This window comes from Bradyrhizobium sp. USDA 4510 (assembly GCF_054059095.1).
Window position 1 is genome coordinate 4,375,690 of the sequence record NZ_JBSSBT010000001.1, and the last position, 56,245, is coordinate 4,431,934.

Below are 56,245 nucleotides of genomic sequence, written 5' to 3' on the forward strand. Positions count from 1 at the left end.
TCGAAATTTTCTCGATCTTGTTGTTCCGGATCAGCACATTGGACGGCCCGGACAGCGCGCCATTCCTGCCATCGAAAATTCGCACGTTCTGAAACAGCACGTCGCCATTCTGCTGAGCTTGCGCGGGCAGCAAGGCGACGAGGCTCATCACGATCGACGCAACCAGCGCCGAAACTCTCACGCCCTTCCTCAAACCTGACATGTCCACTCTCCGCCGATGGCGCATCGCGCGAGACCGTCATTGATGTCGCGAGGAGCCGATTTGATTTCAGACGATTAATGAGAGTTCTGCTGCTCCCTAGAGGATCGACGGCCTATTGAGCCGCTCTGGCGGCAGGCTGTAAAGCGTAAGTCAGCCATCCGATGCCATGAGACAGCAGATCGATCCCCAGCAGCAGCCCGAGCACCCACAGCCCGGTCGCCGGAAATCCCGTCAGAATGATGAGGCCGGCCAGAACGCCAAACAGCCCGGATGCCAGCATGATCCAGCCGGACTGCTGCCAATGGCCGATGCCGACCAGCATGCGCACAATCCCTGAGACCAAAAGCATGAGACCGAGGGCATAGGTCAGGAGCAGCGCGCTCGCCACCGGTTGGCTGAGCAGAACGATTCCGCAGGCAAGGTAGAGCACCCCCAGCAGAAGCTGCCACACGAATCCACCCCAGCCCTTGGTCCAGAAGGCGTGCAGGATTTCGAACCCGCCGGCAACAATGGCCGTCCAGCCGATAAAGATGGCGCTGATCACGGTGAAAAGCACGACATCTCCCAGCACCAGAAGGCCCGCGGCGATCATGACGAGGCCCAGCAGAACGCAGACCCATAAAGGCGGGCCAGGCAGGCCGCGGAGCATCGTGGGACTGTTCTCATAGGTAGCCATGTCGTCCTCCTTGATCCCTGGCAGCCATGGCACGGTCGCGCATTCCAGGCCGCGCAACCGCGCCACTCGCGCCGCCGGAGCTTGTGCCTGCCCTCACCAGCGCCATCCACAGCGGCGGCGACCTCTGTGCCACCAACAGGTCCAGCGGCGGCGGCGCGGTGGCGGAGGACGCGGGCGCGGTGGTGGCCGGGCGACGACCATATGAAGCGGCCGCTCCGGATCATCCGTCTTCGCGACGAGGGCATCTTCGGGGGCGACTGGCAGCGCCTTGGCCGCCTGCATCAGCAAGCCGGTTCCGAGACCAGCGACTGCGACGCCGCCAAGCATTCTCCGGAGCACGATGCGACGGTCGAGTTCATCCATATCTGGCACCTGGTTATTGCAGAGACCTTCTTGCCCCGCGGCGCCCGACGTCCGATCAGGCCGATCGCTCGCCCTCGCCGGTCGCTCCGTCGTCCGGTATTTCGCCTGGCCGATAATTCGGCAGCCGTCCCGCGGGAATGACCGTAAGCAGTGCGAGGCCGGCCATGATCAGCAACCCGATCTTCAAAGCGCGCAGGCGCGCTTCGGTGTTGACCCGGACGGCTTCCTCGACCTGCTGTGGCGTACCGCTCGTGCCTTCGAGTACGCTGCGCAGCCGATCATTGCTGACGAAAGTGATGTTGCCGAGATCAACCTGGCTCTGAAGCTCCTTGGTCAGCACCGGACTGGCCGCGATCCTGCCGAGCGCGATCGTGCTCAAAAGACCGACCAGAAGAGCTCCGGCCACCGCGGTGCCAACGGCAGCCGCCAGATTCTGCGTGGTTCCGCGCAAAGACCCGACATCCCCCGCCAACGCCTTGGGCGAAGCAGTGACCAGAACGTTGAACAGCAGTGTCACCAGCGAGCCCTGGCCGATACCGAACAGCACGAGGCCAAGGAGAACGGGAATCTCGCTCCAGTCGTTGCGCACGACGAACGCGAGCCACAGCAACGCAACGGTGCAGAGCCCAAAGCCGAAGCGTCCGATCTGGCGGGGCGTCAGCTTGTCGTAGAGATTGACGATCAGCATCGCCGAGAGAAAGACGGTCAGATTGAACGGCATCATCGCGATCGCCGTCGCGATTGGCGAACGTCCCTGCACGATCTGGATGTAGAGCGGCACCGTGAAGTTCAGCGCGGCCTCGAGCGCCACGACCGCGAACAGCGCGTAGACCGCACACCTCTCCTCCGGCGAATCGATCACCTCCAACGCCAGCAAAGGCGTCCTCCCCGCGGCCTGCTGGCGATGCGTCCACATCAGGAATGCCTGCCCGAGCACTATGCCAAGCACGATCAGGACCGGTGCCGGCGAGACGCCCAGCAAGTCGAATGGCGCGTTAGGGGTCGCCAGGATCACGCCCCAACTGTTCAGATTATTGAAGCCGAAGCTGATGAAGATGATCGCGCTCGCGGCAAGAGCGACCCCGATCATGTCGATCTGGACATCCGGGCGACCGTGGTCCGGCCGCAGGCGGAAACTCAGAGCGAAAGCGATCGCCGAGGCAACGATGAGAATTCCAAATGCGGGGCGCCAGCCGATATAGGTGCCGAGCAACCCGCCGACGACAAATGCCAGCACGCCGGCGGCAGCCCGCGCCGAGCCCAACGCGCCAAGGGCCGTCGCCTGCTGGCGTCCGGCATAATTCTCGGCAATCAGCGCGACGAGCGAGGGCACGATCACCGCGCCCGCAGCGCCGCAAAGCGCCTGAGCGGAAATCATGACGGAGGCCGTAGGGCTGAACGTCATCGCAATCTGCGCTATCAGGAAAAGCACGACGGCACCGCGAAATACCTGCACCGCCCCGAACCTTTGGGCGAGCTTGGCGCCAAGCATCACGAACCCGGCGACAAGCATCGAGTACGCCACGATTCCAGTCGCGACCGTGGTCGGCGGCACGCCGAAGCTGGCCACCATTCCCCCCATCGCAACCGGCAACGACGCGACGTTGAACGACATGATCATCTGGCCGAACGCAATCGCGACCATGGGCACCCATGATGCGCGCTCTTCCTGATGAATGTCGCCGATCGAGATTGCTTGCGTTGCCATCGCGTCCTCCAACCTGCCCGACGTTGCGATCGATCGGGCCACGGCTCGACCGATCTTCAGTGCCTCTTGTTCACTCGTCCGGTTGGGACACGAACAGATCCATGCCCAGTCTTTGCGACAGGAACTTCGCGGCGAGCTGCCCTCGCACGCTGTTGCCGGCCGCATCCAGTGGCGGCCCGAAAGTGCCGAAACCACCCTTTCCTGGAGACACCGCGACGATGCCTCCACCAATGCCGCTTTTGCCGGGCAGACCGATGTCGTACAGCCAGTCGCCCGACGTCTCGTACAGTCCAGCAGTGACCATGACCGCCAACGCATAGTGGCACACGGCCGCATCGACCACCCGCTGCCGGGTCACGGGGTTCACCCCGCCGTCGGCCAGCGTCGCACCCATCACGGCGAGATCCCTGGCGCTCACATTCAGCGAACACTGCCGGGTGTAGAGATCGGTCGCCTGCCTGGCGTCGCAATAGATCCGGTCGTAGCTCTCCAGCAACCGCGCGATGCTTCGATTGCGAAAATTGGTCTTGGATGCCGATGCGTAGACTTCCTCGTTGAGCGAAAGCTTGCGGCCCGCGAAGCGCGAGAGACCGTCATGGATGAACCGCCATTGCTCGTCAGCGCTCGAGCCCGGCACAAGGCTTGTGGTCGCGATCGCGCCTGCGTTCACCATGGGGTTGGTGCGCCCGGCTCCATGCTCGATCGCCGCCAGTGAATTGAACGGCAGCCCGGTCGCGTTCGCGCCCAGTTTTGCACGAGCCTCTTCAGGGCCGATGGCCTCGCACACCAATGCGAATACGAATGGCTTCGATACACTCATGATCGAGAATTCGTATTCGGTATCGCCCGCGCCGTAGACACGTCCGCTGGTGCCGGCCACGCAGACGCCGAACAGTTCACTCCGCACCCTGGCCAGGGCCGGATAAACCTGCGAATTGGTCCCTTCGCTGTTCGACTTGAAGCGCTGATGCGCTTGAGACACGAGCTCCTGCACCATCTCGGGTTCGGGCAAGTGCCCGGTCGAGATGTAGGGCCGCTCCGCTTGTTCCGCGATCGAAGGCGGCCGCATTGGCTGTCCTTCCGCATTTCGACCTTATTGCTTCAGGTCTTCTAGTCGGCAACCAGAAGTAGGCGCCCGAAAAACCACGGAGTCAACGATCCACTCCCACAGCCTTTGCAATGCTTGCGTTGGTCCAGAACACTTTACGACAAATGCGCTGAACGCATTGCGTATCGCGGAATCGCAGCGCCGTTGCGCGATGCACATTCGATATAGTCATGCGACGTTTCGGCGCGGCTAGGTAAGCAAGATTGTCCAATCGCCCGCGGCGCAATTGAATCAAAAGAGAAGTCATCATGGCAGCAACGAGCGATTTCCATCATTGGCACGCGAGAGTACGATCATCGTGTGCGGATGTGAGCCCGCCGCTTGTCCAAGCAACACCGGCCCGCGGCGACGGTGGAATGACCGCATCACTTACAGAGTGAGGTTGATCATGGTGGCGCGCGCAAGCGACGGACAGCTTCTGTTGGTAAAGAAGCTTGGTGGGCTTATTGCTATCGTTGTAGGCTGCTTGCTGACAGCAGTCGGTGTGACATTCGAATCGACAAGCACAACTGTCGTCGGTGTCTTGCTTCTCGTGCTCGGGGCGGCCCTGCTCACGCTCAAGATCATGAGACGAAATCAAAGCGGTCCGTTTGGATAGCCAGACAGATTCGCACGGTCGACAGCCTTGAACCGGATCGCCGCGGCTCCGCCGGCCGATGCCGCTTGCCTGTTCGTACTCGCGCCGGCGCGACGACAATTCCTTCCATGCGTCAGCAAGGCTTGTCTAGCAGACCACGCCCTGCCCTAATCCCGGTGGTTGGCGCAGGATCGCGAATAGGCGGCACGCTCGGCCTGGTTCAGGCCGGCGGCGGCGGCCTCGTCGAGGCACCGGCTGACGCGGTCGCCGAACGAGCTGCGCGGCCGCGAACGCAGGCTCGGCTGCGTCGGCGCGTCCATCCTGGGGATCGCCGGCACCTCGATCCGCGGCGGCGGTGGGGGTTGAGGGACCGGCGGATCCCACGTCGAGCGGCCGGGCGCAAGGATTTGCGCGCTTGCCGCGCCCATGGCCCAGAGCAGAACGCCGGCAACAATCAGGGATCGCTTCATAGCCTATATGTCGTGACGCGGCAGCAACGGTTCAAGTGAACGCACCATGCGTCAACGCTGCCCCCGAGATGCGAGTTCCCCGCCCTCGTCACGGTTTCTGGTAGATCACGTGACCGGCACGGATCGTGCTGCTCACTTTCGCAAGATTGCCGACGTCACCGAGCGGATCGCCGTCGAGCACCACGAGATCGGCGTCGAAGCCCTGCTCGACCCGTCCCTTCTTCGCGGCCTTGAAGAACCGCGCCGGATTGGTCGTCAGCGAGGCCAGCACCTGCCGCTCCGACAACACGCAGTGCATCAGCTGAAATTCCTGCGTGGTGTCGTACACCGTGGTGAAACCGACATCGGTGCCGAACAGCACCGTGCCGCCATTCTCCGAAAACTGCTTGAGCTGGTTGACGGTCGAGGCCACCAGACGGTTGGTGACGTTCGGATCGAGCACCACGGTGGTGAACAGCGACAGTGTGGGAACGAGCGCAGTCCCCTGTGCCTTGAACCGCGCCAGCTGATCCGCGGTGTAGCTGGGTTCGCCGGGCGTGGTGTGCGCGAGCACGTCGACGCCGGACTCGATCACCGTTTCGACGCCGACCTTGTCCTGCGGATGTGCGAACACCGGCCTGCCCTGCGCATGCGCGACGTCGACAGCCGCCTTGGCGATTGCAGGGTCCATGTTGACGACGGGCTTGTCCCCCATGAAGGCGCCGGTGAACAGCTTGATGCCGTCCTCACCCATGGCGAGCCAGTCGCGCGCCCATTTCGTGGCCTCCTCCGGCGTTGCGACCTCAGGAAGCTGCACTTCGCGAGGGATGTAGACGGGGTGCCCACCCTTCGGGAAGATATTGCCGGCGAGCAGGATGTTGGGGCCGGCGACTTCGCCCGCGGCGATGCGCTTGCACAGCGGCAAGGTGTCGCTCGGATCGGAGCCGAGATCCCATACCGTCGTGAAACCCCAGCGCGTCAGCATCTCCTGCATGTGCTGCGTCAGCGCTGCGGCCGGCGCTGCGCCAGCGTTGCGCCAGACTTTTTGCGTGAAATGGACATGGCTGTTCCAGAAGCCGGCGACGATGGTCTTGCCGCTGCAATCGATCACGCGGGCATCCGGCGGCGCCTGGATGTCGCCGGACTTGCCGACCGCGCTGATGAGGCCGTCGGTCATCACGATCACCGCATCCGGCAGCGCTTGCGCATCGGCCGATGCGTAGAGCGTGCCGCCGCGGAGCACGATGGTCTCGGCCTGTGCCGTCACCGCGGCGACAGCTGAGCTGATCAGGAAAAGCATGACCCGCAGCCAGGTGCCGATCATGGAGAGTCTCCGTTGCAGGCCGGCAAAGGCCGGCGCGCGAGGATAGCCGCAAAGCGCGGAGCCGTTTGATCGTTGTTGCTGTCCGCGCCGGATATCGGCGCCCGACCGTCACTCCTCGGGCGCGTTCTCGATCGGGTCGAAGCGGTCGGCCTCGAGCCCGAGCAGATTCCAGGATTGCAGCATGTGCGGCGGCAGCGGCGCGGTGGCATCGATCACGCCGCCCCTCGGGTGCGGAATCACGATGCGGCGGGCGAGCAGATGCAGCCGGTTCTGCAGGCCGCCGGGCAGCTGCCAGTTCTCCTTGTTGAAATATTTGGGATCACCGACGATCGCGTGATCGATATGCGCCATGTGGGCGCGCAATTGATGGGTGCGGCCGGTCACCGGCTTGAGCGAGACCCAGGCGAGCTTGGTCGCCGAGGTCTCGACCACGGCATAATAGGTCACGGCGTGGCTCGCGCCCTCGTCACCATGCTCCGCGATCCGCATGATGCTGTCCTCCTCGCTCTCCTCCTTGGCGAGATAGGTCGAGATGCGGCCCTGCTTCGGCTTCGGCACGCCGGCGACCAACGCCCAGTAGATCTTGCGCGCGGAGCGATGGCGGAATGCGCCGGTGAGGTGCGTGGCAGCGAAACGCGTCTTGGCGACCAGAAGGCAGCCGGAGGTCTCCCGGTCGAGCCGATGCACCAGCCGCGGCTTCTGCCCCTTGGCGTCGCGCATCACCTCGAGCATCTGGTCGACATGGCGCGTCATGCCGGAGCCGCCCTGCACGGCGAGACCGGCCGGCTTGTTCAGCACCAGCACGTCGTCGTCCTCGTACAGCGTCATGTCCTTCAGCGCCTGCAGCGTCTTCGCCTCGGCCTCGGAGAGCGTGCCTGATGTCTTCGGCGTGTCGAGCCGCAGCGGCGGGATGCGCACGCTCTGGCCCTCCTCCAGCCGGTCCTTGGAATCGGCGCGCTTGCCGTTGACCCTGAGTTCGCCCTTCCGGACGATGCGCTGGATGTGGGAGAACGACAGGCCGGGAAAGCGTGCCTCGAGGAAACGGTCGACGCGCATGCCGTTCTCGTCGGCGGTGACGACGACGGTCTGCACCTTGGTCGGCAGCGGCTGCTCGGCCGCGGGCTTCGTAGCGGCGGGCTCAGCCCGCTCCTGCCGGTCGCGACGCGACTCGGCAAAGCGCGGCGGCTTTGCGGACGCCCGGTGCGCGAACGGACGCTCTCCAGACTTGCGCTCACCGAACTTGCGATCGTCCGGCTTGCGGGTGCGCTCCGCCGATCCGCTCTTCCCACGATCCTTACCACGATCCTTGCCGCGATCGCCGGCGCGGTCCCGGTCGCGGCCCTTGTCGCGCCCTTTGGCGCGGTCGCCCGGCGATGTAGTTCTCTTGATGCGGCGGCTCATGGTGATTTTTCGGCTCCAGACCTGCATTGTGCCTAGCGCAAATGCCGCGAATCGTCACGGCGAAATCGGTGTGAATCCGGTGCAACATCGGCCATGTTCGGCCGCATACGACAATCGACGGGGGCCCTGGAATGAGACTGGCGATATCGGCTTTGGCGGCGGCCCTGATGCTCACGGACCCTGCGCACGCCCAGCAAAGTCCGATGCCCGAAGCCGCGATGCCGGAAGATCTGGCCTGGAAGCTCCTGGAACTCGGCCGCGTCATCGACCCGCCCAAGACCGCTGCACTCTACGCGCCGCTGCAACAGAAGGAGCCCTATCAGGGCGTCAAGGTCGAGCGCGACCTCAAATACGGCCCCGCCGACCGGCATCTGCTCGACGTGTTCACGCCGGAGACGGCGGCGCCCGCACGACCCGTGCTGATCTACATCCATGGCGGGGGCTTCGTCGCGGGCAACAAGCGCGCGCCCGGCAGCCCGTTCTACGACAACATCATGCTGTGGGCGGTCAAGAACGGCTTCGTCGGCGTCAATGCCACCTATCGCCTCGCGCCGGCCTTTCCGTGGCCGGCAGGCCCGGAGGACATGGGTGCGATCGTGCAGTGGGTTGCGGAAAACATCGCCTCCCGCGGCGGCGAGCCGAGGCGCATCTTCCTGATGGGCCAATCGGCCGGCGCGATCCATGTCGCGAGCTATGTCTCCCATGGCGAATTCCACAAGGTGAAGGGCGGCGGACTTGCCGGCGCGATCATGGTGTCGGGCATCTATGATCTGACCGCCTCGCCGGCCGGCGACGCCGAGCTCGCCTATTACGGCTCCGACCCCTCGCGCTATGCCGAACGCTCCTCGCTGCAAGGGCTGGTCGCGAGCCCGATCCCGTTCCTGATCACCGCGGCCGAGCTCGATCCGCCGCGCTTCGTCGAGCAGTTCGAGCTCATGAAGCAGGCCAGTTGCAAGCGGCCGAGCGGCTGCGCCCGCAGCTTCATGCTGCCGCAGCACAGCCACATGTCGGAGGTCTATGCGATCAACACGCCGGACACGCGGCTGACGGACGAGATTTTGGAGTTCGTGAAGAGCGTCAAGTGACGCGCGAGCGCAATATGAGGTTATGGGCCGTCGCAGCGGGCGCTGGCAAAATATCGAAAACAACCCCATGCAAAGGAGCCGGCGGCGATCGGCGTGGCACCAAGCAACTTGACACGTCGGGCAAATCAGGAATATATTTCTAATATTCCGAAGTTACGCAAGCGTTCCCTGCCCGCGCCGCAGGTGGGAACGTGCGCTATTCGCGACCACGGCCCAATCTCGTCTTGCCCTAGCTCCCGCCCCGGTCCTTGCGCAGCCGCTGCCAGTAATCCAGCCGCTTGCGGATCTCGCGTTCGAAGCCGCGGTCGGGCGGATCGTAGAAGGTCTGGCGGCCCAGCGCTTCCGGGAAATAGTCCTGGCCGGAGAATGCGTCCGGCATGTCGTGATCATATTGATAGCCGGAGCCGTAGCCCTCCGACTTCATCAGCTTGGTCGGCGAATTCAAAATGTGCTTCGGCGGTAGCAGCGAGCCGCCCTGCTTTGCGGTCTGCATCGCAGCACCAAACGCGGTGTAGACCGCGTTCGATTTCGGCGCGGTGGCGAGATAGACCACGGCCTGCGCGATCGCGAGCTCACCCTCCGGCGAGCCGAGGAAATCGTAAGCATCCTTGGCGGCGTTGCACACCGCCAGCGCCTGCGGATCGGCAAGGCCGATATCTTCGACCGCCATGCGCACCACGCGCCGCGCCAGGAACAGCGGATCCTCGCCGGCATCGAACATGCGCGCGAGATAATACAGCGCCGCATCCGGATCGGAGCCGCGCACTGACTTGTGCAGCGCCGAGATCAGATTGTAATGGCCGTCGGCCGATTTGTCGTAGATCGGCGCCCGGCGTTGCAGGATGGCCTGCAACTGCTCGGCGTTGAACACCTCGCCCTTGCGGGCGGCGCGCCAGACCTCTTCGGCCAATGTCAGCGAGGCGCGGCCATCGCCATCGGCCATCCGCACCAGCACGGCGCGGGCTTCGGCATCGAGCGGCAGCGGCTTGCCCTCGATCTTCTCGGCATTGGCGAACAGTTTCTCGATCGCCGCCGTATCGAGCGAGTGAAACACCAGCACGCGGGCGCGCGACAGAAGCGCCGCGTTGAGCTCGAAGGACGGGTTCTCCGTGGTGGCGCCGACCAGCACCACCGTGCCGTCCTCCATCACGGGCAGGAAGGAATCCTGCTGCGCGCGGTTGAAGCGATGCACCTCGTCGACGAACAGGAGCGTGCCCTTGCCGGTCTCGCGGCGGGCACGCGCGGCATCGAACGCCTTCTTGAGATCGGCGACGCCGGAGAACACCGCGGAGATCTGCTCGAAATGCAGCTCGGTGGCGTCGGCCAGAAGCCGCGCCACCGTGGTCTTGCCGGTGCCGGGCGGCCCCCAGAACACCAGCGAGCCCAGCGTGCGCGTTTCCAGCATCCGCGTCAGCGCGCCGTCAGGGCCGAGGATGTGATCCTGGCCGACGACATCGGCCAGCGTGCGCGGACGCAGCCGGTCCGGCAGCGGGTGCGGCGCGTCCTGCTCCATCCCCGCCGCAGCAAAGAGGTTGCCGGCCTCTCGCGGTTGCTTGGGGCTCATCCGCCGAGCGTCACGTTGATCTGCTGGCCGCCGCGCACCAGCGTGATGCGCCAGACCCGCGTCCCCGTCTTCGATGCCTTCTCGAGGTCGCTGGTCCGCACGATCTTCTCGTTGTTGACCGCGAGGATGATGTCACCCTTCTGGAAGCCGACATTGGCCGCGGTGCCGTCACCGGCGAGATCAGTCACCACCACGCCCTCGGCACCGGCGTCGAGATGCAGTTCGTCGGCCAGCGCCGGCGAGATGTTGGCGACCCTCGCGCCCTGGAACGGCGAGCGCGCGGTCAGCACGATCTCGTCGCGGTTGGTGTCGGGCGCGGTCTCCAGCGGTATGGTGAGCTTCACCGGCTTGCCGGCGCGCTGCACCTCGATCTCCGCGTTGCCGCCGAGCGGACGGGTCGCGAAGCGGTAGTCGAACGCGTTGGGATCGTCGATCGGCGTGCCGTCGATCCCGACGATCAGGTCGGAGAGCTTCAGTCCGGCCTTCGCCGCCGGGCTGTTCGGCGCGACGTTGGCGACCAGCGCGCCAGACGGCAGCTTCAGCCCGAGCGTCTCGGCAATCTCCGGCGTCACCGCCTGCAGCCGCGCGCCGAGCCATGGCCGCTTCACATTCTTGCCGCCGCTCTTGGCGGAGGCCACCACGACGCGCACCATGTTGGCGGGGATCGCAAAGCCGATGCCCTGCGAGCCGCCGGAGCGCGAGAAGATCGCAGTGTTGATGCCGGCGAGCCGGCCGGTCATGTCGACCAGCGCGCCGCCGGAATTGCCGGGATTGATCGCGGCGTCGGTCTGAATGAAGAATTGATAATCCGTGATCCCGACTTGAGTGCGCGCCAGGGCCGAGATGATGCCGTGCGTCACGGTCTGGCCGACGCCGAACGGATTGCCGATCGCGAGCACGACGTCACCGACCTGCAGTTGGTCGGAATTGGCGAAGTCGAGGGTCGCGAACTTCTCCTTGTTGGTGTCCTTCAGGCGCAGCACCGCGAGGTCGGTACGGCTGTCCTTCAGCACGATCTCGGCCTCGTATTCGCGCTTGTCGGCGAGCGAGACCTTCACCTGATCGGCGCCCTCGATCACGTGATTGTTTGTGACTACGAGGCCGGAGCCGTCGACCATCACGCCGGAGCCCAGCGAGCGCTGCATCTGCTCGGGCTGCTGTCCCGGCACGCCGAAGAACCGGCGAAAAATCGGGTCATCCAGAAATGGATTGCGGTTTTGCACGGTCTTGGCGGCGTAAACATTGACCACCGCCGGCTGCACCCGCTGCACGATCGGCGCATAGGACAATTGCAGCTCGGCCTGCGAGGACGGCACGCGGCGGTCCTGGGCCGCGGCTGCGGAAAGATTCCCCATGAAGGCCAACGTGCACAGAGCGGATACGGCAGCAAAGCGGACAGGTCGGAGCATTCTCACCTCTCGTGGAAACGCCGGAATATAGGCGTGTTCGCCGGGCAATTGAAGGGCGCCCGGCCGGATAACTGGCCCCCCGCCGTACCGGTGCACAACCCGCAGCGGCCGCGTTGAAGCGCGCCGCCAAGCTTCTATGATAGCTGTCATCTCACTGCGCCGCTCCGCTTGTTGCCTGCGGACCACAAGCGGAACTGCGATGCCCGGAAGCACTGTCGTGCGTCAGTCACGATACGCTCCTAGGACCGTTCAGTGAGTGAGTGGGGAATTCAAACACAACAGGGGTGCACAATGGGTGCAACAAAAGTCAGTGCAATCGCCATAGGCCTGGCAGGGGCGCTTGCCGCCTCGCCGGCCTATTCGCAATCGGCCGGAGGCGGCAGCGATGCGGAGATCGCGCTGCTGAAGCAGCAGCTGAAGATGCTCGAGCAGAAGCTCGACAAACTGCAGAAGCAGACCAACGCCAATACTGCAAGCGCAGCCAGCGCAAACGCCAATGCGAAGGCGGCGGATGCCAAGGCCGCGCGGGTGGCGACCGCCAACGCCGCGATCCCGGTGAAGGGCCCGGTCGCGCCGTCCGGCGTCGTGGTGACGATGCCGAACAACCGGCCGACGATCTGCACCGCGGACGAACAGAACTGCGTTGCGATCACGAGCCGCGTGCACTGGGATGTCGGCGGCTACGACTATCGCCCGAACACCGCAGGCACCTCACCGCAGAAGCTCGACAGCGGCGAGAACGTCCGCCGCGCGCGCATCGGCATCGTCGGCAAGTTCTTCGGTGACTGGAATTACTCACTGATCTACGATTTCGGCGGCTCGTCCGACGGCTTCGGCGGCGCGGCGCCGGGATCGCTGCCCGGCGCGCGGCACCTCGGGCATCGAGAACGCGTATCTGAGCTACACCGGCTTCAAGCCGTTCGGCGGCAAGATGGCGATCGAAGGCGGCATCATGGACGTGCCGTGGACACTCGACGAAGCGACCAGCTCCAACGACATCCTGTTCATGGAGCGCGCCTCGGTCGGCATCATCGCACAGAACATCGCCGCCGGTGACTTCCGTTCGGCCGCCGGCACCCGCTGGTGGAACGACCAGTTCTGGATCGGCGGCTATGTCACCGGACCGACGTCGGGCGCCATCCACTCCGCGTCCTCCGCCTCGCCGGCCGGCACGTCCGAGCAGTATGGCGGGGTCATCCGCGTCGCCGGCAATCCGATCAGCGGCAAGAATTATTCGGTGCACATTGGCGCCGATGCGGAATGGCTGGTGCAGCCGCCGCGCAACCAGCTCACGCAGGCGCAGACGCTCACGCTCAGCGACCGGCCCGAGCTGCGCATCGATCCGACCACGCTGATCTCGACCGGTGCGATCGCCAATGTCTCCGGCGCGCAGGTCTACGGCGTCGAGGCGGCGGCGACCTATGGCCCGTTCATCGCGCAGGGCGAATATTACTGGTTCAATGTCGACCGCTCCGCGAACACCGGACTGCCGCCGTTCGGCGCGCCGAGCCTGAAGTTCGACGGCGGTTACGCGCAGGTCGGCTATGTGCTGACCGGCGAGAACCACGCCTACAACCCGGCGACGGCCTCCTATAGCGGGATCAAGCCGCATGATCCGTTCTCGCTCGCGGGCGGCGGCTGGGGCGCCTGGGAAATCGCCGGCCGCGTCAGCACGATGGACCTCAACGATCAGATCGCGCAGGCGGTCGGCATCGCGGGTGGACGGCAGACCGTCTACACCGCCGCGCTGAACTGGTACGTCAACAACAACGTCCGCTTCATGCTGAACTATCTGCACGGCGATATCGCCAAGCAGGCCTCGGCGACCTCGGCTGCGGACGTCGGCTCGAAGTTCGACGCGGTCGCGCTGCGTACGCAGGTTGCGTTCTGATCTGATCGGAGCTGAGACCAACTCATAGACGGCCGGGGCATCGCTCCGGCCGTTTTCATCGAGCGTTTGGTTCACGCGTTTCTAGCTGAATGAGATCGGTCGAATATTGACCAGGACGGCGCCGCGCTCCCTCTCCCCGTTCTTACGGGGAGAAGGTTGGGGTGAGGGGCCCTCTCCGCGTATTCGGCAGCAGCTGCGCTTGCTGAGGCTCCCCCTCACCCGGAACGCATCTGACGATGCGTCATAGCCGAAGCACCGCTTCGGCGTTCTTGAGAACGGCCGCCGTAGGCGGCCTATGCCTCTCCCCGCACGCAGGGCGAGGTGAAGCGGAGCGCGTCGCGCGAACATGCTTTCAGGCCGCGCGCTTCGACTTCTTCACAATGACCTCCGGCGCCGGCGCGCAGGACAGCCGCTCCTGATGGCCCTCGCCCCAGGCTTTCAGAATATCGATCACCGGGCGCAGGCTCTCGCCGAGTTCGGAAAGCGTGTATTCGACCCGCGGCGGCACTTCGGCATAGACCTTGCGGATCACGAGGCCATCGTCCTCGAGCGCACGCAGCTGCTTGGTCAGCATGCGCTGGGTGATGCCGGGCATCCGCCGCCGCAACTCGCCGAAGCGCTGGGTGCCGGCCTGCAAATGATACAGGATCACGCCCTTCCATTTGCCGTCGATCAGGTCGAGCGCCGCCTCGACCGCGCAGCCCGGCCGGCGCGCGAAATTCTTCCGTTTCATGCAGTATTTTCCCAATAGTATACAAACAGGGACTAGTTCCCTGTTTTTACAGTACTTGCCAAATGGACGCCAGCGCGACAGTTAATCGGCAGGCAATCGCCCACCACGGAGACCAGGCATGAAGGCCGTCGGATACCAAAAATCGCTGCCGATCGAGGCGGCGGATTCGCTCGTCGATTTCGAGATCGCCAAGCCCGAGCCGAAGGGGCGCGACATCCGCGTCGCGGTGAAGGCCATCTCGGCCAATCCGGTCGACTACAAGGTGCGCAAGCGCGCGGCGCCGACCGACGGCGGATACAAGATCCTCGGCTTCGACGCGGCCGGCGTGGTCGACGCGGTCGGGCCCGACGTCTCGCTCTTCAAGCCCGGCGACGAGGTGTTTTACGCGGGCTCGATCCTGCGCCAGGGCACCAATTCGGAATTTCATCTGGTCGATGAACGCATCGTCGGCAACAAGCCGGCGTCGCTGTCCTTCGCGCAGGCCGCCGCCCTGCCCCTGACCTCGATCACCGCGTGGGAGCTGCTGTTCGACCGGCTCGGCGCGGTGCCGGGCAAGAGCCTCGATCCGCGCACGCTGCTGATCACCGGCGGCGCCGGCGGTGTCGGCTCGATCCTGATCCAGCTTGCGCGCCGCCTCACCGGGCTGACCGTGGTTGCGACCGCGACGCGGCCGGAGTCGCAAAAGTGGTGCCGCGATCTCGGCGCCCATGCGGTGATCGATCACTCGCAGCCGATGAAGGAGCAGATCGAGAGCTTGAGGCTGCCGCCGGTCGGCCTCGTCGCCAGCCTCACCTTCACCGACCAGCACTACAAGTCGATCGCCGACTTCATCGCGCCGCAGGGCAAGTTCGGCCTGATCGACGATCCGCCGGAATTCAACGTCGCCGCGTTCAAGGGCAAGGCGGTCTCGGTGCACTGGGAATCGATGTTCACGCGCTCCTCGTTCCAGACACCCGACATGATCGCGCAGCACCATCTGCTCAACGATGTCGCCGACCTGATCGACAAGGGCGTGCTGCGCAGCACGCTCGACCAGACCTTCGGTACCATCAACGCCGCCAACCTCAAGCGCGCCCACGCTTTGCTGGAAAGCGGCAAGTCACGCGGCAAGATCGTGCTCGAAGGCTGGTAAGGCTCCTCACGTCCGCTTCCTCATGCCCGGGCAACATCCCGGGCATGATATCCCCACAGGCCGGCGGGTGGCTTTTGCCAAAGCCACGGCATCGCCTGTATGATTTGCGCAACGATCACCCCGTCCTCAATCCGGCCGCGCAGGACGCGGCCGGAGCGGTGGTGACGCCCACGGGGATGGGAGGAAACCGATGAGTTTGCTCACGGCCGATCCGTCGCGGATCGATCCGGAGTGGATGACGCGGGCGCTGCGCGAAGCCGGTGTGATCGACCAGGTCAGGGTCGTCGATCTCGCCTGCAAGCCGGTCGGCAATGGCCTCGTCGGCGACAGCTATCGATTTCGCCTGACCTATGACGGCGACGAGCCGAACGCTCCCTTGAGCGTCGTCGGCAAATTCCCGGCCGCAGATCCCGACAGCCGCCGCTCCGGTTCCGCGCACACGCTTTACGTCCGCGAGGTCGCGTTCTATCGCGAACTGGCGGCGACCGTCGCCATTCACACCCCGCGGCCGATTCTTGCCGAAATCGATCCGGCGACCGACGACTTCACCCTGATCCTGGAGGACCTCGCGCCCGCACGTCCGGGCGATCAGCTCGCCGGATGCTCGATCGCCGACAGCCAGATCGCCATGACCGAGGCCGCGGCGTTGCATGCGCCGCGATGGAATGACCCGAGCCTCGATGCGGTGCAATGCTTCGTGATGGCCGCAAGCCGGCGCAGAGACCTTCGCTCGGTGCTGCCCGGCATCATCGGTCACTACAAGGAGCGATATCGCGGCGTGATCGAGCCGGAATTCCTTGATCTGATCGACCGGCTTCCGGACGCGCTATTGCGCTACCAGTCCGATCGATCGGCGCCGCGAACGCTCCAGCACGCAGATTTCCGGCTCGACAACATGCTGTTCGACGTCCGCGGCAATACCCATCCGATGGCGACGCTGGACTGGCAGACGCTGACAGTGGGCCCGGCAATCGTCGACGTCGCCTATTTCCTCTCGGCCGGCATCGACCCGATCGAACGGCGGCTTCATGAAGCCGACCTGGTGCGGTTCTATCATTCGGAACTGATCCGGCGCGGCGTGCGGGACTATGACTGGGATCGTTGCTGGCGGGGATTACCGGCGCTACACGCTGCACGGCATCATGATGGGCGTCGTCTCCGCGCTCAGCGTCCAGCGCTCCGAGCGAGGCGACGCGCTGTTCCTGAAAATGACCCGCGGCGCCTGCGCGCAAGCCCTGGACCACGACAGCTTTTCATACTGGCAGGACTGACGCGCTTTCGAGCGAAGTGGATACAACCCGTCAGGACATCGAAAGGGATCGGCGTGCTCAACAAACTGGACGACTTCCCCATCCACCAGACGCCGGAGCCGATCGCGGTTCCCTCGACCAGCGACCGCAATGTCTATGACCGGACCTGGTTCAACGGCTACACCGCCGACGGCGCGTATTATTTCGGGATCGGCATTGCGATCTACCCGCACCGCAAGATCCTCGATTGCGCCTTCAGCGTCGTGGAGCGCGGCGGACGGCAGCACTGCTTTTACGGTTCGCGGCGCGCCCCGCTCGAGCGCACCGAGATGCAGGTCGGTCCGTTCAGGCTCGAAGTGCTCGAGCCGATGCTGCGGACCCGGGTCGTGCTCGACGACAATGCGACGGGCCTCGCCTGCGACCTGACCTTCTCCGCGCGCACCGCCGCGATCCAGGAAGCGCGCCAGACGCTTTGGTCGGGCGACCGCCGCGCGATGGATTCGACCCGGTTCGACCAGTTCGGCCGCTGGAGCGGCGTCATCAGCCACCCCGACGGCGGGATCAAGGTCGACGATCGCACCTGCTACGGCACCAAGGATCGCTCCTGGGGCGTGCGCAATGTCGGCGAACGCGACGTCGGAGGCGCGCCGATGCCGCCGCCGAGCGTGTTCTTCCTCTGGGCGCCGCTGGTCTGGGACGACCACATCTCGCACACGATCTTCTTCGACGGGACGCAGGGCGAGGCGCTGGTCCGCGAGGGCATCACCGCGCCGCTCTACCGATGCGAGGCCGAGATTCCCGGCGTGGTCGACGGCCTCGACCGCCGCATGGCGACCGCGCGGCATCGCGTCAAATACGTGCCGCACACCCGGCTCGCGCAGTCGGCTGAAATCGACCTCGTCGATATCGACGGCCACACCACGACCATCGCGCTCGACCCGATCCTCAAATTCCAGATGAAGGGGCTCGGCTACGGCCATCCGCAGTGGGGCCAGGGCATGTGGAAGGGCGAGCTCGAGATCGGCGGCGAGTCGTTCGATCCATCGACGCTCGACCCGCTGGCCCGCGAGAATGTGCACGTCCAGCAGGTGGTCCGCGCCCGCCAGGGCGGCCAGACCGGAATTGGCGTGCTGGAGCAGGTTTGCTTCGGTCCCTACCGTCCCGCAGGCTTCAGCGAGTTCCTGGACGGCGCGAAGGGATAGCTAGAGCGTTTTCGAGCGAAGTGGATACCGGTTCGCGTGAAGAAAACGCGTCAAAGCAAGAATCTAGAGCCCCGTTCCGATTCCATCGGAACGGGAAAAGCTCTAGATCGCCGGCACGCCCTCGACGAACAGCAGGCGTCGCTCCAGCGCGGTTGCGCGAAGCTTCAACGCTTCGGCATATTCCGGTGACGCATACCATTCGCGCAGGCGCGCCATGGTCGGAAATTCGACGATGACGATCGCGTTCGGTGGTGGACCGCCCTCCACCACCTCGACCGTGCCGCCGCGCACGACGTAGCGCCGCCAAATTGTGCGATGGTGTTCGCCGCCAGCGTCCGATAGGCCTCGAACGCCGCGGCGTCGCGCATCTCGACCTCGGAGATCACATAGGCCGGCATGCGGCCTCATGCGATGGTGTTGACGATGCCGCCTTCGGCGCGCAACGCGGCGCCGTTGGTCGCCGATGCCTGCCTGGAGCAGACATAGACCACGAGATTGGCGATCTCCTCGGTGCTGGCAAAGCGCTGCAGCAGCGAGGTCGGCCGGTGCTGCTTGACGAAGTTGGAGGCCGCCTCCTCGACCGATTGGCCGTTCTGCTTGGCGAGATCCTTGACGAAGGTCTCGACGCCTTCGGACATGGTCGGTCCGGGCAGCACCGAGTTGACGGTCACGGCGGTGCCTTTGGTCAGCTCGGCGAGCCCGCGCGCGATCGCAAGCTGCGCGGTCTTGGTCATGCCGTAATGGATCATCTCGGTCGGAATGTTGAGGCCGGACTCGGAGGAGATGAAGACGATGCGGCCCCAGTTGCGCTTCAGCATGCCCTGCATGTAGCCGCGCGACAGCCGCACGCCCGACATCACATTGACCTCGTAGAAGCGGCTCCAGTCCTCGTCGGGAATGTCGAAGAACGGCTTCGGCTCGAAGATGCCGGCATTGTTGACGAGGATGTCGACGTCCGGCAGCGCCGCGAGCAGCGCCTTGCAGCCCGCCGCGGTCGAGACGTCGGCGGCAATGCCGCGGAGCTTTGCGTCCGGTACTGCCTTCGTGATCGCGGCAATCGCGGCATCGACCTTGGCCTGACCGCGGCCGTTGACGACGACCTCGGCGCCGGTCTCGGCCAGCCCCCTTGCGATGGCATTGCCAATGCCCGCGGTCGAGCCGGTCACCAGCGCAGTCTTTCCGGAAAGGTCGATTTTCATCTGTCATCTCCATTGATGTCGACGGACATATCGGGCGCGGCATGCAGCGCCGCAATTGCATCTCACCGATGCGTGAGGAAGCAGAACACACCTCGTCGTCCTGGCGAAAGCCAGGGGGACCCATTACCACCGCAGGTGATTATGAGAAGGATTTGAGCCCCAGCGTCGCGCAACAATTTAGATTTGGGGTAATGGGTCCTGGCTTTCGCCAGGACGACGGGGATGGAGCGTGGCCACCAAATAAAAACGGCGCCCGAAGGCGCCGCTTTCAAAACCTGGCTCGAAGCGGGGCTTACGCCGCCTCGGCTTCCTTGTCCTGCGCCGGACCGGAGTCCTGGCCCTTGGCGTCGACGTCGCGGTCGACGAACTCGATCACGGCCATCGCCGCGTTGTCGCCGTAGCGGAAGCCGGCCTTGATGATGCGGGTGTAGCCGCCCTGGCGGTCCTTGTAGCGGGTCGCCAGCGTGTCGAACAGCTTCTTGACCTGGTCGACGTCGCGCAGCTCCGAAATCGCCTGGCGGCGCAGGGCGAGGCCGCCCTTCTTGCCGAGGGTGACGAGCTTCTCGACGATCGGCCGCAGCTCCTTGGCCTTCGGCAGCGTGGTGACGATCTGCTCGTGCTTGATCAACGCGGCCGCCATGTTGGCGAACATCGCACGCCGGTGCTCGGCGGTGCGGTTGAGCTTCCGATGAACCTTGCCGTGACGCATTGACTTATTCCTTCTTCAATTCTGCCGCGGTGGTTCAGCGACAAGTTTTGCAGGTGGGCATCCTGCGTTCGCCCGCAAAAGCGCCTTAGCGCGCTTTTGCTATCTCGTTTGAGCATGATCCTCGCCGGAAAACCGCTCCGCGCTTTTCCGGGATCATGCTGCGTAAAAAATCGTGGCCGGAAGTTTTCCGGCCACGACGGTGGAATCGGATCAGTAGTGATCCTCGAAGCGCTTGGCGAGCTCGTCGATGTTCTCCGGCGGCCAGCCCGGCACTTCCATGCCGAGGTGCAGACCCATCTGGGCCAGCACTTCCTTGATCTCGTTCAGCGACTTGCGGCCGAAGTTCGGGGTGCGGAGCATTTCCGCTTCCGACTTCTGCACGAGGTCGCCGATGTAGACGATGTTGTCGTTCTTCAGGCAGTTTGCCGAACGCACCGACAGCTCGAGCTCGTCGACCTTCTTGAGGAACGCCGGGTTGAACGCGAGATCGGGGATGATCTCCTGCGTGACTTCCTTGCGCGGCTCTTCGAAGTTGACGAACACGTTGAGCTGATCCTGCAGGATGCGCGCGGCGTAGGCCACCGCGTCCTCCGGCGTGATCGCGCCGTTGGTCTCGATCGTCATGGTCAGCTTGTCGTAGTCGAGGATCTGGCCCTCGCGGGTGTTCTCGACCTTGTAGGACACCTTGCGGACCGGCGAGAACAGGCTGTCGACCGGGATCAGGCCGATCGGAGCATCCTCGGGACGGTTGCGCTCGGCGGCGACATAGCCCTTGCCGGTCGTGACCGTGAACTCCATGCGGATCTCGGCGCCGTCGTCCAGCGTGCAGAGCTGCAGGTCGGGGTTGAGCACCGTGACATCGCCGACGGTCTGGATGTCGCCGGCGGTGACGGCGCCCGGGCCCTGCTTCTTCACGACCATGCGCTTCGGGCCTTCGCCCTGCATCTTGATCGAGATGTCCTTGATGTTGAGGACGATGTCGGTGACGTCTTCACGGACACCGGCGATCGAGGAGAACTCGTGCAACACGCCGTCGATATGCACCGACTGCACCGCCGCGCCCTGCAGCGAGGACAACAGGATGCGGCGCAGCGCGTTGCCGAGCGTCTGGCCGAAGCCACGCTCGAGCGGTTCGGCGACCACGGTGGCGAACCGGCTCGCGTCCGAGCCCGGCGTCACCTGCAGCTTGTTCGGTCGAATGAGTTCTTGCCAATTTTTCTGGATCGTCACTGTTTCACCCATTTGCCGGTCACAGGGCCAAATCGAATGGCCGAACCCGGCGTTGGAGATCGCGGATCAGTCCGCGCGGTCAATTCCAAAAACCATCGCAGGGCGGCCAGAGGCCGCCCACGACTTACAGATCAAACGCGCCGACGCTTGCGCGGACGGCAGCCATTGTGCGGGATGGTGGTCACGTCGCGGATCGAGGTGACGGTGAAGCCCGCAGCCTGCAGCGCACGGAGCGCCGACTCACGGCCCGAACCCGGGCCGGCCACTTCAACCTCCAGCGTGCGCATGCCGTGTTCCTGCGCCTTCTTGGAGACGTCTTCGGCCGCGACCTGCGCGGCATAGGGGGTCGACTTGCGCGAGCCCTTGAAGCCCATGGTGCCGGCCGACGACCAGGCAATGGTGTTGCCCTGCGCGTCGGTGATGGTGATGGTCGTGTTGTTGAACGACGAATTCACGTGCGCGATGCCGGAGGCGATGTTCTTGCGTTCGCGGCGGCGTACGCGGGTGGCTTCCTTGCCCATTTCAAACCTTTCCTGTGATCTCGACGCCGCCGTAGTGCCAGCGGCTACACCTCAAAACGCAAATGGCGAGTAGCGAATTTCCATTCGCTACTCCCCACTAGCAATTCGCAAAACTTATTTCTTCTTGCCGGCGATCGCCTTGGCCGGCCCCTTGCGCGTGCGCGCATTGGTGTGGGTGCGCTGGCCGCGCACCGGCAGACCGCGGCGATGACGCAGGCCGCGGTAGCAGCCGAGGTCCATCAGCCGCTTGATGTTGATGCCGACCTCGCGACGGAGGTCGCCCTCGACCAGGTAGTCGCGGTCGATCACTTCGCGGATCTGCAGGACTTCCTGGTCGGTCAACTGGTTGACGCGACGGTCCAGCGGGATCTTGACCTTCTCGATGATGTCGGCCGCGTTCTTCTGGCCGATGCCATGGATGTACTGAAGCGCGATCAGGACGCGCTTGTTGGTGGGAATGTTGACGCCGGCAATACGGGCCACGGACTTCTCTCCTGTCGCCGATCCATCACGGATACGGGCTTCTCAAGTGCTTGCTCTCTCGGGCTTGTGTCCACAAACGCGAACACGACGCCCTCCCCTCATGTCCTTCGGGGCCCGGCATCGTCATCAAACTATCCAACTTGGATGCGGAGCTTATTAAAGGATTCATGTCGGTTTCGTCAACCGCTCCTAGCGTTTAGCTCGCTTTTTCGTGAGCTTTTTTGCCACCTTTTTGGCGGTCTTTGCTCCCTTGCGGGCTTTGGCGGCGCGGGCGGCCTTCTTTACCGCCTTCTTCGCGGCTTTCTTCACGGTTTTCTTGGCCGCTTTGGCCTTGGAGGGCGCCTTGGCAGCCTTCCGGGCCGATTTGGCGGCCTTTTGGGCTGGTTTAGCTGCCTTCCGGGCCGGCTTCTTGCTGGCCTTCATGGCCGCCTTGGCGGCCTTTTTAGCCGCCTTCGGGGCGTGATCCTCGTGTTCCCTGGGTTCCAGCGCGCCGAGTGCGGTCAGGATCCGGTTGATCTCGCGGGTGACGTGCTCGATGGTCATCATGCCATCGACCGTCAGGAGCTTCCGCCGCTCCGAATAATAGTGAATCAGCGGCTCCGTCAGCGAACGGTACTGCGCCAAGCGCTTGGTCAGCACTTCCGGCGTGTCGTCGAGGCGGACTTCCTCGCCGCGCGCGCGGGTTTCCTCGGCACGCTTCTCAACGCGGGCGAGCAGCGCGCTCTCGTTGACGCGGAGCTCAACCACCGCGTCGAGCTTGAGGTGCTTTTTCCGGAGCAGATCGTCGAGCGCCTCCGCCTGCGGCACAGTGCGCGGGAAGCCGTCGAGAATGAAGCCCTTCCTGGCATCGGGCTCCTCGATGCGGTCGGCGATGATTCCCACCACGACCTCGTCTGGAACCAGGCCGCCATTGGCCATGATCTCCTTGGCCTGGAGGCCGACCGGCGTGCCCGCGGCGACCGCAGCGCGCAGCATCTCACCGGTCGAGAGCTGGACGATGCCGTGCTTGTGCACCAGCCGCTGCGCCTGGGTTCCCTTGCCCGAGCCCGGCGGCCCCAAAAGGATCAATCTCATATCTGTTTCGCCCCCCGGCTAGGTGGGCGACGTCCGCACACCTGTGTTTTGAGTTCGAAGCCGAGCCGCGATCAGCGGCGGCGGCCTCCCCTGAGCTTCGACTTCCTGATCAACCCCTCATACTGATGAGCGAGCAGATAGCCCTGCACCTGCGACACCGTATCCATCGTCACGCTGACGACGATCAACAGCGAGGTGCCGCCAAAGTAGAACGGGACCGATGCGTAGGAAATCAGAATTTCAGGAATCAGGCAGACGATCGCGAGATAGACCGCGCCGAGCACCGTGATGCGCGACAGCACATAGTCGATGTACTCGGCGGTGCGCTCGCCGGGCCGGATGCCCGGGATGAAGCCGCCATGCTTCTTCAGGTTGTCCGCGGTCTCGGTCGGATTGAACACGATCGCGGTGTAGAAGAACGCGAAGAACACGATCAGCGCGAGATACATGAACAGGAACAGCGGCCGGCCGTGGCTGAGCTGGGTCGTGATCCACTGGAACCATTCCGGCCCCTTGCCGGCGTTGAAGTTCGCGACCGTGGTCGGCAGCAGCAGCAGCGACGAGGCGAAGATCGGTGGAATCACGCCCGAGGTGTTGAGCTTGAGCGGCAGATGCGAGGACTGGCCCTCGAACATCTTGTTGCCGACCTGGCGCTTCGGATACTGGATCAAAAGCCGGCGCTGCGCGCGCTCCATGAACACGATGAAGGCGATCACGGCGACCGCCATCACGATGACGATCAGGATCAGGCCGGTCGACATCGCGCCCTGGCGGCCCAGTTCCAGCATGTTGGCGAGCGCCGACGGCAGCTCGGCGACGATGCCGGACAGGATGATCAGCGAGATACCGTTGCCGATGCCGCGCGAGGTGATCTGCTCGCCGAGCCACATCAGGAACATGGTGCCGCCGGTCAGCGTGATCGCGGTCGAGATCCGGAAGAACATGCCGGGGTCGCTGACGACATTACCGGCGCCTTCGAGGCCGATCGCGATGCCATAGGACTGGAACAGCGCCAGGATCACGGTCAGATAGCGGGTGTACTGGTTCAGCGTCTTGCGGCCCGCCTCGCCTTCCTTCTTGAGCGCCTCGAGCTGCGGCGACACGGTGGTCAGCAGCTGCACGATGATCGATGCCGAGATGTACGGCATGATGTTGAGCGCGAAGATCGCCATGCGGTGGATGCCGCCGCCGGCGAACATGTTGAACATGCCGAGGATGCCGCCGGACTGGCTGCGGAACACCTGCTCCCAGATGTTGGGATCGATGCCGGGCAGCGGGATGTAGGTGCCGAGCCGATAAACAAGCAGCGCACCCAGGGTGAACCAGATGCGCTTCTTCAGCTCGTCGGCTTTCGCCAGCTGTCCGAAATTGAGGTTGGCGGCAAGTTGTTCGGCTGCTGAGACCATGTTTCGGCTTTCTCCCGGAGCCCCATTCGCCGGCGCCCCCAAAGAGATCAATTCCCTGGGCGCCGGCAGACACCGGACATTATCTGGTGCTCGGCCTCGATAAGTCCATCATTCGATCCGCGGATTGCCCGCGCGTCGCGGGCAATGACGCAGATGTTACGCCGCCTCGCCTTCTTCCTTGGCGGGGGCCAGGATCTTGACCGAGCCGCCGGCCTTCTCGACCGCGGCAATGGCCGACTTGGAAGCGCCGTGCACCTCGATGGTCAGCTTGGTCTTGATCTCGCCGCGGCCGAGCAGCCGCAGGCCGTCCTTGGCGCGGCGCAGCACGCCGGCCTTGACCAGCGATTCGACGTTCACCGTCGCGCTCGCATCGACCAGCTTGTTGTCGATCGCTTCCTGCAGACGGTCGAGATTGATCTCGGCGAAGTCGAGCCGGAAGATGTTGTTGAAGCCGCGCTTCGGCAGACGGCGATGCATCGGCATCTGGCCGCCTTCGAAACCCTTGATGCGGACGCCCGAACGCGCGGTCTGGCCCTTGCCGCCGCGGCCCGAGGTCTTGCCCTTGCCGGAACCGATGCCACGGCCGACACGCATGCGCTTCTTGCGCGAGCCGGCGTTGTCGGCGATATCGCTGAGCTTCATCGCCCTTCTCCTTATCTCTGCTTACTCGCCGACGACGCGGACGAGATGCTGAACCTTGCTGATCATGCCGCGAACTTCAGGGGTATCCTGCAGCTCGGCAACCCGGCCGATCTTGTTGAGCTTGAGGCCGATCAGCGTCGAACGCTGCGAGTGATGGCGGCGGATTGCGCTGCCGATCTGCTCGACCTTGATGGTCTTGCTGGCCTTGGCCATGACAGTAACTCCGAATAGCGCTTCGAGAAGCGCGCGTTGTTATTCCGCCACCACTTCGGCGTCGCCGCCGACGCGGCGCGACTGCAGGGTGGAGACCTTGATGTTGCGGCGTGCCGCCACCGAGCGCGGCGAATCCTGATGCTTCAGCGCATCGAACGTCGCGCGAACCATGTTGTAGGGATTCGACGAGCCGATCGACTTCGCCACCACGTCCTGGATGCCGAGCGTCTCGAACACAGCGCGCATCGGGCCGCCGGCGATGATGCCGGTACCGGCCGGAGCGGCACGCAGGTAGACGCGGCCGGCGCCGTGACGGCCGGCGATGTCGTGATGCAGCGTGCGGCCTTCGCGAAGCGCGACGCGCGTCAGGTTGCGCTTCGCCGATTCGGTCGCCTTGCGGATCGCTTCCGGAACTTCGCGCGCCTTGCCGTGGCCGAACCCGACCCGGCCCTTCTGGTCGCCGATCACGACCAGCGCCGCAAAGCCGAAGCGCTTGCCGCCCTTGACGACCTTCGCCACGCGATTGATGTGGACGAGCTTGTCGACGAACTCGCTGTCGCGCTCCTCGCGCTCCCTGCTCCGTTCGCGTCCGCCGCGTTCGCGTTCACCTGCCATGGTGTTTTCCAATCTCTAGGAGGCCTTGCGCCTCTTTCCTCGTCATCGTTCGTAAAGTTTAGAAGCTCAATCCGCCTTCGCGCGCCGCATCCGCGAGCGCCTTGACGCGCCCGTGATAGATGTAGGCGCCGCGATCGAACACGACTTCCTTGACACCCTTCTGCGCCGCGCGCTCGGCGAGCAGCTTGCCGACCGCCTTCGCCGCATCGATGTCGGCGCCGGTCTTGCCGGCGTCGCGCATGGTCTTCTCCAGCGACGAGGCGGAAGCGAGCGTCTCGCCCTTCTGGTCGTCGATGACCTGGGCGTAGATGTGCTTGGACGAGCGGAACACCGACAGCCGCGGACGGCCGCCTGCCGAGCGGCGAAGCGCAAGGCGCACGCGCTGCTTGCGCCGGGCATTCGTAACCTTGAGTGACATGACCGGCTCCGTTACTTCTTCTTGCCTTCCTTGCGGAAGATGAATTCGTTGGCGTACTTGACGCCCTTGCCCTTGTAGGGCTCCGGCGGACGGTAGGCGCGGATCTCGGCGGCGACCTGGCCGACGCGCTGCGGATCGTTGCCGGTGATCGTGATCTCGGTCGGCTTCGGCACCGCGATGGTGATGCCTTCCGGGATCGCGTACACCACGTCGTGGCTGTAGCCGAGCGCGAGCTGCAGGTTCTTGCCCTGCATCGCGGCGCGGTAGCCGACGCCGGTGATCTCGAGCTTCTTCTCGAAGCCCTTGGTGACGCCCTCGACGAGGTTGGCGACCTGCGCGCGCGCGGTGCCGTACATCGCCTGCGCGCGGTTGGTCTTGACCCGCGGAGCGACCTTGACCTGACCGTTCTCGAACTTCACCTCGACGTCGTCATGCACGACGAACTGAAGCTGGCCCTTCGGCCCCTTCACCTTGACGGTCTGGCCCTCGACGGTCGCCGTCACACCCGACGGGATCGCCACCGGCCTTTTGCCGATACGTGACATCGTAAAATCCTTCCTCAGAACACCGTGAAGAGAACTTCGCCGCCCACGTTGGCGTCGCGCGCCTGGTGGTCAGCCATGATTCCCTTCGGCGTCGACAACACCGAAATGCCGAGACCGTTGTTCACGCGCGGCAGGTTCTTCACCGAGGCGTAAACGCGGCGGCCCGGCTTCGACACCCGCTCGATCTCGCGGATGACGGGCTCGCCGTCGAAATACTTCAGCTCGATCTCGAGCTCGCTGCGGCCCGAGGCATGCTCGACGCTGGCGTAGCCGCGGATGTAACCCTCGGACTTCAGCACCTCGAGCACGTTGGCGCGCATCTTCGAGCCGGGGCTCGAGACCTTGGACTTGGAGCGCATCTGCGCGTTGCGGATGCGGGTGATGAGATCGCTGATCGGATCGTGCGTAGACATTGTTCCGACCCTCCCTTACCAGCTCGACTTCACGAGGCCGGGAACCAGGCCTTTGGAGCCGAGTTCACGCAGCGCGATGCGCGAGAGCTTGTTCTTGCGATAGTTCGAGCGCGGACGCCCGGTCAGCTCGCAACGGTTGCGGATGCGCGTCGGCGACGAGTTGCGCGGCATCTCGGCGAGCTTCAGCGTCGCCGCGAAGCGCTCTTCCATCGGCTTGGTCTTGTCGGCGATGATCGCCTTCAGCTTCTCGCGGCGCGGGCCGGCGTTCTTCGCCATCCGCTTGCGCCGGTTGTTCTTCTCGACTGAACTCTTCTTTGCCATGCTTGGCTCCTGGGTATCCGCGTTTGAGTGGCTTTGGCTCAGCTACTCACTGCCGGAACGGGAAATTGAAAGCGGTCAACAAGGCACGCGCCTCGTCGTCGGTCTTGGCGGTGGTGCAGACCGTGATGTCCATGCCACGCGCTTCCGAGACCTTGTCGAAGTCGATCTCGGGGAAAATGATGTGCTCCTTGATGCCGAGCGAATAGTTGCCACGGCCGTCGAAGCTCTTCGGGTTCAGGCCGCGGAAGTCGCGGACGCGGGGCAGCGCCACGTTCACCAGGCGGTCGATGAACTCGTACATATGGGTCTTGCGCAGCGTGACCTTGCAGCCGATCGGCTGGTTCTCACGCAGCTTGAAGGTCGCGATCGCGATCCGCGAATAGGTCACGATCGCCTTCTGGCCGGCGATCTGGGTCAGCTCGGCGGCGGCGGTCTCGGCCTTCTTGCGATCGTTGACGGAGTCGCCCACGCCCATGTTGAGCACGACCTTGTCGAGGCGCGGCACCTGCATCACGTTGGCATAACCGAACTTCTCGGTCATCATGCCGCGGATCTTCTTGTCATACTCCGCGCGCAGACGCGGCGTGTAAGCTGTATCAGCCATCGATCTCTGCTCCCGAGCTCTTGGCAACACGAACCTTCTTGCCATCGGCCTGAATCTTGAACCCGATGCGGGTCGGCTTTCCGTCCTTGCCGACATACGCAATGTTCGAAAGGTCGATCGGCATCTCCTTGGAGATGATCCCGCCTTCCTGGGTCTGGGTCTGCTTCTGGTGACGCTTCACCATGTTGATGCCGCGAACGAGAGCCTTGTTCTCGTCCGGACGCACCTCGAACACCTCGCCGGTGCGACCCTTGTCGCGGCCGGTGAGCACCATCACCTTGTCGCCCTTGCGGATCTTGGCAGCCATCACAGCACCTCCGGCGCGAGCGAAATGATCTTCATGTGGTTCTTGGCGCGCAGCTCGCGCGGCACCGGCCCGAAGATACGGGTGCCGACCGGCTCGGACTGATTGTTGATCAGCACGGCGGCGTTGCGGTCGAAGCGGATGACCGAACCGTCGGCGCGGCGGATGTCCTTGCGGACCCGGACCACGACGGCCTTCATCACGTCGCCCTTCTTCACCTTGCCACGCGGAATGGCTTCCTTGATCGACACAACGATAACGTCGCCCACGGTGGCATAGCGGCGCTTGGAACCTCCAAGAACCTTGATGCACATGACACGGCGTGCGCCTGAATTATCGGCCACGTCGAGGTTGGTCTGCATCTGAATCATTGATGCACCTCGTCCTCTTTCTGCGCTTCAGCGCGCTCAAAATTTCCCTGAATTCCCTCGGCCAGGCCGAAGTAATCAGGCCGTTTTCTTGTGTTCGCCCCGGACCACGGTCCAGCGCTTCAGCTTCGAGATCGGCTTCGATTCCTCGATCCAGACCATGTCGCCCGGCTTGAACTGGTTGTTCTCGTCGTGCGCGTGGTAGTTCTTGGAACGGCGGATCGTCTTCTTGTAGATCGGGTGGGTGAAGCGGCGATCGACGCGCACCACGATGGTCTTGGCTTGCTTGTCGCTGACGACCACGCCCTGCAGAGTACGTTTCGGCATAGCTGGCCCCTTACTTCTTCTTCGCGCGCTGCTGGGCAGCGATGGTCTTGATACGAGCGATATCGCGGCGGGCTTCCCGCATCCGCGAGGTGTTCTCCAGCTGCCCGGTGGCGCGCTGGAAACGCAGGTTGAAGCGTTCCTTCTTCAGATTCAGGATCGCGTCTTCCCGCTGGTCGTCGCTCATCGCGCGAATGTCTTCAACTTTCATCTCGGCCATGGCGATTACTCCGCAATGCGCGCAACGAAGCGCGTCTTGATCGGCAGCTTGGCGGCGGCGAGCGACAGCGCTTCCTTCGCGGTCTGCACCGGCACGCCGTCGATCTCGAACATCACGCGGCCCGGCTTGATCCGGACCACCCACAATTCCGGGGCACCCTTGCCGGAGCCCATGCGGACTTCGGCGGGCTTCTTCGACACCGGCACGTCCGGGAACACGCGGATCCAGACGCGGCCGGCGCGCTTCATGTGACGGGTCAGCGCGCGGCGGGCGGCTTCGATCTGACGGGCGGTGACGCGCTCAGGCTCCATCGCCTTCAGGCCGAACTGGCCGAACGCCAACGTCGCGCCAGAGGTCGCAACGCCGTGGATACGGCCCTTATGCGCCTTCCGGAACTTCGTTTTCTTAGGTTGCATCATGGCTTTAAGCCCTCAAATTCCTGCTTTGCCTCAAGCGGCGTCGCGGCGCGAACGCGGCGTGCTGTCGCCTTCGGCCATCTTCTTGTCCTGGGCCATCGGATCGTGCTCGAGGATCTCGCCCTTGAAGATCCAGACCTTGACGCCGCAGGTGCCGAAGGTCGTGAACGCGGTGGCAACGCCGTAGTCGACGTCGGCGCGCAGCGTGTGCAGCGGCACGCGACCTTCGCGGTACCACTCCATGCGCGCGATTTCGGCGCCGCCGAGACGGCCCGAGCAGTTGATGCGGATGCCACCGGCACCGAGACGCATCGCCGACTGCACGGCGCGCTTCATGGCGCGGCGGAACGCGACGCGGCGCTCGAGCTGCTGGGCGATCGATTCAGCGACCAGGGTCGCGTCGAGCTCAGGCTTGCGGATTTCGACGATGTTGATCACGACGTCCGACGAGGTGATGTCGGCAACCTTCTTGCGCAGCTTGTCGATGTCGGCGCCCTTCTTGCCGATCACGACGCCCGGACGGGCCGAATGGATCGTCACGCGGCACTTCTTGTGCGGACGCTCGATCACGATGCGGGCGACGGCCGCCTGCTTGAGCTCCTTGTGCAGGATCTCGCGGATCTTGACGTCCTCGTGCAGCAGCTTGCCGTATTCCTGCTTGCCGGCGAACCAACGGGAGTCCCAGGTCCGGTTGATGCCGAGACGCAGCCCGATTGGATTGATCTTTTGACCCATCGTCTTCTCCTGCGCCCTTCTTAGGCGCTTGCCTCGGCCTCGACCTGACGAACCACGATGGTCAGGTGCGAGAACGGTTTGAACACACGGCCCGAACGGCCACGGCCGCGCGGAGCAAAACGCTTCATCACGATGCCATTGCCGACATGCGCCTCGGCGACGACCAGATCGTCAACCTCGAGGTCATGGTTGTTCTCGGCGTTCGCGATCGCCGATTCCAGGCACTTCTTGACATCGACCGCGATCCGCTTGCGCGAGAACTGCAGGTCGGCGAGCGCAGCGGACGCCTTGCGGCCGCGGATCAGCTGCGCCACCAGGTTGAGCTTCTGCGGGCTGACGCGCAGCATGCGGGCGACGGCCTTGGCCTCATTGTCCGCGAGGCTACGTTCGCGCTTTGGTTTGCTCATCGGTTAATCCTCAAGCCTTCTTGGCTTTCTTGTCGCCCGAATGGCCGTGGAAGGTCCGGGTCGGCGAGAACTCGCCGAACTTGTGACCCACCATTTCCTCGTTGATTGCCACCGGCACGTGCTTGTGGCCGTTATAGACGCCGAACGTCAGGCCGACGAACTGCGGCAGGATGGTCGAGCGGCGGCTCCAGATCTTGATGACGTCGTGACGGCCGGACGAGCGCGCGGCATCTGCCTTCTTGAGCAGAGAACCCTCGACGAACGGGCCTTTCCAGACTGAACGAACCATGTCCGGCGTTCCTTACTTCTTCCGCTTGTGGCGGCTGAGGAGAATGAATTTGTTGGTCGACTTGTTGGTGCGGGTCTTCTTGCCCTTGGTCGGCTTGCCCCACGGAGTAACCGGGTGGCGACCGCCCGAGGTACGACCTTCACCACCGCCGTGCGGGTGATCGATCGGGTTCATGACGACGCCGCGGTTGTGCGGACGCCAGCCGAGCCAGCGGGTACGACCGGCCTTGCCGATCGAGATGTTCATGTGATCGGGGTTGGAGACCGCGCCGATCGTGCCGCGGCAACGGCCGTGCACCAGACGCTGCTCGCCCGAGTTCAGGCGGACGATCACGTAGTCCTGGTCGCGGCCGACGATCTGGGCGTAGGTGCCGGCGGAGCGCGCCAGCTGACCGCCCTTGCCGATCTTCAGCTCGATGTTGTGCACGATCGTGCCGACCGGCATGTTGCCGAGCGGCATGACGTTGCCCGGCTTGACGTCGACATAGTTGCCGGCGACGACGGTGTCGCCTGCCGCCAGGCGCTGCGGCGCCAGGATGTAGGCCAGCTCACCGTCCTGATACTTGATCAGCGCGATGAACGCGGTGCGGTTCGGATCATACTCGAGCCGCTCCACGACCGCCGGCATGTCCACCTTGTCGCGGCGGAAGTCGACGGTGCGGTAGGCCTTCTTGTGGCCGCCGCCGCGGAAACGCACGGTGATGCGACCGGTGTTGTTGCGACCGCCGTTGCCGAGCTTGCCCTCGGTCAGGGTCTTCACCGGCTTGCCCTTGTAGAGCGCCGAACGATCGACCATGACCAGCTGGCGCTGGCCCGGCGTCGTGGGATTGTAGGTTTTCAATGCCATCGTCGTTGCGCCTTATAGTCCGGTAGTCACGTCGATGCGGTGGCCCTCTTCCAGGGTCACGATCGCGCGCTTGGTGTCCGACTGCGAGCCGAGATTGCCGCGGAACACCTTGGTCTTGCCCTTGCGAACGAGAGTGTTGACGCTCTTCACCTTGACGTCGAACAGCTTCTCGACCGCTTCCTTGATCTGCGGCTTGGTCGCCTTGCCGGCGACCTTGAACATCACCTTGTTGTGCTCGGAGGCGAGCGTCGCCTTTTCCGTCACGACCGGAGAGATGATGACGTCGTAGTGGCGCGGATCGATGTTCTTCATTTGAAGCGCGCCTCCAGCGCATCAACCGCAGCCTTGGTCAGCACCAGCTTCTGGCGGCGGAGAATGTCGTAGACGTTGATGCCCTGGATCGGCAGCACGTCGATGTTCGGAATGTTGCGGGCCGCGGTCGCGAAACCGGCGTTCAGCTCGGCGCCGTCGATGATCAGCGCGTTGGTCAGTCCGAGGCCGGAGAAGTGGCCGAGCAGCGCCTTGGTCTTGGCGGCCTCGAGCTGCGCATTGTCGATCACGATCAGCCCGCCGTCCTTGGCCTTGGCCGAGAGCGCATGCTTGAGCGCGAGCGCGCGCACCTTCTTCGGAAGGTCGGTCGCATGGGAGCGAACGACCGGACCGAACGCACGGCCACCGCCGCGGAACTGCGGCACGCGGGCCGAGCCGTGACGGGCGCCGCCGGTGCCCTTCTGCTTGTACATCTTCTTGCCGGTGCGCCAGATCTCGGCGCGGCCCTTGGCCTTGTGGGTGCCGGCCTGACGCTTGTTCAGCTGCCACTGCACGCAGCGCTGGATGATGTCGGCGCGCGGCTCGAGACCGAAGATCGCGTCCGAGAGCTCGACGGATCCGGCGTCCTTGCCTTCAAGGGTCGTGACTTTCAATTCCATCTCACACGCCCTCCTTCTCGGCCACAGCCTCGGCAGCTTCGCCACCTGCAACCTTGAACTTGCCGGGCTTCGGGGCGTCCTTCGGCAGCGGCTTCTTGACCGCGTCGCGCACCGAGATCCAGCCGCCCTTGGAGCCGGGAACGGCGCCCTCGACGAGGATCAGGCCGCGCTCGACGTCGGTCGAAACCACGCGCAGATTGAGCGTGGTGATGCGGTCGACGCCCATGTGACCGGGCATCTTCTTGTTCTTGAAGGTCTTGCCGGGGTCCTGACGGCCACCGGTCGAACCGATCGAACGGTGCGAGATCGACACACCGTGGGTGGCGCGCAGACCGCCGAAATTCCAGCGCTTCATGCCGCCGGCGAAGCCCTTACCGATCGAGGTACCGGTCACGTCGACGAACTGGCCGACCACGAAATGGTCCGCCTGGATTTCCGCGCCGACCGGGATCAGCGCGTCCTCGGACACGCGGAACTCGGCGACCTTGCGCTTCGGCTCGACCTTGGAGACCGCGAACTGGCCACGTTCGGCCTTGGGCATGTACACGGTCTTGCGGGCGCCCGAGCCGAGCTGAAGAGCGACATAGCCGTTCTTCTCGGTCGTGCGGTGGCCCAGCACCTGGCAGTTGCCCAACTTCAGCACGGTCACAGGGATATGCTCGCCGGTCTCCGTAAAGACCCGCGTCATCCCGACCTTTTGTGCGATCACTCCGGAGCGCATCGGCGTGCTTCCTGTCTTTCTGTCCGCAAGCGGCGGACGTAAAAATCCAAAACCTTAGAGCTTGATCTCGACGTCGACACCGGCGGCCAGGTCGAGCTTCATCAGCGCATCGACGGTCTGCGGGGTCGGGTCGACAATGTCGAGGAGGCGCTTGTGGGTGCGCATCTCGAATTGCTCGCGGCTCTTCTTGTCAACGTGCGGCGAACGGTTGACGGTGAACTTCTCGATGCGGGTCGGCAGCGGAATCGGTCCGCGAACCTGCGCACCGGTGCGCTTCGCCGTGTTCACGATCTCGCGGGTCGACGTATCGAGGATTCGATGGTCGAACGCCTTGAGACGGATGCGAATATTTTGGCCGTTCATTGCCGTATTCTTTCTTTAGTGAGTGGCGAGTAGCGAATAGCGAATGGAGGGACCCACTCGCTACTCGCCATTCCCTATTCGCGTAGTTACTCGATGATCGCGGCGACGACGCCGGCGCCGACGGTGCGGCCGCCTTCGCGGATCGCGAAGCGCAGCTTCTCTTCCATCGCGATCGGCACGATCAGGTGCACTTCCATCGCGATGTTGTCGCCCGGCATCACCATCTCGGTGCCTTCCGGCAGGTGCACGACACCGGTCACGTCGGTGGTGCGGAAGTAGAACTGCGGACGGTAGTTGGTGAAGAACGGGGTGTGGCGACCGCCCTCTTCCTTGGTGAGGATGTAAGCCTCAGCCTTGAACTTGGTGTGCGGCTTGACCGAACCGGGCTTGCACAGCACCTGGCCACGCTCGACTTCCTCGCGCTTGGTGCCGCGGAGCAGCGCACCGATGTTGTCGCCGGCCTGGCCCTGATCGAGCAGCTTGCGGAACATTTCGACGCCGGTGACGATGGTCTTCTGGGTGTCGCGGATTCCGACGATTTCGATTTCCTCGCCGACCTTGATCACGCCGCGCTCGACACGGCCGGTGACGACGGTGCCGCGGCCCGAGATCGAGAACACGTCTTCAACCGGCATCAGGAACGGCTGGTCGATCGGACGCTCCGGCTGCGGGATGTACTCGTCGACATTGCGCATCAGCTCGAGGATGGCGTCGTGGCCGAGCTTCTTGTCCTTGTCTTCGAGGGCGGCGAGCGCCGAGCCCTTGATGATCGGGATCTTGTCGCCCGGGAATTCGTACTTCGAGAGCAGCTCGCGGACTTCGAGCTCGACGAGCTCGAGCAGCTCCGGATCGTCGACCATGTCGCACTTGTTGAGGAACACGACGAGCGCGGGCACGCCGACCTGGCGGGCGAGCAGGATGTGCTCGCGGGTCTGCGGCATCGGGCCGTCAGCAGCCGACACGACCAGGATCGCGCCGTCCATCTGGGCGGCACCGGTGATCATGTTCTTCACGTAGTCGGCGTGGCCGGGGCAGTCGACGTGGGCGTAGTGGCGGTTGGTCGTCTCGTACTCGACGTGAGCGGTCGAGATCGTGATGCCGCGGGCCTTCTCTTCCGGCGCCTTGTCGATCTGGTCGTAGGCGGTGAACGTCGCGCCGCCGGTTTCTGCGAGCACCTTGGTGATCGCTGCGGTCAGCGAGGTCTTGCCATGGTCGACGTGACCGATGGTGCCGATGTTGCAGTGGGGCTTGTTACGTTCGAATTTAGCTTTGGCCATTTGACTCTCCGTTCAATCGTTGACTGCCATCAACGACAATCAGGCAAACTTCTTCTGGACTTCAGCCGACACGTTCGCCGGAGCTTCGGCGTAGTGATCGAACTGCATGGTGAAGGTCGCGCGACCCTGGCTCATCGAGCGCAGGTTGTTCACGTAACCGAACATGTTCATGAGCGGCACCATCGCGTTGATGACGTTGGCGTTGCCGCGCATGTCTTGGCCCTGGATCTGGCCACGCCGGGAATTCAGGTCGCCGATGACCGAACCGGTGTAGTCTTCCGGGGTCACCACCTCGACCTTCATGATCGGCTCGAGCAGAACGGACTTGCCCTTCGTCAACGCTTCGCGGAACGCAGCCCGCGATGCGATTTCGAACGCCAGTGCCGACGAGTCGACGTCGTGATACTTGCCGTCGACCAGCTGCACCTTGACGTCCACCACCGGGAAGCCGGCAACGACACCGGAGCCCATCACGCTGTTGAGGCCCTTTTCGACGCCGGGGATGTATTCCTTCGGCACCGCGCCGCCGACGATCTTCGATTCGAACTCATAGCCCTTGCCGGGCTCGTTCGGCTCGACGACGATCGACACTTCGGCGAACTGACCGGTACCGCCGGTCTGCTTCTTGTGCGTGTACTTGACTTCGGCCTTCTTGGTCACGCGCTCGCGGAACGCCACCTGCGGCGCGCCGATGTTGGCGTCGACCTTGTAGGTGCGCTTGAGAATGTCGACCTTGATGTCGAGATGCAGTTCGCCCATGCCCTTGAGAATGGTCTGGCCGGACTCCTGGTCGGTCGACACACGGAACGACGGATCTTCCGCGGCGAGCTTGGCAAGCGCCACGCCGAGCTTTTCCTGGTCGGCCTTCGACTTCGGCTCGATCGCGATCTCGATCACCGGCTCCGGGAATTCCATCTTCTCGAGGATCACCGGCTTGTCGGGATCGCACAGCGTGTCGCCGGTGCGCGCTTCCTTCAGGCCAGCCAGCGCGACGATGTCGCCGGCATAGGCTTCCTTGATGTCTTCGCGGTTGTTCGCATGCATCAGCAGCATGCGGCCGATACGCTCTTTCTTCTCGCGGGTCGAGTTCACCACGCCGGTGCCCGACTGCAGGATGCCGGAATAGATGCGGCAGAACGTGATGGTGCCGACGAAGGGGTCGTCCATGATCTTGAACGCGAGCAGCGCCAGCGGCTCCTTGTCGTCCGCCTTGCGCACGACTTCGTTGCCCTCATCGTCGGTGCCCTTGATCGCGGGCACGTCGATCGGCGACGGCAGATAGTCGACGACGGCGTCGAGCAGCGGCTGCACGCCCTTGTTCTTGAACGCGGAGCCGCACAGCACGGGATAGAACGCGCCGGTCAGCACGGCCTTGCGGATCAGGCGCTTCAGGGTCGCCTCGTCCGGCTCCTTGCCGTCGAGGAAGGCAGCCAAAGCGTCGTCGTCGAGCTCGACGGCGGCTTCCACCATCTTCTCGCGATATTCCTTGGCCTGCTCGACCAGATCTTCCGGAATGTCGACATAGTCGAACTTGGCGCCGAGCGATTCATCGTTCCAGATGACGCCCTTCATCTTCACGAGGTCGACGAGACCCTTGAAGTTGTTCTCGGCACCGATCGGCAGCTGGATCGCGATCGGCTTGGCGCCGAGGCGGTCGACGATGTCGGACAGGCACTTGAAGAAGTCGGCGCCGGTCTTGTCCATCTTGTTGGCGAAGACGATGCGCGGAACCTTGTACTTGTCGCCCTGGCGCCAGACGGTCTCGGTCTGCGGCTCGACGCCCTGGTTGGAGTCGAGGACGCAAACGGCGCCGTCGAGCACGCGCAGCGAACGCTCGACCTCGATGGTGAAGTCGACGTGGCCGGGTGTGTCGATGATGTTCAGGCGCTTGCCGTTCCAGAACGCGGTGGTCGCAGCCGAGGTGATCGTGATGCCACGCTCCTGCTCCTGCTCCATCCAGTCCATCGTCGCGGCACCTTCGTGCACTTCGCCGATCTTGTGGCTCTTGCCGGTGTAATACAGGATGCGCTCGGTGGTCGTGGTCTTGCCGGCGTCGATATGCGCCATGATACCGAAGTTGCGGTAGTCCTCGATGGCATGTTGGCGGGGCATGAGACTGTTCCTTAAATTCCGTTGTTCGCCTTACCAGCGATAGTGCGAGAACGCGCGGTTGGCTTCCGCCATCCGGTGCACGTCTTCCCGCTTCTTGACGGCGTTGCCGCGATTGTTCGAGGCGTCGAGCAGCTCAGCCGAGAGACGCTCCGTCATGGTCTTCTCGTTGCGCTCGCGGGCGGCCGAGATCAGCCAGCGGATGCCGAGCGCCTGACGGCGCACCGACCGGACTTCGACCGGAACCTGGTAGGTCGCGCCGCCGACGCGGCGGGAACGAACCTCGATGGTCGGCATCACGTTCTCGAGCGCCTGCTCGAACACGCCGAGCGGGTTCTGCTTGGTCTTGGCCTCGATCATGCCGAGCGCACCGTAGACGATGTTTTCGGCAACCGACTTCTTCCCGGCGTACATCACCGAGTTCATGAACTTCGTAATGATGATGTTCCCGAACTTCGGATCCGGAAGAACTTCACGCTTCTCGGCAGAATGGCGACGCGACATCTGATCGGTTCCCGCTTACTTCGGACGCTTCGCGCCGTACTTCGAACGACGCTGCTTACGGTTCTTGACGCCCTGGGTATCCAGCACGCCGCGGAGGATGTGGTAGCGCACACCGGGCAAGTCCTTGACGCGGCCGCCGCGGATCATGACCACCGAGTGCTCCTGCAGGTTATGGCCCTCACCCGGGATGTAGCCGATCACCTCGAAGCCGTTGGTCAGGCGCACCTTGGCGACCTTACGAAGCGCCGAGTTCGGCTTCTTCGGGGTCGTGGTGTAGACGCGCGTGCACACGCCGCGCTTCTGCGGCGACTGCTGCAGCGCCGGCACCTTCTTACGCGACTTCTGCACTTCACGCGGATTTGCGATCAGCTGGTTGATCGTCGGCATGCAGCCTTCACCCTTTAGTTCACGCGAAAACCTTGAATGGCTCCGCAAATTTCTTCTCAGGACTAGCCGTCCCGCACGGCCTCGCTCGACACGGAACAAACAACCGCGCAAAGCGAAATCGCGCCAACCACTCATCGCTGAGCGGAAAGCGCATCGACGCCACAGAGGACCGCGATCCCGAACCGTTCAGCGTGCGCTGTTCGGTCCGCCACCGAGGTCATGCATCCGAATTCACTCTCAAGAGGACGTGCTCAAGAGAACTAATATCGTCCTGGCATTGCCTAGCTATCATCGACAGCGTTTGAGCGGCATTCGTCGAGGTTGGTGCCCGTCCGGCTCCTCAAAAAGGACCTTCGGGTGTTCCGTTCCGACGCTGGCGTAGCTCACCGCCTGTCGTTAAGTGGGCGCCTTGTATAATCGAGAGATAGTGAAGTCAAGCAAAACGACAAGCGAAGAAACGCCTCTGGCACTTGCGGATTTCGCATTTCACCGAGGTTCGGCGCAAGGCGAAATGTGACGGCCGACCGACCTCCCCGCGCACTTCATCCGAATCTTCGGGCGCGTGCGGAATCATATTACATCCGGGTAAAATATGGTTAGAAACAACTCTCCCCAAGTTAGTCCCGAAGGCAAACTTCGAAACTAAGCCTTTATTTGCCATTCGCAGCGCAAAAATCGGGGTCACAGCCACGGAATTCTCATGCGGTACACCGACATCGCGATCATCGGCGGCGGTCTTGCGGGCTCGACCGCAACCGCCATGCTCGGCCGTGCCGGGATACCGACGATCCTGATCGACCCCCACCGGGTCTACCCGTTCGATTTCCGTGTCGAAAAGATCGGCGGCGACCTCCAGCTCGAGCGATTCGCCAGGACCGGCCTCGCCGAGTCGGTGCTCCGCTCGGCGACGCTGGACGGCGAGAACTGGATCGCGCGATTCGGCAGGTTGCTCGACCGGCAGCCGAGCCGGCAATACGGCATCATGTACGACGCGCTGATTGCGGCGATTCGGAACGAAATCGCCGGGCCGGCGGAATTCATCTGCGACAAGGTGATCAATGTCGCGACCAGTTCCGAGCGGCAGCGGCTCGTGCTTGCCAATGGCGAGGAGATCTCGGCGCGCCTTGTGGTGCTTGCCAACGGCCTGAACGTCGGGTTGCGCCGGATGCTCGGCATCGAGCGGCTGGTCACGAGCTTCTGCCACTCGATCTCGCTCGGCTTCGATTTCGTCCCCGTCGGCCGCCCCGCCTTCCCGTTCGCGGCCATGACCTACTTCTCGGAGCGGCCGAGCGACCGCATCCCCTACATCACGCTGTTTCCGATCGGAAACCGGATGCGCGCCAACCTCTTCACCTATCGCAAGGCCGACGATCCCTGGCTGCGGGCGATGCGGCGCAATCCGGTGGAGACGCTGAACGCCGCGCTGCCGCGGCTGCGCCGGCTCACCGGCGAGTTCGACATCGCCGGCGATATCAAGATCAGGCCCGCCGACATCTTTGTCAGCACCGGCTATCGGCAGGCCGGCGTGGTGCTGGTCGGTGATGCCTTCGCCAGCACCTGCCCCGTCACCGGCACCGGTACCGACAAGGTGTTCACCGACGTCGCCCAGCTCTGCAACGTCCACATCCCGGCCTGGCTGTCGACCGACGGCATGGGCGAGGAGAAGATCACCGCGTTCTACGACGATCCGGTCAAGACCGCCTGCGACGCCTGGTCGAACGCCAAGGCATTCAGCTTCCGCGAGGTGTCGGTCGGCAGCGGGCCCACGTGGCGGGCCCAGCGCTGGGCGCGCTTTTTCGGCTATCTCGGCCGCGGCTGGCTGCGCCGGCTGCACAACCCTGCGGCGGCGGCGTCAACGACGCAGCCGGCCAACCACTTCCGGCAACGTCCGCACGCCGCGGACCGGGCGTAACGAAAAATCTGGCGCTCGACCATCGCCCGCGACGCGGGCCTCACGCCTCCTCATCCTCGTCTTCGTCCTCATCGTCATCATCGTCATCATCCGCGCCGTCGGCGTCCTCGTCGTGATTCAGATGTCCCTGGTCGTCCCACAGCTTGCGATAGACGCCATTGCGGGCCAGCAGCTCCTCGTGCGAGCCGCGTTCGATCGCCCTGCCGCCGGAGATCACGATGATCTCGTCCATCTCGACCACCGAAGTCAGGCGATGCGTCGACCAGATCATGGTGCGGCCCTCGGCGACCTTGAGCAGCGTGCGATTGATCGCAGCCTCCGTGGTCTGGTCGAGCGCCGAAGTCGCCTCGTCGAGCAGCAGCACGGACGGGTTACGGATGATCGCGCGCGCGATCGCGATGCGCTGGCGCTGGCCGCCCGACAGGGTATCGCCGCGCTCGCCGACCGGCGTGTCGTAGCGCTGCGGCAGACTCATGATGTAGCGATGGATCTCGGCCTTGCGGGCAGCGTCCTCGACCTCCGCGTCGGTCGCGCCTTCCTTGCCGAGCCGGATGTTCTCGCGGATCGACATGTTGAAAAGCATGTTCTCCTGGAACACGACCGCCATGTTGGCCCGCAGCGACTCGCGCGTCACCCGGCGGATATCGACGCCGTCGACGGCGACGCGGCCCTCGTCCGGCACGTAGAGCCGCAGGATCAGGTTGATCAGCGTGCTCTTGCCGGAGCCGCTGGGACCGACGATCGCAATGCTCTTGCCGGCATTGAGCTTGAGGCTGAGATTGTCGAGCACCGGCGTCTGCGCCCCCTCATATTGGAAGGTGACGCGGTCGAAGGAGATGTCGTTGGTGATGCGCGGCAGATCCGGCGCGCCGGGACGATCGGCGCCGCGGGTCGGCTCGTCGAGCAGTTCCTGGATGTGACGCACCGCCGCCGCCGACTGGATCGACACCGGGATAAAATGCATCAGATGGGCGATGTTGTAGGACACCTCCCAGAACGCACTCTCGAAGGTCACGAAGGTGCCGACGGTGATCTGCCCCTTGGTGGCGAGATAGGCGCCGATCGCCAGCACCACGAGGTGGAGCAGCAGCACCGCGATGGTGACGGTGCGCTCCACCATGGTCGACAGGAACATGGCTGACGCGGCCTTGGCCCGGACGTCGCGGTTGCGCATCGTGAACCAGCCGAGCGCCCGGCGCTGCAGATTGAACGCCTTCACCACCGCCTGCGCGGCGACGTTCTCCTGCACGGTTCCGAGCAGCGCGGCCTCGTTCTGCTTCTGCTCGTAATTGGCCTGCACCGCCTTCGGCGTCAGGATGCGCGGCCCGATCAGGGTGATCGGAAACACCAGCAAGGCGACCACGGCAAGCTGCCAGTTCAGGAACAGCATCAGGATGATGCCTGCGACCAGCTCGAGGCCCGGCAGCGCCGCGCTGTTGGCGAAGGTCTTGACCGAGCCCTCGAACGCCGACAAATCGATCGAGAATCGCGACAGGATCTCGCCGCGCTTGGTGCGCGCGAAATAGGCCGACGGCAGGTTCTGGACATGGTCGAACAGCCGCGTCCGCACGTCGGCGATGATGCCGGCGCCCAGCCGCGCATCCCAGCGCTCGTACCAGACCGCGATGATCGAGGTGACGATGCCGGCAACCGCGAGCACGCCGAGGATCTTGTAGAGGGCCCCGAAATCCTCCTCGCCGAGCGCGTCGTCGATCAGGAATTTCAGGCTGAGCGGCATGATGACGTTGAACAACGTCTCGACCAGCACGCCGAAGGCGACGCAGGCGAACGGCTTCCTGTAGTTCGCCAGGATCGGCCTGACGAAGCCAAAGATCGTGGAGAGCGCGCCGGCGGCTTCCTTGGCGGTGAAGACGACGAGGTCCTCGTCATCATCGTCGTCATCGAGCTCGAACTCGTCGTCCGCGTCGTCTTCCTCTTCGTCGTCAGCCGGCGCCGCGGACGGCTTCGTGGAGGCGGCCGCCGCGGGCGGACCGGACGCGGGCTTCTTCTTCAGCTCGGGATCGTCGGCCGCCGCTCTCGTCGGATCGTCTGATGCAGGAGGTCTTGGCGCCATGAAACCAACCGATGCTCCACGGCCGGCATGACCGCAAATCGAAACCGCAGCTGATAACACTGCGCCCGTAATCCTATGCGATCACGACGAATTCGGCAAAGCGTTTGGAACGGCCGACGCGCCGCAGCGCGCTCGCGCGGATTCGCGTAGCAAAGCATTGCCGCCGTTTGACAGCTGGTTGACACGAGGCCGGTCGGCTCGCGGCAAAAGCTTCCGGTCGGTCCCGCTAGTCGTCGAGGTCGGCTTCGACCTTGTCGAAGAAGGAATAGCGCAGGCTGTCGGAGTCGGCGTACCACTGCCCCGGCCCCTTGTTGGCGGCCAGCGTCAATGTCCACAGCGCATCGGTGCAGTCGCGGCGGTGCATCGACAGATCGAAGCCGTTGCCGAAGAACAATTCCGACCACTCCCACCAGGTGCCGAGCTTCTTCACCCCGCGCAGCAGGTCGTAGCGATCGATCACTGCCGCCGCCATGTCGGAGGTCACCGACGCGAACACGACGCCGGTCTTGACTACGCGGTTGAGCTCGCGCACCCCGCGCACCACCTGCTTTTCGCCGAGATGGCACAGCGAGGTCTCGAACACGAAGTCGAACTCGTTGGCCTTGAACGGCATGTCGGCGATCGAGCCGAGCTTGTTGTACTTCTTGAGCGCCTTCGGCGTCTTGCCGTGGATGTAGCGGTTGTTCTCGATGCCCCAGGCATCGATGCCACGTTCGCGCAGCGCGCCGACCAGTTCGCCGCTGGCGGAGCCGGCGATCAGCAGTTTGTAGCCCTTCGCCCTGCCCCAGACCGTCTTGATCAGGTCCGTCAGATAGGCCGGGTCGGTGAAGTTGCGCCAGACCTCGCTGTAGGGGCCGACGCCGCGATAATTGTCGAAATAGCTGCGGTCGATCTTGTCGGACAGCGAGTTCTCGTCCTGCGCGCGGGTACGGCGCAGCCGCATCATCTCGGTGACGATGATGTCGGTCGCGGCATCGGAGGAATCGAGCAGTCCATTCAGCGTCGAATCGAACAGATAGTCGCCGACCACCACGATGCCGGGATGCTCCTTCGGCTCGGGCCGGTGGTTGGTCATGACGTCGCGCACCGGCAGGCCGCCCGGCAGCGCGTTGACCGACGACAGCCAGCGATGGATCTTGCCTTCCAGGAAATGCTCGCGCGCATCGCCGAGCGAGGCCGGCAGCGACTTCAACGCGGCATCGATCAGCTCCTGGTCGCTGAGATTGGCGAAGGCCAGGGCATCCGAGCCCGCGATCAGCCAGTTCAGCACGCCGTGCTTGCCGACATCGTGGCGCGCGCCCTCATTGTAGACGCAGCAGCCGCCGAACGCTTCCGACATGAACCAGGCGCCCGGGATCTTCTCGCCCCAGAACGGCTCGTCGAACAGGATCGAGACCCGCAGATAATGCGCGGGCCGGTCGAAATAGGCGACGTGCTTGACCATCGACTTGCGCAGCTGTTCGCCGTCCCAGCGCATGGTCGCGAGCCAGGAGTGCGGCAGGCAGACCAGCACGAGATCGAAGTCGCGCGTCTCCGGCCCCTTGCCGTTCATCATGTTGAGCTGGTAGCGGCCGCCAGCGGTCTTGCCGACCTTGAGCACACGATGGTTGAGCTGGATGTCGGCGCTGACTTCCGAGCGTAGACAATCGATCAGCTGCTCGTTGCCGTTCTGGATCGAATACAGGCCGATATAGCCGTCGACGTCCATCACGTAGTTCTTCAGCGCGTTGAGGCCGTTGGTGTTGTGGCTCTCGGTCGCGATGTCGGAACGCGCCATCACCTTGAAGAAACGCTTGGCGGTCGCGTCCTCGACCTCCTCGTCGAGGACCTGCTCGGCGGTCTTGTAGGCCCACGGGTGTTCGTTGTCGTGGGCGCCGACGCCCTCGTAATATTCGATCGGCGACACCAGGTCGCTGCAGCGCTTGCGGAACGCCTCGATCGCGGCCGCGGTCTTCGCCCCGTATTTGCGGCGCATGCCGGGAACGTCGGCAAGCAACTCGCCGTCGAGCTGCACCTGCTCGGCGTCCATCGGGATCGTCTGCAGGCCGAAATGCTGGATCAGCTCGCGCAGCGGGTCCGGCCCCGTCATCGAGTAATCATAGATCTCGGCGACGCCGGCCTCATACATCGCGGGCGCGGTGTCGAATTTGCGCGTGACGATCTTGCCGCCGAGGCGGTTCGACGCCTCGAAGATGGTAACGCGGCAGAGGTCGCCGAGTTTGCGCTTCAAATACCAGGCGCTCATCAGCCCCCCGGGGCCGCCGCCTACGATAGCCAAGTCGAGCATATGGATTCCGTCGTCTCCGGCGCGAGCCAAACAACCGGTCTAAGTCACCCTAGCAAAGGCACTTTTTTGCCTGAAGGAAAGATGAACAAACTGCGTCCCTGCACCGCAGCAAGCAAAGAAAGCAGCAAAAAGGCCGGCTAAACGCCGGCCTTCTCGCCATACCCGTAGTCTTGCGGATGCCTATTCGGCGGGCGGCAGCGCCAGCGGCTCCGCTTCCGGAGCCGTCGGCACGATCGCCGCCTGCTGCTTCTCGCGCTCGTCGAGGATCAGCTTGTCGCGCTTGACCGCGACCTCGCGGATCCGCGCCATCGAAGCGCCGGTGCCGGCCGGGATCAGGCGGCCGACAATGACGTTCTCCTTGAGGCCCTCGAGCGGGTCCACCTTGCCGTTGACGGCAGCTTCGGTGAGCACGCGCGTGGTCTCCTGGAACGACGCCGCCGAGAAGAAGGAGCGGGTCTGCAGGCTCGCCTTGGTGATGCCGAGCAGAACCGGCGTACCCGTGGCGGGCTTCTTGCCCTCCTCCTTGGCCTTGGTGTTGAGCGCGTCGAACTCGATCTTGTCGACCTGCTCGCCCGAGATCATGTCGGTGTCGCCCTGATCGGTGACCTCGACCTTCTGCAGCATCTGACGGACAATCACCTCGATGTGCTTGTCGTTGATAAGCACGCCCTGCAACCGGTAGACCTCCTGGATTTCGTTGACCAGATAGGCAGCGAGCTCCTCGATGCCCTTGATCGCCAGGATGTCGTGCGGCGCCGGATTGCCTTCGACGATGAAATCGCCCTTTTCGACGATGTCGCCGTCCTGAAGGTGGATGTGCTTGCCCTTCGGGATCAGGTACTCGCGCGGCTCCTCGGTCTTGTCCATCGGCTCGATCGAGATGCGGCGCTTGTTCTTGTAGTCGCGGCCGAAGCGGATCGTTCCCGCGGTCTCCGCGATGATCGCCGCATCCTTCGGCTTGCGAGCCTCGAACAGTTCCGCCACCCGCGGCAGACCGCCGGTGATGTCACGCGTCTTGGCGCTCTCGGTCGAGATACGCGCCAGGATGTCGCCCGGCATCACCTTCCCGCCGGTGTCGACCGACAGAATGGCGTCGACCGACAGCATGTAGCGGGCATCGCCGCCACGCGCGAGCTTCATCACCTTGCCGTCCTTGCCCTTGACCACGATGGCCGGACGCAGGTCCGAACCGCCGCGCGTCGTGCGCCAGTCGATGACCACGCGCTTGGCGATACCGGTCGACTCGTCGAGCGTTTCCGAGATCGACTGTCCCTCGACCAGATCCTCGAAACCGATCGTGCCCTCGACCTCGCTCAGCACCGGGCGGGTATAGGGATCCCACTCGGCGATGCGCTGGCCGCGCTTGACCATATCGCCTTCGTCGACGTGCATCTTCGAACCGTACTGAATACGGTGGGTCGCACGCTCGGTGCCGTCGGCATCGACGATCGCAACGACCATGTTGCGCACCATCGCGATCAGGCTGCCTTCGCTGTTGCGGGCGATCGCCTTGTTCTTGATCACGATCTTGCCGTCGAAGTTCGATTCGACGAACGACTGCTCGTTGAGCTGGGCGGCGCCGCCGATGTGGAACGTGCGCATCGTCAGCTGCGTGCCGGGCTCACCGATCGATTGTGCCGCGATGACGCCGACGGCCTCACCGTGGTTGACCGGGGTGCCGCGGGCCAGGTCGCGGCCGTAGCACTTGGCGCAGATGCCGTTGATCAGCTCGCAGGTCAGCGCCGAGCGGATCTTCACTTCCTGGATGCCGGCCTGCTGGATCGCGTCGACGTGGCTCTCCTCCATCAAGGTGTCACGCTTGATGACGACCTCGTTGGTGGCGGGATCGCGCACGTCATCGCAGGCGACGCGGCCCAGGATGCGCGAGCCGAGCGAGGCGACCACGGTGCCGGCGTCGACGATGGCGCGCATCTTGATGCCGAGCGTGGTGCCGCAGTCGGTCTGCGTGATGATGCAGTCCTGCGCGACGTCGACCAGACGGCGGGTCAGGTAGCCCGAGTTCGCGGTCTTCAACGCGGTGTCCGCGAGGCCCTTGCGGGCGCCGTGGGTCGAGTTGAAGTACTCGAGCACCGACAGACCTTCCTTGAAGTTGGAAATGATCGGCGTCTCGATGATCTCGCCCGACGGCTTGGCCATCAGGCCGCGCATGCCGGCGAGCTGGCGCATCTGGGCCGGCGAACCACGCGCACCGGAGTGCGCCATCATGTAGATCGAGTTGATGTCGGCATCCGCGCCCGCCGCCGTCTTCTTGGTGGACGAGATCTCCTTCATCATCGCCTTGGCGACTTCTTCACCGGCCTTCGACCAGGCGTCGACGACCTTGTTGTACTTCTCGCCATGGGTGATCAGGCCGTCATTGTACTGCTGCTCGAAATCCTTCGCCAGCGTACGGGTCTGATCGACGATCTTCCACTTCGACGCCGGCACGACCATGTCGTCCTTGCCGAACGAGATGCCCGCCTTGAAGGCGTTGTAGAAGCCGAGCGCCATGATGCGGTCGCAGAAGATCACCGTCTCCTTCTGACCGCAGTGCCGGTAGACCTGATCGATCACGCCGGAGATCTCGCGCTTGGTCATCAGCTTGTTGATGATGTCGTACGAGATCTTCGGGTTCTTCGGCAGCAGGTTGCCGAGCATGACGCGGCCCGCGGTGGTTTCGATCCAGCGCTTGGAGTGCTTGCCTTCCTCGTCGAGGCCTTCCCACCGGTACTTGATCTTGGTGTGGAGGTGGATGACCTTCGAATGCAGGGCGTGCTCGAGCTCGGCCATGTCGCCGAAGATCTTGCCCTCGCCGGGCAGGCCTTCGCGCATGATCGAGACGTAGTAGAGGCCGAGCACGATGTCCTGCGACGGCACGATGATCGGCTGGCCGTTCGCCGGATGCAGGATGTTGTTGGTCGACATCATCAGGACGCGCGCTTCCAGCTGCGCTTCGAGCGACAGCGGAACGTGCACGGCCATCTGGTCGCCGTCGAAGTCGGCGTTGAAGGCGGCGCAGACCAGCGGATGCAGCTGAATCGCCTTGCCTTCGATCAGCACCGGCTCGAACGCCTGGATGCCCAGGCGATGCAGCGTCGGCGCGCGGTTGAGCAGCACCGGATGCTCGCGGATCACCTCGTCGAGGATATCCCAGACCTCCGGACGCTCTTTCTCGACCAGCTTCTTGGCCTGCTTCACCGTGGTGGACAGGCCCTTGGCATCGAGCCGCGAGTAGATGAACGGCTTGAACAGCTCGAGCGCCATCTTCTTCGGCAGGCCGCACTGATGTAGGCGCAGCTCGGGACCGACCACGATCACCGAACGGCCCGAATAATCGACGCGCTTGCCGAGCAGGTTCTGGCGGAACCGGCCCTGCTTGCCCTTCAGCATGTCGGCGAGCGACTTCAGCGGACGCTTGTTGGCGCCGGTGATGACGCGGCCACGGCGGCCGTTGTCGAACAGTGCGTCGACGGCCTCCTGCAGCATGCGCTTTTCGTTGCGGATGATGATGTCGGGCGCACGCAGCTCCATCAGCCGCTTCAGGCGGTTGTTGCGGTTGATGACGCGGCGGTACAGGTCGTTGAGGTCCGAGGTCGCAAACCGGCCGCCGTCGAGCGGCACCAGCGGACGCAGGTCCGGCGGAATCACCGGCACGACCGTCATGATCATCCATTCCGGCTTGTTGCCGGAAACGCGGAAAGCCTCGACGATCTTCAGACGCTTGGCGAGCTTCTTGTGCTTGATGTCGGAGTCGGTCTCCGCCATGTCGGCACGCAGCGTCGCCTCGAGCTTCTCGAGCTCGAGCCCCTTGAGCAGCTCGCGGATCGCCTCCGCGCCGATCATGGCGGTGAAGGAATCCTGGCCGTACTCGTCCTGCGCCTTCAGATACTCGTCTTCCGACAGCAGCTGACGGTCCTTCAGCGCGGTGAGACCCGGCTCGAGCACGACGTAGTATTCGAAGTAGAGGATCCGCTCGAGATCCTTCAGCGTCATGTCGAGCAGGAGGCCGATGCGCGAGGGCAGCGACTTCAGGAACCAGATGTGGGCGACCGGCGCCGCCAGCTCGATATGGCCCATGCGCTCGCGCCGGACGCGCGACAGCGTCACCTCGACCGAGCACTTCTCGCAGATGATGCCCTTGTACTTCATCCGCTTGTACTTGCCGCACAAGCACTCGTAGTCCTTGATCGGCCCGAAGATGCGCGCGCAGAACAGGCCGTCACGCTCCGGCTTGAAGGTGCGGTAGTTGATGGTCTCCGGCTTCTTGATCTCGCCGTAGGACCAGGACAGAATCTTCTCCGGAGACGCGATCGAAATCCGGATCTGGTCGAAGACCTGGGCCGGGGTCGTCGGATTGAAAAGATTCATAATCTCTTGATTCATGGTCTTCTCCTCGCGTGCCGATCGTCACCGGCAGCAAATTCGAAACTTTTATTCAGCGCGCGCCCCGCCCAACGTCCGAGCGGAGTGCGAAGGCCCGGCGCGTTTGGCGCCGGGCATGATCACAGCGTTACTCGGCCGCTTCCGACGTCGACGCCGGTCCCACCTTGGAATTGTGCAGGTCGACGTTGAGGCCGAGCGAGCGCATTTCCTTGACCAGCACGTTGAACGATTCCGGAATACCGGCCTCGAAGGTGTCGTCGCCGCGCACGATCGCCTCGTACACCTTGGTACGGCCGGCGACGTCGTCCGACTTCACGGTCAGCATCTCCTGCAGCGTGTAGGCGGCGCCGTAGGCTTCCAGCGCCCAGACCTCCATTTCGCCGAAGCGCTGGCCGCCGAACTGCGCCTTGCCGCCCAGCGGCTGCTGGGTGACGAGCGAGTACGGACCGATCGAACGCGCGTGGATCTTGTCGTCCACGAGATGGTGCAGCTTGAGCATGTAGATATAGCCCATCGTCACCTTACGATCGAACTGATCGCCGGTACGGCCGTCATAAACGGTCGACTGGCCGGAGGCGTCGAAGCCCGCGAGCTTCAGCATCTCCTCGATGTCGGCTTCCTTGGCGCCGTCGAACACCGGCGTTGCGATCGGCACGCCGTGGCTCAGATTGCGGCCGAGTTCGACCAGCTCGTTGTCGTTCAGCGACTTGATGGTTTCATCCTCGCCGTAGATCTTCTTCAGGGTCTCGCGCAGCGGCTTGAGATCCTGCTTGTGATAATAGGCGTCGATGGTCTGGCCGATGCGCTTGCCGAGGCCGGCGCAGGCCCAACCGAGATGGGTCTCAAGGATCTGACCGACGTTCATGCGCGACGGCACGCCGAGCGGATTGAGCACGATGTCGGCGTGCGTTCCGTCCTCGAGGAACGGCATGTCCTCGATCGGCACGATCTTCGACACCACACCCTTGTTGCCGTGACGGCCGGCCATCTTGTCGCCGGGCTGGATCTTGCGCTTCACCGCGACGAAGACCTTGACCATCTTCATCACGCCGGGCGGCAGCTCGTCGCCACGCTGCAGCTTCTCGACCTTGTCGAGGAAGCGCTGCTCGAGGCCCTTCTTCGACTCGTCGTACTGCTTCCGCATGGCCTCGATCTCGGCCATCAGCTTGTCGTTCGGCGAGGCGAACAGCCACCACTGCGACTTCGGATACTCGTCGAGCACCGCGCGGGTGATCTTGGTATCCTTCTTGAAGCCCTTCGGGCCGGCGATGCCCTGGCGGTTCTCCAGCAACTCGGCGAGGCGGTTGTAGACGTTGCGGTCCAGGATCGCCTGCTCGTCGTCGCGGTCCTTGGCGAGACGCTCGATCTCCTCGCGCTCGATCGCCAGCGCACGCTCGTCCTTATCGACGCCGTGGCGGTTGAACACGCGGACTTCCACGATGGTGCCCTGCACGCCCGGAGGCACGCGCAGCGAGGTGTCGCGGACGTCGGAGGCCTTCTCGCCGAAGATGGCGCGCAGCAGCTTCTCTTCCGGCGTCATCGGGCTCTCGCCCTTCGGCGTGATCTTGCCGACCAGGATGTCGCCGGCGCGGACTTCCGCACCGATGTAGACGATACCGGCTTCGTCGAGGTTCTTCAGCGCTTCTTCCGAGACGTTCGGAATGTCGCGGGTGATTTCCTCAGGACCGAGCTTGGTGTCGCGGGCCATCACCTCGAACTCCTCGATGTGAATCGAGGTGAAGACGTCGTCCTTCACGATCCGCTCGGAGAGCAGGATCGAGTCTTCGAAGTTGTAGCCGTTCCACGGCATGAACGCGACCAGCACGTTGCGGCCGAGCGCGAGCTCGCCGAGATCGGTCGACGGACCGTCGGCGATGATGTCGCCCTTCTTGACGATGTCGCCGACCTTCACCAGCGGACGCTGGTTGATGCAGGTCGACTGGTTGGAGCGCTGGTACTTCATCAGCCGGTAGATATCGACGCCCGACTTGGTCGGATCGAGATCCTCGGTGGCGCGGATCACGACGCGGGTGGCGTCGATCTGGTCGATCACGCCCGAGCGGCGCGCGGCAATCGCCGCGCCCGAGTCACGGGCGACCACGCCTTCCATGCCGGTGCCGACGAACGGCGCCTCGGCGCGAACCAGCGGCACCGCCTGGCGCTGCATGTTCGAGCCCATCAGCGCGCGGTTGGCGTCGTCGTTCTCGAGGAACGGGATCAGCGCCGCGGCGACCGAAACCAGCTGCTTCGGCGACACGTCCATGTAGTCGACCTTGTCCGGCGTCACCGGCAGCACTTCGCCGGCGTGACGGCAGACCACGAGGTCGTCGGTGAAGCGGCCCTTGGCATCGAGCGGCACGTTGGCCTGCGCGACGCGGTAGCGACCCTCTTCCATCGCCGACAGATAGATCACCTCGTCGGTGACCCGGCCGTCCTTGATCTTGCGATAGGGCGTCTCGACGAAGCCGTACTTGTTGACGCGCGCGAACGTCGCCAGCGAGTTGATCAGGCCGATGTTCGGACCTTCCGGCGTCTCGATCGGGCAGATGCGGCCGTAATGCGTCGGATGCACGTCGCGGACTTCGAAGCCGGCGCGCTCGCGGGTCAGACCGCCCGGGCCAAGCGCCGACAGGCGCCGCTTGTGGGTGATCTCCGACAGCGGGTTGGTCTGGTCCATGAACTGCGACAGCTGCGAGGAGCCGAAGAACTCGCGCACCGCGGCAGCCGCGGGCTTGGCGTTGATCAGGTCCTGCGGCATCACGGTGTCGATATCGACGCTCGACATGCGCTCCTTGATCGCGCGCTCCATGCGGAGCAGGCCGATCCGGTACTGGTTCTCCATGAGTTCGCCGACCGAGCGCACCCGGCGGTTGCCGAGGTGGTCGATGTCGTCGATCTCGCCCTTGCCGTCGCGCAGGTCGACCAGCGTCTTGATGACCGCCAGGATGTCTTCCTTGCGCAGCGTGCGATGGGTATCGGGCGCATCGAGCTCGAGGCGCATGTTCATCTTGACGCGGCCGACCGCGGAGAGGTCGTAGCGCTCGGCGTCGAAGAACAGCGACTGGAACATCGCCTGCGCCGAATCCAGCGTCGGCGGCTCGCCCGGACGCATCACGCGGTATATGTCGAACAGCGCGTCCTCGCGCGTCATGTTCTTGTCGGCAGACAGCGTGTTGCGGATGTAGGCGCCGACATTGACGTGGTCGATGTCGAGCAGCGGCAGGTCCTTGTAGCCCTGCTCGTTCAGCACCTTGAGCGACTTCTCGGTGATCTCCTCGCCGGCTTCGGCGTAGATCTCACCGGTCTTCGGGTTGACGAGATCCTCGGCGAGATAGTTGCCGACGAGCTCCTCGTCCGACATGCGCAGCGCCTTCAGGCCCTTCTCCTGAAGCTGGCGCGCCTGGCGCACGGTCAGCTTCTTGCCGGCCTCGAGCACCACCTTGCCGGTGTCGGCGTCGATCAGGTCGTTGACGGTCGAATAGCCGCGGAAGCGGTTGGCATCGAACGGCACGCGCCATCCGTCCTTGGTCCGCTTGTAGGTGATCTTCTTGTAGAAGGTCGACAGGATCTGCTCGCCGTCGAGACCGAGCGCGTACATCAGCGAGGTCACGGGCAGCTTGCGGCGGCGGTCGATGCGCGCGAACACGATGTCCTTGGCGTCGAACTCGATGTCGAGCCAGGAACCGCGATACGGAATCACGCGCGCGGCAAACAGCAGCTTGCCGGACGAATGGGTCTTGCCCTTGTCGTGGTCGAAGAACACGCCCGGCGAACGGTGCATCTGCGAGACGATGACGCGCTCGGTGCCGTTGACGACGAAGGTGCCGTTCATCGTCATGAGCGGGATATCGCCCATGTAGACGTCCTGCTCCTTGATGTCTTTCACCGACTTGGCGCCGGTTTCCTCGTCGATATCGAACACGATGAGGCGCAGCGTCACCTTGAGCGGCGCAGCGAAGGTCATGCCGCGCTGGCGGCACTCGTCGACGTCATATTTCGGCTGTTCGAACTCGTAGCGGACGAATTCGAGCATCGAGGTGCCGGAGAAATCCGAGATCGGGAACACCGAGCGGAACACCGCCTGCAGGCCCTCGTCGAGCCGACCGCCGGTCGGCTCGTCGACCATCAGGAACTGGTCATAGGACGCCTTCTGAACCTCGATGAGGTTCGGCATCTCGGCGACTTCCTTGATGTGACCGAAAAACTTGCGTACGCGTTTGCGACCGGTGAATGTCTGCTGCGCCATCGTGGCCTCTCATTTTCGTCGCCTTTGTGGGGCGAACCTTCCGGGAGCGACTGCCATCGGCCCCGGGTTGAATTTCGAATCGTCTCGAAGGAACGAAGCGCTAAGTCAGGAATTAAATCCCCGTCCCGGCCCCGACCACCTCCAAAACGCAAAACAACGCGCGGGGCGCATCACTGCACCCGCTCGTCCAAACGCTCCGCTTTACGGACTGAAAAAGCCCGAAATCTGACTGTCTCCCAACGGCTTCCGCCGAGGACCCTGCCGTCCCCGCCGCCTACCGTGTTTTTCCGCTGCCAACCCGATATGGGATGGCAATAAAGGAGATTCGAGGGTTAAGTCCACGGATCCCCACACTTTTTTGTGTCCGGCGCGCCACGCGACAACCTGTCGCACGCCGTTTGCATGGCCCGGGAGCGCCCTGCGACACTCCCGGATCGCGCATTACTTGAGCTCGACCTTGGCGCCAGCCTTCTCGAGCTGGGCCTTGATCTTGTCGGCTTCTTCCTTGTTGACGCCTTCCTTGACGGGCTTCGGAGCGCCTTCGACGAGGTCCTTGGCTTCCTTCAGGCCCAGGCCGGTGATGGCGCGGACTTCCTTGATGACTTCGATCTTCTTGTCGCCGGCCCCAGCCAGCACGACGGTGAAGTCGGTCTTCTCTTCAGCCGGAGCAGCGGCACCGCCACCACCAGCAGCCGGGCCGGCAACCGCAACGGCGGCAGCGGCGGACACGCCCCACTTTTCTTCGAGGAGCTTGGCGAGTTCGGCCGCTTCGAGCACGGTGAGGCTCGAGAGGTCGTCGACGATTTTCTGCAAGTCAGCCATTGTTCAGTTCCTTAAACGTTTGGTTCGAACCAGGTTTGAGATTAGCGAAGGGTCAGGCCGCTTCGCCCTTTGAGGCATGAGCCTGAATGACGCGTGCGAGCTTGGCCGCGGGCGCGTTGGAGAGCTGAGCAAGCTTGGTCGCCGGCGCCACGAGGAGGCCAACGATCTTGCCGCGCAGTTCGTCGAGCGACGGCAGTGAGGCAAGCGCCTTCACGCTGTCGACATTCAGGACGGTTTTACCCATCGAGCCGCCGAGGATGACGAACTTTTCGTTCGCCTTGGCGAATTCGATGGCAACCTTTGGCGCCGCAACCGGATCGTTCGAAGTAGCGATCACGGTCGGCCCCTTCAGCAGGGAGCCGATGGCAGCGACGTCAGTGCCTTCAAGAGCAATTTTGGCGAGACGGTTCTTCGAGACCTTCACCGACGCGCCCGCCTGCTTCATCTGCATGCGCAGCTTCTGCATCTGGGCCACGGTGAGGCCGGAATAGTGAGCAACGATCGCAACCGACGTGGTCTTGAAGACCTCGTTAAGTTGTTCGACCGACTCTTTTTTTGCCGCTCGTTCCACAGCAAGCTCTTTCCGGTTGGCGGCCTTTCCGCGAAGGCAGGACCGCCGGGTTGCACCCATCGTCCCGCCCTAAACCTGATCCTTGGGCGCGAGACCCTTCGGACATGCCGGGCAAGACGACATCTAGAAGCCTGCCCTCCCAGAGCCTTGCGGCCATGGGCTGTCGAGGTTCGAACCAAACCAGCCTCCCGGCCGCGAACTGATCGCGACGTGGAGTGCAAAATCCGGTCTTCACCCGTCTATGCAGGCCATGCGATTAAGCCGTTGAAAACACGAAGTTCTCGCGGGCGCCTGCAGTCTTGGACAGGATCGAGGCACTTCAGCACGCTGAAGGCCCCTGCTCTCACTCCGTCAGAGGCGATGGGTCTCCTTCCTTTCGAGCATCCTTGCGGGCATGCGGAAAGGAATGATCTCCTATCATCTCAGGTTTTCGGATTGCGAGCACGGACATGCCAGCAAGTGCCAGCACGCCCGGAAGGCGCTATGTAGCCGGTCCTGCCCTGCTTGCCAAGAGCAAATTTCAGACCAGTTCGGCGATCCGCCCGGCCCAGCGAAAAATTTCTTCCCGGAGGCGTCACGCTCCAATGCCGTCGCTCGTCTGGGCGCTGGAGGCTCGCATGAAACGATGGATTGCAGGAATTCTCGCCCTCTTCAACCTCGCCAATGGGCTGGTGATGCTGTCGGCCGGTTCCCTCTGGTGGTCGCTGGTGCCCGGCGCCGCCGATACCGGTCCGTTCAACCCTCATTTGGCCCAGGACGTCGGCATTGCCTTCATCGCGGCCGGGCTCGGCCTGGCCGCGCGAGCCTTGTGGCCGGCCTGGTGGCCGGCAGCGGTCGCGGGCGCCGCGTTCCTGGCCGGCCACGGCCTGCTGCATCTCGTGATGATCGCCGGCGGCCACGACCGCCATGCCGCATCCGATCTGGTGGCGGTCGTCCTGCCCGCGGCGCTCGCCCTCTATTCCGCCCTGCCAAATCAAGGAGAACGACATGCGTAGCTTCATCGCGCGCCGCATGCTGCGCGCCTATTCCAGGCGCTACGGCTACGACACCACCTATCTCGAGATCATGCTGAAGGAATCGCCCGCCGCGTTCTTCAAATTCGCCGGCGCGATGAAGGCCGCCGCCTACCGCGCGGTCGCGCCGGTTGAGGCCTTCTATGCTGCCAAGCTGACCGGCGCCCTGGCGGAAGATTGCGGTCCCTGTGCGCAACTGGTCGTCGACATGGCGATCGGAGCCGGAATGGCGGAACAGCAGGTCACCGCCGTGCTCCGTCGTGACGTTGCC

At 64.0% G+C, this 56,245-nt stretch carries 54 protein-coding genes and 2 pseudogenes (2 of these 56 running past the window's edge); 7 read left to right on the forward strand and 49 right to left on the reverse strand.

Annotated elements, in window-relative coordinates; translation table 11 throughout:
* The 7 genes from ACVMDN_RS20185 to ACVMDN_RS20215 form a co-directional block, all read right to left on the reverse strand.
* Positions 1-148: the beginning of a metal-dependent hydrolase family protein gene (locus tag ACVMDN_RS20185; protein ID WP_244558928.1), read on the reverse strand. Its footprint begins 1,160 nt before the window's first position; the window shows 148 of its 1,308 coding nt (coding positions 1-148); the start codon lies at positions 146-148; its stop codon lies off the left edge, out of view.
* 166 nt (positions 149-314) lie between these two features.
* The gene (locus ACVMDN_RS20190; protein ID WP_076831697.1) at positions 315-878 is read right to left on the reverse strand and encodes an HdeD family acid-resistance protein; all 564 of its coding nucleotides are present in this window, start codon (positions 876-878) and stop codon (positions 315-317) included.
* A 418-nt stretch (positions 879-1,296) separates the two neighbouring features.
* Positions 1,297-2,949, reverse strand: coding sequence for an MFS transporter (locus ACVMDN_RS20195; protein ID WP_194295394.1), 1,653 nt, complete (start codon positions 2,947-2,949; stop codon positions 1,297-1,299).
* A 70-nt stretch (positions 2,950-3,019) separates the two neighbouring features.
* Positions 3,020-4,018, reverse strand: coding sequence for a glutaminase A (gene glsA, locus ACVMDN_RS20200; RefSeq protein ID WP_253623756.1), 999 nt, complete (start codon positions 4,016-4,018; stop codon positions 3,020-3,022).
* Positions 4,019-4,801: 783 nt separating this feature from the next.
* Positions 4,802-5,104 carry a hypothetical protein gene (locus tag ACVMDN_RS20205; RefSeq protein ID WP_076831355.1) on the reverse strand — a complete coding sequence of 101 codons (303 nt, stop codon included), beginning with the start codon at positions 5,102-5,104 and terminating at the stop codon, positions 4,802-4,804.
* A gap of 88 nt (positions 5,105-5,192) precedes the next feature.
* Positions 5,193-6,407 carry an amidohydrolase family protein gene (locus tag ACVMDN_RS20210; RefSeq protein WP_076831358.1) on the reverse strand — a complete coding sequence of 405 codons (1,215 nt, stop codon included), beginning with the start codon at positions 6,405-6,407 and terminating at the stop codon, positions 5,193-5,195.
* A 108-nt stretch (positions 6,408-6,515) separates the two neighbouring features.
* Complete coding sequence (locus ACVMDN_RS20215; RefSeq protein ID WP_076831710.1) at positions 6,516-7,808, reverse strand: RluA family pseudouridine synthase; 1,293 nt, start codon at positions 7,806-7,808, stop codon at positions 6,516-6,518.
* Positions 7,809-7,975: 167 nt separating this feature from the next.
* Between ACVMDN_RS20215 and ACVMDN_RS20220 the strand changes: the two genes are divergently transcribed.
* A complete protein-coding gene (locus tag ACVMDN_RS20220) occupies positions 7,976-8,893 on the forward strand; it encodes an alpha/beta hydrolase (RefSeq protein WP_244558917.1) in 918 nt (305 codons plus the stop codon).
* Positions 8,894-9,122: 229 nt separating this feature from the next.
* On the opposite strand, the gene ACVMDN_RS20225 is transcribed toward ACVMDN_RS20220, so the two are convergent.
* Positions 9,123-10,457, reverse strand: a complete 1,335-nt coding sequence (locus ACVMDN_RS20225; protein ID WP_057015492.1) for a replication-associated recombination protein A — start codon at positions 10,455-10,457, stop codon at positions 9,123-9,125.
* Positions 10,454-11,812 carry a DegQ family serine endoprotease gene (locus ACVMDN_RS20230; RefSeq protein WP_092090135.1) on the reverse strand — a complete coding sequence of 453 codons (1,359 nt, stop codon included), beginning with the start codon at positions 11,810-11,812 and terminating at the stop codon, positions 10,454-10,456. Before ACVMDN_RS20230 ends, ACVMDN_RS20225 begins: the two co-directional genes overlap by 4 nt.
* 345 nt (positions 11,813-12,157) lie before the next feature.
* Here ACVMDN_RS20230 and ACVMDN_RS20235 point away from each other — a divergent pair.
* A pseudogene (locus ACVMDN_RS20235) lies at positions 12,158-13,757 on the forward strand (OprO/OprP family phosphate-selective porin).
* 352 nt (positions 13,758-14,109) lie between these two features.
* Here the strand turns inward: ACVMDN_RS20235 and ACVMDN_RS20240 are convergent.
* Entirely contained in the window at positions 14,110-14,490 is a 381-nt protein-coding gene (locus ACVMDN_RS20240) for a winged helix-turn-helix transcriptional regulator (RefSeq protein ID WP_057019538.1), read from the reverse strand.
* A gap of 118 nt (positions 14,491-14,608) precedes the next feature.
* Between ACVMDN_RS20240 and ACVMDN_RS20245 the strand changes: the two genes are divergently transcribed.
* Together ACVMDN_RS20245 and ACVMDN_RS20250 are read left to right on the forward strand one after the other, a co-directional pair.
* Complete coding sequence (locus ACVMDN_RS20245; protein ID WP_076831363.1) at positions 14,609-15,622, forward strand: zinc-binding alcohol dehydrogenase family protein; 1,014 nt, start codon at positions 14,609-14,611, stop codon at positions 15,620-15,622.
* Positions 15,623-15,812: 190 nt separating this feature from the next.
* On the forward strand, positions 15,813-18,074 hold the full coding sequence (locus tag ACVMDN_RS20250) for a phosphotransferase (protein WP_456843651.1): 2,262 nt from the start codon (positions 15,813-15,815) through the stop codon (positions 18,072-18,074).
* A gap of 102 nt (positions 18,075-18,176) precedes the next feature.
* Here the strand turns inward: ACVMDN_RS20250 and ACVMDN_RS20255 are convergent.
* The 33 genes and pseudogenes from ACVMDN_RS20255 to rpsL form a co-directional block, all read right to left on the reverse strand.
* A pseudogene (locus ACVMDN_RS20255) lies at positions 18,177-18,472 on the reverse strand (DUF1330 domain-containing protein).
* 6 nt (positions 18,473-18,478) lie between these two features.
* Positions 18,479-19,273 carry an SDR family NAD(P)-dependent oxidoreductase gene (locus ACVMDN_RS20260; protein ID WP_076831371.1) on the reverse strand — a complete coding sequence of 265 codons (795 nt, stop codon included), beginning with the start codon at positions 19,271-19,273 and terminating at the stop codon, positions 18,479-18,481.
* Between the two features lie 292 nt (positions 19,274-19,565).
* Positions 19,566-19,982 carry a 50S ribosomal protein L17 gene (gene rplQ, locus ACVMDN_RS20265; protein WP_016843769.1) on the reverse strand — a complete coding sequence of 139 codons (417 nt, stop codon included), beginning with the start codon at positions 19,980-19,982 and terminating at the stop codon, positions 19,566-19,568.
* Between the two features lie 210 nt (positions 19,983-20,192).
* Positions 20,193-21,224 carry a DNA-directed RNA polymerase subunit alpha gene (locus ACVMDN_RS20270; protein WP_035631062.1) on the reverse strand — a complete coding sequence of 344 codons (1,032 nt, stop codon included), beginning with the start codon at positions 21,222-21,224 and terminating at the stop codon, positions 20,193-20,195.
* Between the two features lie 119 nt (positions 21,225-21,343).
* The gene (gene rpsK / locus ACVMDN_RS20275; protein WP_006021048.1) at positions 21,344-21,733 is read right to left on the reverse strand and encodes a 30S ribosomal protein S11; all 390 of its coding nucleotides are present in this window, start codon (positions 21,731-21,733) and stop codon (positions 21,344-21,346) included.
* Positions 21,734-21,847: 114 nt separating this feature from the next.
* A complete protein-coding gene (gene rpsM, locus ACVMDN_RS20280) occupies positions 21,848-22,216 on the reverse strand; it encodes a 30S ribosomal protein S13 (RefSeq protein WP_057019544.1) in 369 nt (122 codons plus the stop codon).
* Between the two features lie 189 nt (positions 22,217-22,405).
* Entirely contained in the window at positions 22,406-23,290 is an 885-nt protein-coding gene (locus ACVMDN_RS20285) for an adenylate kinase (protein ID WP_076831374.1), read from the reverse strand.
* Between the two features lie 71 nt (positions 23,291-23,361).
* Positions 23,362-24,696, reverse strand: a complete 1,335-nt coding sequence (gene secY / locus ACVMDN_RS20290; protein ID WP_057019546.1) for a preprotein translocase subunit SecY — start codon at positions 24,694-24,696, stop codon at positions 23,362-23,364.
* A 156-nt stretch (positions 24,697-24,852) separates the two neighbouring features.
* Complete coding sequence (rplO, locus tag ACVMDN_RS20295) at positions 24,853-25,338, reverse strand: 50S ribosomal protein L15 (protein ID WP_028339310.1); 486 nt, start codon at positions 25,336-25,338, stop codon at positions 24,853-24,855.
* A gap of 21 nt (positions 25,339-25,359) precedes the next feature.
* Positions 25,360-25,551 (reverse strand): 50S ribosomal protein L30, encoded by a 192-nt coding sequence (rpmD, locus tag ACVMDN_RS20300; protein WP_028335461.1) that lies wholly within the window; start codon positions 25,549-25,551, stop codon positions 25,360-25,362.
* A gap of 39 nt (positions 25,552-25,590) precedes the next feature.
* The gene (gene rpsE / locus ACVMDN_RS20305) at positions 25,591-26,166 is read right to left on the reverse strand and encodes a 30S ribosomal protein S5 (RefSeq protein ID WP_016843761.1); all 576 of its coding nucleotides are present in this window, start codon (positions 26,164-26,166) and stop codon (positions 25,591-25,593) included.
* Between the two features lie 58 nt (positions 26,167-26,224).
* The gene (gene rplR, locus ACVMDN_RS20310) at positions 26,225-26,584 is read right to left on the reverse strand and encodes a 50S ribosomal protein L18 (RefSeq protein ID WP_016843760.1); all 360 of its coding nucleotides are present in this window, start codon (positions 26,582-26,584) and stop codon (positions 26,225-26,227) included.
* An 11-nt stretch (positions 26,585-26,595) separates the two neighbouring features.
* A complete protein-coding gene (gene rplF / locus ACVMDN_RS20315; protein ID WP_024578581.1) occupies positions 26,596-27,129 on the reverse strand; it encodes a 50S ribosomal protein L6 in 534 nt (177 codons plus the stop codon).
* A 14-nt stretch (positions 27,130-27,143) separates the two neighbouring features.
* A complete protein-coding gene (rpsH, locus tag ACVMDN_RS20320) occupies positions 27,144-27,542 on the reverse strand; it encodes a 30S ribosomal protein S8 (protein WP_018272133.1) in 399 nt (132 codons plus the stop codon).
* 15 nt (positions 27,543-27,557) lie between these two features.
* On the reverse strand, positions 27,558-27,863 hold the full coding sequence (gene rpsN / locus ACVMDN_RS20325; protein WP_016843757.1) for a 30S ribosomal protein S14: 306 nt from the start codon (positions 27,861-27,863) through the stop codon (positions 27,558-27,560).
* A gap of 46 nt (positions 27,864-27,909) precedes the next feature.
* Positions 27,910-28,467, reverse strand: a complete 558-nt coding sequence (gene rplE, locus ACVMDN_RS20330; protein ID WP_016843756.1) for a 50S ribosomal protein L5 — start codon at positions 28,465-28,467, stop codon at positions 27,910-27,912.
* On the reverse strand, positions 28,460-28,774 hold the full coding sequence (rplX, locus tag ACVMDN_RS20335; protein ID WP_016843755.1) for a 50S ribosomal protein L24: 315 nt from the start codon (positions 28,772-28,774) through the stop codon (positions 28,460-28,462). Before rplX ends, rplE begins: the two co-directional genes overlap by 8 nt.
* A complete protein-coding gene (gene rplN / locus ACVMDN_RS20340; RefSeq protein WP_011473865.1) occupies positions 28,774-29,142 on the reverse strand; it encodes a 50S ribosomal protein L14 in 369 nt (122 codons plus the stop codon). Before rplN ends, rplX begins: the two co-directional genes overlap by 1 nt.
* A 75-nt stretch (positions 29,143-29,217) precedes the next feature.
* Complete coding sequence (rpsQ, locus tag ACVMDN_RS20345; protein WP_016843754.1) at positions 29,218-29,466, reverse strand: 30S ribosomal protein S17; 249 nt, start codon at positions 29,464-29,466, stop codon at positions 29,218-29,220.
* Positions 29,467-29,476: 10 nt separating this feature from the next.
* On the reverse strand, positions 29,477-29,683 hold the full coding sequence (rpmC, locus tag ACVMDN_RS20350; RefSeq protein WP_016843753.1) for a 50S ribosomal protein L29: 207 nt from the start codon (positions 29,681-29,683) through the stop codon (positions 29,477-29,479).
* Between the two features lie 5 nt (positions 29,684-29,688).
* Positions 29,689-30,102 (reverse strand): 50S ribosomal protein L16, encoded by a 414-nt coding sequence (gene rplP, locus ACVMDN_RS20355; protein WP_016843752.1) that lies wholly within the window; start codon positions 30,100-30,102, stop codon positions 29,689-29,691.
* 30 nt (positions 30,103-30,132) lie between these two features.
* Positions 30,133-30,834, reverse strand: coding sequence for a 30S ribosomal protein S3 (gene rpsC, locus ACVMDN_RS20360; protein WP_016843751.1), 702 nt, complete (start codon positions 30,832-30,834; stop codon positions 30,133-30,135).
* 20 nt (positions 30,835-30,854) lie between these two features.
* Positions 30,855-31,241 carry a 50S ribosomal protein L22 gene (gene rplV, locus ACVMDN_RS20365; protein ID WP_016843750.1) on the reverse strand — a complete coding sequence of 129 codons (387 nt, stop codon included), beginning with the start codon at positions 31,239-31,241 and terminating at the stop codon, positions 30,855-30,857.
* Between the two features lie 10 nt (positions 31,242-31,251).
* Positions 31,252-31,530, reverse strand: a complete 279-nt coding sequence (gene rpsS, locus ACVMDN_RS20370; RefSeq protein WP_028335459.1) for a 30S ribosomal protein S19 — start codon at positions 31,528-31,530, stop codon at positions 31,252-31,254.
* Between the two features lie 12 nt (positions 31,531-31,542).
* Positions 31,543-32,376, reverse strand: coding sequence for a 50S ribosomal protein L2 (rplB, locus tag ACVMDN_RS20375; protein WP_021081655.1), 834 nt, complete (start codon positions 32,374-32,376; stop codon positions 31,543-31,545).
* A 12-nt stretch (positions 32,377-32,388) separates the two neighbouring features.
* Positions 32,389-32,688, reverse strand: a complete 300-nt coding sequence (locus ACVMDN_RS20380) for a 50S ribosomal protein L23 (RefSeq protein ID WP_028339313.1) — start codon at positions 32,686-32,688, stop codon at positions 32,389-32,391.
* Entirely contained in the window at positions 32,685-33,305 is a 621-nt protein-coding gene (gene rplD, locus ACVMDN_RS20385) for a 50S ribosomal protein L4 (protein WP_016843745.1), read from the reverse strand. Before rplD ends, ACVMDN_RS20380 begins: the two co-directional genes overlap by 4 nt.
* A 1-nt stretch (position 33,306) precedes the next feature.
* A complete protein-coding gene (gene rplC / locus ACVMDN_RS20390) occupies positions 33,307-34,026 on the reverse strand; it encodes a 50S ribosomal protein L3 (RefSeq protein WP_057019547.1) in 720 nt (239 codons plus the stop codon).
* A gap of 54 nt (positions 34,027-34,080) precedes the next feature.
* On the reverse strand, positions 34,081-34,389 hold the full coding sequence (gene rpsJ, locus ACVMDN_RS20395) for a 30S ribosomal protein S10 (RefSeq protein WP_002712302.1): 309 nt from the start codon (positions 34,387-34,389) through the stop codon (positions 34,081-34,083).
* Positions 34,390-34,475: 86 nt separating this feature from the next.
* A complete protein-coding gene (gene tuf / locus ACVMDN_RS20400) occupies positions 34,476-35,666 on the reverse strand; it encodes an elongation factor Tu (protein ID WP_018272140.1) in 1,191 nt (396 codons plus the stop codon).
* A 39-nt stretch (positions 35,667-35,705) separates the two neighbouring features.
* Complete coding sequence (gene fusA / locus ACVMDN_RS20405) at positions 35,706-37,778, reverse strand: elongation factor G (protein WP_057019548.1); 2,073 nt, start codon at positions 37,776-37,778, stop codon at positions 35,706-35,708.
* A gap of 30 nt (positions 37,779-37,808) precedes the next feature.
* Positions 37,809-38,279 (reverse strand): 30S ribosomal protein S7, encoded by a 471-nt coding sequence (gene rpsG / locus ACVMDN_RS20410; RefSeq protein ID WP_016843741.1) that lies wholly within the window; start codon positions 38,277-38,279, stop codon positions 37,809-37,811.
* A 15-nt stretch (positions 38,280-38,294) separates the two neighbouring features.
* Complete coding sequence (rpsL, locus tag ACVMDN_RS20415; RefSeq protein WP_006611834.1) at positions 38,295-38,666, reverse strand: 30S ribosomal protein S12; 372 nt, start codon at positions 38,664-38,666, stop codon at positions 38,295-38,297.
* A 700-nt stretch (positions 38,667-39,366) separates the two neighbouring features.
* On the opposite strand from rpsL, the gene ACVMDN_RS20420 reads away from it, so the two are divergent.
* On the forward strand, positions 39,367-40,578 hold the full coding sequence (locus ACVMDN_RS20420) for an FAD-dependent oxidoreductase (protein ID WP_076831377.1): 1,212 nt from the start codon (positions 39,367-39,369) through the stop codon (positions 40,576-40,578).
* A gap of 40 nt (positions 40,579-40,618) precedes the next feature.
* On the opposite strand, the gene ACVMDN_RS20425 is transcribed toward ACVMDN_RS20420, so the two are convergent.
* From ACVMDN_RS20425 to rplJ, 6 genes are all read right to left on the reverse strand, one after another.
* The gene (locus tag ACVMDN_RS20425) at positions 40,619-42,652 is read right to left on the reverse strand and encodes an ABC transporter ATP-binding protein (protein ID WP_253623754.1); all 2,034 of its coding nucleotides are present in this window, start codon (positions 42,650-42,652) and stop codon (positions 40,619-40,621) included.
* A 226-nt stretch (positions 42,653-42,878) separates the two neighbouring features.
* On the reverse strand, positions 42,879-44,939 hold the full coding sequence (locus ACVMDN_RS20430) for an FAD-dependent oxidoreductase (protein ID WP_456835033.1): 2,061 nt from the start codon (positions 44,937-44,939) through the stop codon (positions 42,879-42,881).
* 180 nt (positions 44,940-45,119) lie between these two features.
* Positions 45,120-49,322 (reverse strand): DNA-directed RNA polymerase subunit beta', encoded by a 4,203-nt coding sequence (gene rpoC / locus ACVMDN_RS20435; RefSeq protein ID WP_057019552.1) that lies wholly within the window; start codon positions 49,320-49,322, stop codon positions 45,120-45,122.
* Positions 49,323-49,449: 127 nt separating this feature from the next.
* Positions 49,450-53,568 carry a DNA-directed RNA polymerase subunit beta gene (rpoB, locus tag ACVMDN_RS20440; protein ID WP_057019553.1) on the reverse strand — a complete coding sequence of 1,373 codons (4,119 nt, stop codon included), beginning with the start codon at positions 53,566-53,568 and terminating at the stop codon, positions 49,450-49,452.
* Positions 53,569-54,009: 441 nt separating this feature from the next.
* Positions 54,010-54,390 (reverse strand): 50S ribosomal protein L7/L12, encoded by a 381-nt coding sequence (gene rplL / locus ACVMDN_RS20445; RefSeq protein WP_028335453.1) that lies wholly within the window; start codon positions 54,388-54,390, stop codon positions 54,010-54,012.
* A gap of 52 nt (positions 54,391-54,442) precedes the next feature.
* Complete coding sequence (gene rplJ / locus ACVMDN_RS20450) at positions 54,443-54,961, reverse strand: 50S ribosomal protein L10 (RefSeq protein ID WP_028335452.1); 519 nt, start codon at positions 54,959-54,961, stop codon at positions 54,443-54,445.
* Between the two features lie 584 nt (positions 54,962-55,545).
* Here rplJ and ACVMDN_RS20455 point away from each other — a divergent pair.
* Both ACVMDN_RS20455 and ACVMDN_RS20460 read left to right on the forward strand, forming a co-directional pair.
* Complete coding sequence (locus tag ACVMDN_RS20455) at positions 55,546-55,956, forward strand: hypothetical protein (RefSeq protein WP_083715139.1); 411 nt, start codon at positions 55,546-55,548, stop codon at positions 55,954-55,956.
* A 16-nt stretch (positions 55,957-55,972) separates the two neighbouring features.
* Positions 55,973-56,245 carry the 5' portion of a hypothetical protein gene (locus ACVMDN_RS20460; protein WP_141342194.1) on the forward strand. 249 nt of this gene lie beyond the right edge of the window, so only the first 273 of its 522 coding nucleotides appear in the window; its start codon is at positions 55,973-55,975; its stop codon lies beyond the right edge, outside the window.

What these genes read in the sequence shown, in the direction of transcription:
- rplC (WP_057019547.1), bottom strand. Translation starts at nt 34,026, where the DNA reads ATGCGCTCCGGAGTGATCGCACAAAAGGTCGGGATGACGCGGGTCTTT.
- ACVMDN_RS20250 (WP_456843651.1), top strand. Translation starts at nt 15,813, where the DNA reads ATGAGTTTGCTCACGGCCGATCCGTCGCGGATCGATCCGGAGTGGATG.
- ACVMDN_RS20270 (WP_035631062.1), bottom strand. Translation starts at nt 21,224, where the DNA reads ATGGGTGAAACAGTGACGATCCAGAAAAATTGGCAAGAACTCATTCGA.
- rplN (WP_011473865.1), bottom strand. Translation starts at nt 29,142, where the DNA reads ATGATTCAGATGCAGACCAACCTCGACGTGGCCGATAATTCAGGCGCA.
- rpmC (WP_016843753.1), bottom strand. Translation starts at nt 29,683, where the DNA reads ATGGCCGAGATGAAAGTTGAAGACATTCGCGCGATGAGCGACGACCAG.
- ACVMDN_RS20220 (WP_244558917.1), top strand. Translation starts at nt 7,976, where the DNA reads ATGCTCACGGACCCTGCGCACGCCCAGCAAAGTCCGATGCCCGAAGCC.
- rplL (WP_028335453.1), bottom strand. Translation starts at nt 54,390, where the DNA reads ATGGCTGACTTGCAGAAAATCGTCGACGACCTCTCGAGCCTCACCGTG.
- rpsH (WP_018272133.1), bottom strand. Translation starts at nt 27,542, where the DNA reads ATGTCTACGCACGATCCGATCAGCGATCTCATCACCCGCATCCGCAAC.
- rpsL (WP_006611834.1), bottom strand. Translation starts at nt 38,666, where the DNA reads ATGCCGACGATCAACCAGCTGATCGCAAATCCGCGTGAAGTGCAGAAG.
- ACVMDN_RS20210 (WP_076831358.1), bottom strand. Translation starts at nt 6,407, where the DNA reads ATGATCGGCACCTGGCTGCGGGTCATGCTTTTCCTGATCAGCTCAGCT.
- ACVMDN_RS20420 (WP_076831377.1), top strand. Translation starts at nt 39,367, where the DNA reads ATGCGGTACACCGACATCGCGATCATCGGCGGCGGTCTTGCGGGCTCG.
- rplO (WP_028339310.1), bottom strand. Translation starts at nt 25,338, where the DNA reads ATGAAGCTCAGCGATATCGCCGACAACGCCGGCTCGCGCAAGAAGCGC.
- rpsE (WP_016843761.1), bottom strand. Translation starts at nt 26,166, where the DNA reads ATGGCAGGTGAACGCGAACGCGGCGGACGCGAACGGAGCAGGGAGCGC.
- glsA (WP_253623756.1), bottom strand. Translation starts at nt 4,018, where the DNA reads ATGCGGCCGCCTTCGATCGCGGAACAAGCGGAGCGGCCCTACATCTCG.
- ACVMDN_RS20455 (WP_083715139.1), top strand. Translation starts at nt 55,546, where the DNA reads ATGCCGTCGCTCGTCTGGGCGCTGGAGGCTCGCATGAAACGATGGATT.
- rpsJ (WP_002712302.1), bottom strand. Translation starts at nt 34,389, where the DNA reads ATGAACGGCCAAAATATTCGCATCCGTCTCAAGGCGTTCGACCATCGA.
- rpsN (WP_016843757.1), bottom strand. Translation starts at nt 27,863, where the DNA reads ATGGCAAAGAAGAGTTCAGTCGAGAAGAACAACCGGCGCAAGCGGATG.
- ACVMDN_RS20195 (WP_194295394.1), bottom strand. Translation starts at nt 2,949, where the DNA reads ATGGCAACGCAAGCAATCTCGATCGGCGACATTCATCAGGAAGAGCGC.
- rplE (WP_016843756.1), bottom strand. Translation starts at nt 28,467, where the DNA reads ATGGCTGATACAGCTTACACGCCGCGTCTGCGCGCGGAGTATGACAAG.
- tuf (WP_018272140.1), bottom strand. Translation starts at nt 35,666, where the DNA reads ATGGCCAAAGCTAAATTCGAACGTAACAAGCCCCACTGCAACATCGGC.
- rplP (WP_016843752.1), bottom strand. Translation starts at nt 30,102, where the DNA reads ATGATGCAACCTAAGAAAACGAAGTTCCGGAAGGCGCATAAGGGCCGT.
- ACVMDN_RS20260 (WP_076831371.1), bottom strand. Translation starts at nt 19,273, where the DNA reads ATGAAAATCGACCTTTCCGGAAAGACTGCGCTGGTGACCGGCTCGACC.
- fusA (WP_057019548.1), bottom strand. Translation starts at nt 37,778, where the DNA reads ATGCCCCGCCAACATGCCATCGAGGACTACCGCAACTTCGGTATCATG.
- ACVMDN_RS20205 (WP_076831355.1), bottom strand. Translation starts at nt 5,104, where the DNA reads ATGAAGCGATCCCTGATTGTTGCCGGCGTTCTGCTCTGGGCCATGGGC.
- rpmD (WP_028335461.1), bottom strand. Translation starts at nt 25,551, where the DNA reads ATGGCCAAGGCCAGCAAGACCATCAAGGTCGAGCAGATCGGCAGCGCA.
- rplB (WP_021081655.1), bottom strand. Translation starts at nt 32,376, where the DNA reads ATGGCATTGAAAACCTACAATCCCACGACGCCGGGCCAGCGCCAGCTG.
- ACVMDN_RS20190 (WP_076831697.1), bottom strand. Translation starts at nt 878, where the DNA reads ATGGCTACCTATGAGAACAGTCCCACGATGCTCCGCGGCCTGCCTGGC.
- rplX (WP_016843755.1), bottom strand. Translation starts at nt 28,774, where the DNA reads ATGGCTGCCAAGATCCGCAAGGGCGACAAGGTGATGGTGCTCACCGGC.
- ACVMDN_RS20430 (WP_456835033.1), bottom strand. Translation starts at nt 44,939, where the DNA reads ATGCTCGACTTGGCTATCGTAGGCGGCGGCCCCGGGGGGCTGATGAGC.
- ACVMDN_RS20215 (WP_076831710.1), bottom strand. Translation starts at nt 7,808, where the DNA reads ATGAGCCGCCGCATCAAGAGAACTACATCGCCGGGCGACCGCGCCAAA.
- rpsG (WP_016843741.1), bottom strand. Translation starts at nt 38,279, where the DNA reads ATGTCGCGTCGCCATTCTGCCGAGAAGCGTGAAGTTCTTCCGGATCCG.
- rplQ (WP_016843769.1), bottom strand. Translation starts at nt 19,982, where the DNA reads ATGCGTCACGGCAAGGTTCATCGGAAGCTCAACCGCACCGCCGAGCAC.
- ACVMDN_RS20245 (WP_076831363.1), top strand. Translation starts at nt 14,609, where the DNA reads ATGAAGGCCGTCGGATACCAAAAATCGCTGCCGATCGAGGCGGCGGAT.
- rplV (WP_016843750.1), bottom strand. Translation starts at nt 31,241, where the DNA reads ATGAGCAAACCAAAGCGCGAACGTAGCCTCGCGGACAATGAGGCCAAG.
- rpsK (WP_006021048.1), bottom strand. Translation starts at nt 21,733, where the DNA reads ATGGGCAAGGAAGCCACCCGCGTACGCCGCCGCGAACGCAAGAACATC.
- rpoB (WP_057019553.1), bottom strand. Translation starts at nt 53,568, where the DNA reads ATGGCGCAGCAGACATTCACCGGTCGCAAACGCGTACGCAAGTTTTTC.
- ACVMDN_RS20240 (WP_057019538.1), bottom strand. Translation starts at nt 14,490, where the DNA reads ATGAAACGGAAGAATTTCGCGCGCCGGCCGGGCTGCGCGGTCGAGGCG.
- rplR (WP_016843760.1), bottom strand. Translation starts at nt 26,584, where the DNA reads ATGTCACTCAAGGTTACGAATGCCCGGCGCAAGCAGCGCGTGCGCCTT.
- rpsS (WP_028335459.1), bottom strand. Translation starts at nt 31,530, where the DNA reads ATGGTTCGTTCAGTCTGGAAAGGCCCGTTCGTCGAGGGTTCTCTGCTC.
- rplF (WP_024578581.1), bottom strand. Translation starts at nt 27,129, where the DNA reads ATGTCACGTATCGGCAAAAGGCCGGTGGCGATCCCGTCGGGTGTGACG.
- ACVMDN_RS20425 (WP_253623754.1), bottom strand. Translation starts at nt 42,652, where the DNA reads ATGGCGCCAAGACCTCCTGCATCAGACGATCCGACGAGAGCGGCGGCC.
- rpsC (WP_016843751.1), bottom strand. Translation starts at nt 30,834, where the DNA reads ATGGGTCAAAAGATCAATCCAATCGGGCTGCGTCTCGGCATCAACCGG.
- rplD (WP_016843745.1), bottom strand. Translation starts at nt 33,305, where the DNA reads ATGGAATTGAAAGTCACGACCCTTGAAGGCAAGGACGCCGGATCCGTC.
- ACVMDN_RS20230 (WP_092090135.1), bottom strand. Translation starts at nt 11,812, where the DNA reads ATGGGGAATCTTTCCGCAGCCGCGGCCCAGGACCGCCGCGTGCCGTCC.
- rpsQ (WP_016843754.1), bottom strand. Translation starts at nt 29,466, where the DNA reads ATGCCGAAACGTACTCTGCAGGGCGTGGTCGTCAGCGACAAGCAAGCC.
- ACVMDN_RS20225 (WP_057015492.1), bottom strand. Translation starts at nt 10,457, where the DNA reads ATGAGCCCCAAGCAACCGCGAGAGGCCGGCAACCTCTTTGCTGCGGCG.
- secY (WP_057019546.1), bottom strand. Translation starts at nt 24,696, where the DNA reads ATGGTCTCAGCAGCCGAACAACTTGCCGCCAACCTCAATTTCGGACAG.
- rpoC (WP_057019552.1), bottom strand. Translation starts at nt 49,322, where the DNA reads ATGAATCAAGAGATTATGAATCTTTTCAATCCGACGACCCCGGCCCAG.
- ACVMDN_RS20380 (WP_028339313.1), bottom strand. Translation starts at nt 32,688, where the DNA reads ATGAAGAACATCGATCCGCGCCACTACGACGTCATCATCTCTCCGGTC.
- ACVMDN_RS20285 (WP_076831374.1), bottom strand. Translation starts at nt 23,290, where the DNA reads ATGAGATTGATCCTTTTGGGGCCGCCGGGCTCGGGCAAGGGAACCCAG.